Annotated in this window: 55 protein-coding genes and 1 tRNA gene (2 of these 56 cut by a window edge); 35 read left to right on the plus strand and 21 right to left on the minus strand. The window is 63.7% G+C overall.

Annotated features, from left to right (window positions below; genetic code table 11):
* Positions 1–28 carry the 5' end (the start) of a flagellar hook-length control protein FliK gene (locus EG854_RS13325; protein ID WP_241153261.1) on the minus strand. It extends 1466 nt beyond the left edge of the window, so 28 of the gene's 1494 nt are visible here — the first part of the coding sequence; it begins with the start codon at positions 26–28; its stop codon lies off the left edge, out of view.
* A 382-nt stretch (positions 29–410) separates the two neighbouring features.
* On the opposite strand from EG854_RS13325, the gene flgK reads away from it, so the two are divergent.
* The 6 genes from flgK (at position 411) to EG854_RS12190 (ending at position 7079) form a co-directional block, all read left to right on the plus strand.
* Positions 411–2528, plus strand: coding sequence for a flagellar hook-associated protein FlgK (gene flgK, locus EG854_RS12165; protein ID WP_123288400.1), 2118 nt, complete (start codon positions 411–413; stop codon positions 2526–2528).
* A complete protein-coding gene (locus tag EG854_RS12170; protein ID WP_123288401.1) occupies positions 2528–3448 on the plus strand; it encodes a flagellin in 921 nt (306 codons plus the stop codon). The genes flgK and EG854_RS12170 overlap by 1 nt, the downstream gene beginning before the upstream one ends.
* 130 nt (positions 3449–3578) lie before the next feature.
* Entirely contained in the window at positions 3579–4706 is a 1128-nt protein-coding gene (locus EG854_RS12175; RefSeq protein WP_123288402.1) for an ABC transporter permease, read from the plus strand.
* Positions 4703–5476, plus strand: a complete 774-nt coding sequence (locus tag EG854_RS12180) for an ABC transporter ATP-binding protein (protein WP_123288403.1) — start codon at positions 4703–4705, stop codon at positions 5474–5476. The genes EG854_RS12175 and EG854_RS12180 overlap by 4 nt, the downstream gene beginning before the upstream one ends.
* 14 nt (positions 5477–5490) lie before the next feature.
* Positions 5491–6429, plus strand: a complete 939-nt coding sequence (locus EG854_RS12185; protein ID WP_123288404.1) for an MlaD family protein — start codon at positions 5491–5493, stop codon at positions 6427–6429.
* Positions 6426–7079 carry an ABC-type transport auxiliary lipoprotein family protein gene (locus EG854_RS12190; protein ID WP_241153263.1) on the plus strand — a complete coding sequence of 218 codons (654 nt, stop codon included), beginning with the start codon at positions 6426–6428 and terminating at the stop codon, positions 7077–7079. Before EG854_RS12185 ends, EG854_RS12190 begins: the two co-directional genes overlap by 4 nt.
* 44 nt (positions 7080–7123) lie before the next feature.
* On the opposite strand, the gene EG854_RS12195 is transcribed toward EG854_RS12190, so the two are convergent.
* From EG854_RS12195 to EG854_RS12215, 5 genes are all read right to left on the minus strand, one after another.
* Positions 7124–7978, minus strand: coding sequence for a toxic anion resistance protein (locus EG854_RS12195; RefSeq protein ID WP_164462031.1), 855 nt, complete (start codon positions 7976–7978; stop codon positions 7124–7126).
* A gap of 43 nt (positions 7979–8021) precedes the next feature.
* On the minus strand, positions 8022–8681 hold the full coding sequence (locus tag EG854_RS12200) for a 3-oxoacid CoA-transferase subunit B (protein ID WP_123288406.1): 660 nt from the start codon (positions 8679–8681) through the stop codon (positions 8022–8024).
* Positions 8681–9385 carry a CoA transferase subunit A gene (locus EG854_RS12205; protein ID WP_123288407.1) on the minus strand — a complete coding sequence of 235 codons (705 nt, stop codon included), beginning with the start codon at positions 9383–9385 and terminating at the stop codon, positions 8681–8683. The genes EG854_RS12200 and EG854_RS12205 overlap by 1 nt, the downstream gene beginning before the upstream one ends.
* 90 nt (positions 9386–9475) lie before the next feature.
* Entirely contained in the window at positions 9476–10261 is a 786-nt protein-coding gene (locus EG854_RS12210) for a DUF1365 domain-containing protein (protein ID WP_123288408.1), read from the minus strand.
* Complete coding sequence (locus EG854_RS12215) at positions 10258–11628, minus strand: NAD(P)/FAD-dependent oxidoreductase (RefSeq protein ID WP_123288409.1); 1371 nt, start codon at positions 11626–11628, stop codon at positions 10258–10260. The genes EG854_RS12210 and EG854_RS12215 overlap by 4 nt, the downstream gene beginning before the upstream one ends.
* A gap of 174 nt (positions 11629–11802) precedes the next feature.
* Between EG854_RS12215 and EG854_RS12220 the strand changes: the two genes are divergently transcribed.
* From EG854_RS12220 to EG854_RS12285, 13 genes are all read left to right on the plus strand, one after another.
* Entirely contained in the window at positions 11803–12846 is a 1044-nt protein-coding gene (locus EG854_RS12220) for an SAM-dependent methyltransferase (RefSeq protein WP_123288410.1), read from the plus strand.
* A gap of 16 nt (positions 12847–12862) precedes the next feature.
* Entirely contained in the window at positions 12863–13279 is a 417-nt protein-coding gene (locus EG854_RS12225; RefSeq protein WP_123288411.1) for a DUF2177 family protein, read from the plus strand.
* Between the two features lie 113 nt (positions 13280–13392).
* Positions 13393–14271 (plus strand): SGNH/GDSL hydrolase family protein, encoded by an 879-nt coding sequence (locus EG854_RS12230; protein WP_123288412.1) that lies wholly within the window; start codon positions 13393–13395, stop codon positions 14269–14271.
* Positions 14272–14301: 30 nt separating this feature from the next.
* Entirely contained in the window at positions 14302–15564 is a 1263-nt protein-coding gene (locus tag EG854_RS12235; protein ID WP_164462032.1) for a GDSL-type esterase/lipase family protein, read from the plus strand.
* A gap of 3 nt (positions 15565–15567) precedes the next feature.
* Positions 15568–16971 carry an MBOAT family O-acyltransferase gene (locus EG854_RS12240; protein WP_123288414.1) on the plus strand — a complete coding sequence of 468 codons (1404 nt, stop codon included), beginning with the start codon at positions 15568–15570 and terminating at the stop codon, positions 16969–16971.
* Positions 16972–16987: 16 nt separating this feature from the next.
* Positions 16988–17539, plus strand: coding sequence for a hypothetical protein (locus EG854_RS12245; protein ID WP_123288415.1), 552 nt, complete (start codon positions 16988–16990; stop codon positions 17537–17539).
* Between the two features lie 85 nt (positions 17540–17624).
* On the plus strand, positions 17625–20105 hold the full coding sequence (locus EG854_RS12250; protein ID WP_241153265.1) for a prolyl oligopeptidase family serine peptidase: 2481 nt from the start codon (positions 17625–17627) through the stop codon (positions 20103–20105).
* An 87-nt stretch (positions 20106–20192) separates the two neighbouring features.
* Positions 20193–20597 (plus strand): hypothetical protein, encoded by a 405-nt coding sequence (locus EG854_RS12255; RefSeq protein ID WP_123288417.1) that lies wholly within the window; start codon positions 20193–20195, stop codon positions 20595–20597.
* Positions 20598–20736: 139 nt separating this feature from the next.
* A complete protein-coding gene (locus tag EG854_RS12260; protein WP_123288418.1) occupies positions 20737–21219 on the plus strand; it encodes a PH domain-containing protein in 483 nt (160 codons plus the stop codon).
* 167 nt (positions 21220–21386) lie between these two features.
* Positions 21387–22724: a PH domain-containing protein gene (locus tag EG854_RS12265; RefSeq protein WP_241153275.1), complete on the plus strand. Its 1338-nt coding sequence runs from the start codon at positions 21387–21389 to the stop codon at positions 22722–22724.
* 226 nt (positions 22725–22950) lie between these two features.
* On the plus strand, positions 22951–24567 hold the full coding sequence (locus EG854_RS12270; protein ID WP_164462034.1) for a site-specific integrase: 1617 nt from the start codon (positions 22951–22953) through the stop codon (positions 24565–24567).
* Positions 24568–24898: 331 nt separating this feature from the next.
* A complete protein-coding gene (locus EG854_RS12275) occupies positions 24899–25327 on the plus strand; it encodes a GNAT family N-acetyltransferase (protein ID WP_123288421.1) in 429 nt (142 codons plus the stop codon).
* A 382-nt stretch (positions 25328–25709) separates the two neighbouring features.
* Positions 25710–26150, plus strand: coding sequence for a hypothetical protein (locus tag EG854_RS12285; protein ID WP_123288423.1), 441 nt, complete (start codon positions 25710–25712; stop codon positions 26148–26150).
* A gap of 112 nt (positions 26151–26262) precedes the next feature.
* Here EG854_RS12285 and EG854_RS12290 read toward each other — a convergent pair whose 3' ends face one another.
* Positions 26263–26970: an SOS response-associated peptidase gene (locus EG854_RS12290; protein WP_123288424.1), complete on the minus strand. Its 708-nt coding sequence runs from the start codon at positions 26968–26970 to the stop codon at positions 26263–26265.
* Between the two features lie 642 nt (positions 26971–27612).
* Positions 27613–28470 (minus strand): hypothetical protein, encoded by an 858-nt coding sequence (locus tag EG854_RS12295; protein ID WP_123288425.1) that lies wholly within the window; start codon positions 28468–28470, stop codon positions 27613–27615.
* A 179-nt stretch (positions 28471–28649) separates the two neighbouring features.
* Here EG854_RS12295 and EG854_RS12300 point away from each other — a divergent pair, with 179 nt between their 5' ends.
* The 3 genes from EG854_RS12300 (at position 28650) to EG854_RS12310 (ending at position 30712) form a co-directional block, all read left to right on the plus strand.
* Positions 28650–28907: a helix-turn-helix domain-containing protein gene (locus EG854_RS12300; RefSeq protein ID WP_123288426.1), complete on the plus strand. Its 258-nt coding sequence runs from the start codon at positions 28650–28652 to the stop codon at positions 28905–28907.
* A gap of 99 nt (positions 28908–29006) precedes the next feature.
* On the plus strand, positions 29007–29951 hold the full coding sequence (locus tag EG854_RS12305; RefSeq protein WP_123288427.1) for a hypothetical protein: 945 nt from the start codon (positions 29007–29009) through the stop codon (positions 29949–29951).
* A gap of 125 nt (positions 29952–30076) precedes the next feature.
* Complete coding sequence (locus tag EG854_RS12310) at positions 30077–30712, plus strand: recombinase family protein (RefSeq protein ID WP_206423411.1); 636 nt, start codon at positions 30077–30079, stop codon at positions 30710–30712.
* A gap of 210 nt (positions 30713–30922) precedes the next feature.
* Here EG854_RS12310 and EG854_RS12315 read toward each other — a convergent pair whose 3' ends face one another.
* The 4 genes from EG854_RS12315 to EG854_RS13190 form a co-directional block, all read right to left on the minus strand.
* Positions 30923–31540: a hypothetical protein gene (locus EG854_RS12315; RefSeq protein WP_123288428.1), complete on the minus strand. Its 618-nt coding sequence runs from the start codon at positions 31538–31540 to the stop codon at positions 30923–30925.
* Positions 31540–31875 carry a hypothetical protein gene (locus EG854_RS12320; RefSeq protein WP_123288429.1) on the minus strand — a complete coding sequence of 112 codons (336 nt, stop codon included), beginning with the start codon at positions 31873–31875 and terminating at the stop codon, positions 31540–31542. Before EG854_RS12320 ends, EG854_RS12315 begins: the two co-directional genes overlap by 1 nt.
* 123 nt (positions 31876–31998) lie before the next feature.
* A complete protein-coding gene (locus EG854_RS12325) occupies positions 31999–33228 on the minus strand; it encodes a hypothetical protein (RefSeq protein WP_123288430.1) in 1230 nt (409 codons plus the stop codon).
* Complete coding sequence (locus tag EG854_RS13190) at positions 33225–33389, minus strand: hypothetical protein (RefSeq protein ID WP_164462035.1); 165 nt, start codon at positions 33387–33389, stop codon at positions 33225–33227. The genes EG854_RS12325 and EG854_RS13190 overlap by 4 nt, the downstream gene beginning before the upstream one ends.
* A 234-nt stretch (positions 33390–33623) precedes the next feature.
* Between EG854_RS13190 and EG854_RS13195 the strand changes: the two genes are divergently transcribed.
* The 5 genes from EG854_RS13195 (at position 33624) to EG854_RS12355 (ending at position 40662) form a co-directional block, all read left to right on the plus strand.
* On the plus strand, positions 33624–33941 hold the full coding sequence (locus EG854_RS13195) for an ArsR/SmtB family transcription factor (protein WP_164462036.1): 318 nt from the start codon (positions 33624–33626) through the stop codon (positions 33939–33941).
* Positions 33942–34395: 454 nt separating this feature from the next.
* Positions 34396–35649 carry a TolC family protein gene (locus EG854_RS12340; protein ID WP_164462037.1) on the plus strand — a complete coding sequence of 418 codons (1254 nt, stop codon included), beginning with the start codon at positions 34396–34398 and terminating at the stop codon, positions 35647–35649.
* The gene (locus EG854_RS12345) at positions 35646–36839 is read left to right on the plus strand and encodes an efflux RND transporter periplasmic adaptor subunit (protein WP_123288433.1); all 1194 of its coding nucleotides are present in this window, start codon (positions 35646–35648) and stop codon (positions 36837–36839) included. Before EG854_RS12340 ends, EG854_RS12345 begins: the two co-directional genes overlap by 4 nt.
* 11 nt (positions 36840–36850) lie before the next feature.
* On the plus strand, positions 36851–40072 hold the full coding sequence (locus tag EG854_RS12350; RefSeq protein WP_123288434.1) for an efflux RND transporter permease subunit: 3222 nt from the start codon (positions 36851–36853) through the stop codon (positions 40070–40072).
* Positions 40073–40110: 38 nt separating this feature from the next.
* On the plus strand, positions 40111–40662 hold the full coding sequence (locus EG854_RS12355; protein ID WP_123288435.1) for a cation efflux transmembrane domain-containing protein: 552 nt from the start codon (positions 40111–40113) through the stop codon (positions 40660–40662).
* 77 nt (positions 40663–40739) lie between these two features.
* On the opposite strand, the gene EG854_RS12360 is transcribed toward EG854_RS12355, so the two are convergent.
* The 4 genes from EG854_RS12360 to EG854_RS12375 all read right to left on the minus strand — a co-directional run bounded on the left by EG854_RS12360 (position 40740) and on the right by EG854_RS12375 (position 42013).
* Entirely contained in the window at positions 40740–41072 is a 333-nt protein-coding gene (locus EG854_RS12360) for a YnfA family protein (protein ID WP_123288436.1), read from the minus strand.
* Between the two features lie 48 nt (positions 41073–41120).
* Positions 41121–41327, minus strand: a complete 207-nt coding sequence (locus tag EG854_RS12365) for a hypothetical protein (protein ID WP_123288437.1) — start codon at positions 41325–41327, stop codon at positions 41121–41123.
* Between the two features lie 43 nt (positions 41328–41370).
* Positions 41371–41559, minus strand: a complete 189-nt coding sequence (locus EG854_RS12370; RefSeq protein WP_123288438.1) for a hypothetical protein — start codon at positions 41557–41559, stop codon at positions 41371–41373.
* Positions 41560–41695: 136 nt separating this feature from the next.
* Positions 41696–42013, minus strand: coding sequence for a hypothetical protein (locus EG854_RS12375; RefSeq protein WP_123288439.1), 318 nt, complete (start codon positions 42011–42013; stop codon positions 41696–41698).
* Positions 42014–42209: 196 nt separating this feature from the next.
* Here EG854_RS12375 and EG854_RS12380 point away from each other — a divergent pair, with 196 nt between their 5' ends.
* The 5 genes from EG854_RS12380 to EG854_RS13200 all read left to right on the plus strand — a co-directional run bounded on the left by EG854_RS12380 (position 42210) and on the right by EG854_RS13200 (position 49700).
* Positions 42210–43697: a type I restriction-modification system subunit M gene (locus EG854_RS12380; protein ID WP_206423412.1), complete on the plus strand. Its 1488-nt coding sequence runs from the start codon at positions 42210–42212 to the stop codon at positions 43695–43697.
* A complete protein-coding gene (locus EG854_RS12385) occupies positions 43687–44925 on the plus strand; it encodes a restriction endonuclease subunit S (protein ID WP_123288441.1) in 1239 nt (412 codons plus the stop codon). The genes EG854_RS12380 and EG854_RS12385 overlap by 11 nt, the downstream gene beginning before the upstream one ends.
* Entirely contained in the window at positions 44922–47969 is a 3048-nt protein-coding gene (locus tag EG854_RS12390) for a type I restriction endonuclease subunit R (protein ID WP_123288442.1), read from the plus strand. Before EG854_RS12385 ends, EG854_RS12390 begins: the two co-directional genes overlap by 4 nt.
* Before the next feature lie 5 nt (positions 47970–47974).
* Positions 47975–48712 carry a M48 family metallopeptidase gene (locus tag EG854_RS12395; RefSeq protein ID WP_164462038.1) on the plus strand — a complete coding sequence of 246 codons (738 nt, stop codon included), beginning with the start codon at positions 47975–47977 and terminating at the stop codon, positions 48710–48712.
* A 523-nt stretch (positions 48713–49235) separates the two neighbouring features.
* A complete protein-coding gene (locus EG854_RS13200) occupies positions 49236–49700 on the plus strand; it encodes a hypothetical protein (protein ID WP_164462039.1) in 465 nt (154 codons plus the stop codon).
* A gap of 957 nt (positions 49701–50657) precedes the next feature.
* Here EG854_RS13200 and EG854_RS12405 read toward each other — a convergent pair.
* Positions 50658–50733: transfer RNA gene (locus EG854_RS12405), tRNA-Lys, on the minus strand.
* Between the two features lie 134 nt (positions 50734–50867).
* Here EG854_RS12405 and EG854_RS12410 point away from each other — a divergent pair.
* Positions 50868–51221: an Hpt domain-containing protein gene (locus EG854_RS12410; protein ID WP_123288445.1), complete on the plus strand. Its 354-nt coding sequence runs from the start codon at positions 50868–50870 to the stop codon at positions 51219–51221.
* Here the strand turns inward: EG854_RS12410 and EG854_RS12415 are convergent.
* Complete coding sequence (locus EG854_RS12415) at positions 51218–51574, minus strand: chorismate mutase (RefSeq protein WP_123288446.1); 357 nt, start codon at positions 51572–51574, stop codon at positions 51218–51220. The genes EG854_RS12410 and EG854_RS12415 overlap by 4 nt on opposite strands.
* Positions 51546–52373: a ferredoxin--NADP reductase gene (locus tag EG854_RS12420; protein ID WP_123288447.1), complete on the minus strand. Its 828-nt coding sequence runs from the start codon at positions 52371–52373 to the stop codon at positions 51546–51548. Before EG854_RS12420 ends, EG854_RS12415 begins: the two co-directional genes overlap by 29 nt.
* Before the next feature lie 112 nt (positions 52374–52485).
* Between EG854_RS12420 and EG854_RS12425 the strand changes: the two genes are divergently transcribed.
* On the plus strand, positions 52486–54756 hold the full coding sequence (locus tag EG854_RS12425; RefSeq protein ID WP_123288448.1) for a S9 family peptidase: 2271 nt from the start codon (positions 52486–52488) through the stop codon (positions 54754–54756).
* 410 nt (positions 54757–55166) lie between these two features.
* Complete coding sequence (locus EG854_RS12430) at positions 55167–56531, plus strand: amidase (protein WP_241153276.1); 1365 nt, start codon at positions 55167–55169, stop codon at positions 56529–56531.
* Positions 56532–56538: 7 nt separating this feature from the next.
* Here the strand turns inward: EG854_RS12430 and EG854_RS12435 are convergent, their stop codons facing one another.
* Together EG854_RS12435 and EG854_RS12440 are read right to left on the minus strand one after the other, a co-directional pair.
* Complete coding sequence (locus tag EG854_RS12435; protein WP_164462040.1) at positions 56539–56796, minus strand: hypothetical protein; 258 nt, start codon at positions 56794–56796, stop codon at positions 56539–56541.
* A 42-nt stretch (positions 56797–56838) separates the two neighbouring features.
* Positions 56839–57671, minus strand: the 3' portion of a protein-coding gene (locus EG854_RS12440; RefSeq protein ID WP_123288450.1) for an osmoprotectant NAGGN system M42 family peptidase. 280 nt of this gene lie beyond the right edge of the window; only the last 833 of its 1113 coding nucleotides appear in the window; its start codon lies off the right edge, out of view; the stop codon is at positions 56839–56841.

Raw genomic sequence — 57671 nt, forward strand, 5'->3', positions numbered from 1 at the left:
GGGGTGTGAACAAGCTGTCCGCGCGCATCGGGCTGAGCCCCTCCGTCCATAAGGTCGAACCCGGACGCACCGGGATCGAGGGGCGGGTCGCAAGGGTCGGGCCACTCGGCAGTTTGTCAAAAAAATACAATAAACCAGAGCATTAGTGTTTCTTGATGTCGTTGCTAATGATCCGCGCCGGGTCGAATATTGCCGTGCGGATGGACGTTTATTGCCCGGTGAACGCAGCGATCGTCCGGGCCGTCCGCTCTGGCCCGTCCCTTGCGCCGGTGTCGGACGAACGAACGGTCGCCGATAATGAACCTTATAAATTACAGCATCTTGGCTTTGAGCTCATCCGAAACTGCCGGGCAAATTGCGCAGGCATGCGGGAAGAGCTTGCCGGGTGACCGCCGTCAGGAGGCCCGCTGATGTCCATTTCCTCCATCATGAACACCGCGAACAGCGGATTGACGGCGGCCCAGGTTCAGCTGCGTGTCGTCTCGGACAATGTTTCGAACGTCAACACGCCCGGCTATGTGCGCAAGATCGCCGAGCAGGAGACCCTGATCAGCCAGGGTATGGGCTCGGGCGTCGAGGTCACCCGCATCCGCCTGGCGACCGACCGCTTCCTGCAAGCGGCCAGTTTCAATGCCGGGGCCGACGCCGCGCGCCAGTCGGTGCGGTATGAACTGTATGACCGGATGCAGGGACTGTTCGGCGATCCAGGCGGCGACGGCGGCTTTTTTGCGCAGGTGGATCAGGCGTTCTCGGTGTTCGCGGCCGCTGCCGAGGACCCGGCCTCGTCGCCCCGGCGGCAGGAGGCCCTGTTCCGCGCCCAGGCCCTGTTCGACGAAGGCAATCGCATTGCCGGACAGATCCAGGCGGTTCGCGAGGACGCCGATGGCCGCATCCAGAGCGCGGTCGACCAGGCCAACACACTTCTGGAACAGATCGAGGCGCTCAATGTCGAGATCGCCCGCTCCAGCGCCGTCGGCAGCGATGGCTCGGGCGCCGAGACGGCCCAGGCGGCCCTGATCGGTCAGTTGTCAGAGTTGATGGATGTGCGAGTGTCTGCGCGTTCGGTCGGGGGTGTGTCGATCCGCACGGGTGCAGGAGTGCTGCTGGCGGGCGAGGGGCACGCGACGCTGGCGTACAATCGAGCCGGCACGGTGAACGCCGAGACCGCCTTCAACGAAATCTGGGTGACCGAGCCGCGCGGCGAGAAGCGCCCGCTGCTGGAAAGCATCACCTCGGGTGAGATCAAGGGCCTGGTCGACATGCGCGACGTCGAGGCCCCGCAGGCGGCCGAGCGGCTGGCGGAACTGCTGACCCGGGTGGCGGACGAACTGAACCGGGCGCACAATGCCAACTCGTCCGTTCCCGCCCCGACAAGCCTGACCGGGCGCAATGTGGGCCAGTCGCTTGAGACCGCCGTCGCCGGCTTTTCGGGTACTACTGCGATCGCGGTCACCAATACCTCCGGGCAGGTCCAGAGCCGCGCCGACATCGCCTTTTCCGGCGGAACGATCACCATCAACGGCACCGCGACCACGCCGGCCGGATTTCTGGCGACGCTGAATGCCGAGCTGGGCGGCGCGGCCACGGCCAGCTTCGTTGATGGTGTGCTGAGCCTGTCGGCGACGGGGACCAACGGGGTGGTGGTCGCCGACGACCCGGCCAACCCGTCGCGGAAGATCGGGCGGGGGTTCTCGCACTTCTTTGGTCTGAACGACCTGATCTCGACAGACCGTCCCGCCCTGTACCAGACCGGCCTGAGCAGCACGTCCCCGCACGGCTTCACTGCGGGTGAAACGCTGACCCTGCGGTTTGCTGGCGAGACCGGGGCCAAGATTCGGGACGTGACCGTGGCCATCCCGGTCGGTGGAACCGTTGCGGACCTGGTGGCGGCGCTGAACAATCCGGCAACGGGGGCAGGTCGGTTCGGCGCCTTTACTCTCAATGCAACCGACGGCACCCTCAGCTTCAGTGCCAATACCAGCCCCGCACCCCGCCTGTCGGTGCTTGAGGACCGGACGACCCAGGTTCCGTCCGGCGTGTCGATCACTGAACTGTTCGGAATCGGCGGCGGGGTACGGGCGTCGCGGGCCGACGGCTATACAATGCGCACCGACATCCGTCAGAGCCCGGCCCGGCTTGGCCTTGCCCAGTTCGACTTCAATGCAGCGGTGGGCGCCACAGGCCTGACCAGCGGAGACGGGCGCGGCGCCCTGGCCCTCGCCGATGCCGGTCAGGTCAACGCGACCTTCCAGAGCGCAGGGGAATCGCTGGGCGGTCAGATTTCCGTGTCACGCTATGCATCAGAACTTGCCGGAGACATCGGCGGGCGCGCGGCCCTGACAAAGACGGCGCGGGATAGTGCCATGGCCTTGCACGGCGAGGCCTCGGCCCGCCAGCGTGCTCATGAGGGCGTCAATCTTGACGAAGAGCTGGTGCTGATGACCACCTATCAGCAGGCCTTCAACGCCTCGGCCCGACTGATCCAGGCGGCGCGCGAACTGTACGACACCTTGCTGGGGATGGTCTGATGAACCGCGTATCCACATTCGGCAACTACCAATCGGCCCTGCTTGACCTGATGACCGCCCAGACCCGGGCGCAGGATGCGCAGGAGCGGGTTTCGACCCAGAAGGTCGCTACGGATCTTTCCGGCTTCGGTCGGAGCTCGGAAACCCTGACGGCGCTGAAATCAAGCCAGAGCCGTATCCAGGGCTTCATCGACACGGGTGAGACCGTCGCATCGCGGCTGGAGACCCAGGCGCTTGCCTTGAACCGCATCGCGGACGGCGTTTCAGGGGCGCGCGAAGCTATCGCCGCCGCCCTTGCTAGCGGTCGCACCGACGGTCTGATGCTGGAGTTGCAAGGTCATTATCAGATCACCCAGGACGGGCTGAACAGCCGCCACCAAAACCGCTATCTGTTCGCCGGCAGCCAGAGCGCCACGCCCCCTGTCACAGCCATGACCATGGCCGATCTGGCGGACCTGCCCGCCGCTTCGGACGCCTTTGCCAACGACTCCCTGAAACAGGTGTCACGCCTCGACGAGGGCACGCTGATGGAGACCGGCTTTCTGGCCAATGAGGTCGGGCATGAAGGCTTTGACATCTTCCGCGATATCCAGCTGTTCCATGAAGCGACGCCCTTGAACGGCGGCCTGGATGATGCGACCCGTGACTTCCTGACGGCTCAGCTGACCCGGCTAGATCAGGCCCGCGAGACCGTCACCAACTTTGGCGCGCGCAACGGTTCGCTGCAGAACCGGGTCGACTCCATCCTGACGGCCCAGACCACCCAGAAGGTCTCGCTGGACGAGATGCTGTCGAAAAAGACCGATGCCGACCTGGCCCAGGCTCTGACGGATCTGGAGCTGTCGCAGGTGGCCATTCAGGCCTCGGCCCAGGTGATCAATCAGCTGCGGCAAGTCTCACTGCTGAACTTTCTGAGCTGACGACAGCGCTCGAGGCAACCGGCACCAGTTCGGCGCATTTGACACAGGTTCCGGTGCGCTCAGGCCGCCGGGGGGGGTGAGGGTGATTTCCGCATGGGCAAATCACGGCATCCGATTTAGTTAAGGTGCCATGGCGACTGCCGATTTCGAGATAGACAGTCAGGGCAAGGGCGTTCGGCTGCGTCTGGTCGGCGACTGGACGGCTGCGGGCCTGTCACGGCTGAGAGGCCGACTGGGTCCGCGATTGCGCAAGGAACTGGGCGATGCCCCGGTCGCGACGCTTGATCTGACCGACCTTGGCCGCTTCGATACGACCGGCGCGCTGATTCTGTCCAAAGCAGTGCACGGTGAGCTGCCCGAGGGGGCATGGTCGGCACGGCCCGAGGTCGGACGTGTCTATGACCGCGTCCATGCTGTCGAAAGTAAGGAAGCCGCCCCGCTCAAACGCCCCTCGGCCCTTACACGAGGGTTCGCCAAGGTCGGCCGCGGCATGCACGACATCGGCGGCGAGGCCATTCTGTCGATGGCCTTCCTCGGGCGGCTGATCACAGCCACAGGCTCGGCCCTGAAGCACCCCGGGCGCATCCGCTGGCCGGCCTGGGTCAGCCAGATTGAGCGCGCGGGCCTTGATGCCATTCCGATCGTGGCCGTCACCGCCTTCTTCATCGGTGCGGTCGTGGCCTTCATCGGCGCCGATCTGTTGCAGCAGTTCGGCTTCGACGTGTTCGCGGTCGAGTTGATCGCCATCTCGGTCCTGCGTGAGTTTGCGGTGGTCATCGCCGCCATCCTGCTGGCCGGGCGGTCATCCTCGTCCTTTGCGGCCGAGGTCGGGGCGATGAAGATGAATCAGGAGATCGACGCCATGCAGGTCATGGGCGTCAATCCGTTCCAGGCGCTCGTCATTCCCCGGCTGGCGGCCATGATCATCATGCTGCCCCTGCTGACATTCATCGCCATGCTGGCGGGCCTGTTCGGCGGCGCGCTGGTCGCATGGAGCCAGCTAGACCTCGGGCTGGCCTTCTTTGTCCAACGGATGAGCGTCATCCCTGACATCGGCAATCACCTGTTCGTTGGCCTGATCAAGGCACCGGTGTTCGCCATTGTGGTTGCGGCGATCGGCTGTCGTCAGGGCATGGCGGTGTCGGGCGATGTCGAGTCCCTCGGGCGCCGGGTGACGGCCGCCGTGGTGCAGGCCATCTTCGCCATCATCTTCCTCGACGCCGTGTTCGCCCTGATTTTCCTGGAACTGAACATATGACCGGGGACAAGGACACGGTCATCGAGGTGCGGGGCCTGCTCAGCCAGTTTGGCGAGCGCGTCATCCATGAGGATCTGGACCTCGACGTCGCGCGCGGGGAAATCCTGGGCGTCGTCGGCGGATCGGGCACCGGCAAGACGGTGTTGCTGAACACCATCATTGGCCTGAAAGAGCCCGACGGCGGCAGCGTCCATCTGCTGGGCCATGACATGGCCGAGGCGACCAAGGCCGACATGGCTGACATCGAGCGGCGCACGGGGGTGCTGTTTCAGCAGGGTGCCCTGTTCTCGTCGCTGACAGTCTTGCAGAATGTGGCCTCGCCGCTGGTCGAACATACCGAATTGCCGCGCTCCCTGATCGAGGAGATCGCGGCGATGAAGATCGCCTTGGTCGGTCTGGGGCCCGAGTCGCATCACCTCAAGCCTGCCGAGCTGTCGGGCGGCATGCGCAAGCGCGCGGGGCTGGCGCGGGCGCTGGCGCTGGATCCCGAGCTGCTGTTTCTGGACGAGCCGACGGCAGGGCTGGACCCCATCGGCGCCGCGGCCTTTGATGAATTGATCCGGTCCTTGGCGAACGATCTGGGTCTGACCGTCTTTATGATCACGCATGATCTCGATAGCCTGTATGCCATCTGCGACAAGGTCGCGGTGCTGGCGGACAAGCACGTCGTGATCAAGGCGACCGTTTCCGAACTCGAGCGTTCGGATCATCCCTGGATCCATGAGTATTTCCATGGTCCGCGAGGGCGCGCTGCCCAAAGGACCGGCTGAGGAGCCACACCGACATGGAAAGAGACGCCCATTACGCAGCAGTCGGGATCGCCACGGTCGCCCTGGCGGTGGCCCTGATCATCTTCTCGATCTGGCTGGCACGCCTGTCGTTCAACGAGGAGTACGACGTCTATGATATCGTATTCTATGGACCGGTGCGCGGCCTGTCCGAAGGCGGAGAGGTCCACTTCAACGGCATCCGCGTCGGCCTGGTGACCGATCTACGCCTGGACCAGGAAAAGGGCGACCAGGTTGTGGCCCGCATCCGGATCGACGCGACCACGCCGGTGCGCGTGACCTCTCGCGCCCAGCTGGAGCCGCAGGGCATTACCGGCCTGAACTACATCCAGATCACCGCCGGGACCGAGGGCAGCGCCCTGCTAAAGACCCAGTATCCGAATAATGTCGTGCCGGTGATCCAGAGCCAGCCCAGCCCGATCGCGGAGCTGCTGTCCGGGTCGGGCACGGTGCTGGCCCAGACGGTGGACGCCCTGAACCGCATCAACCGGGTGCTGTCGGATGAAAACATCCGCTCCTTCTCGGTCAGTGTTCGCAACATCGAGGCGCTGAGCACCGAGCTTGAGGCCCGCAAGGGCATGTTCGGCGAACTGGAACAGGCGCTTGTCCGCGCCAATGCCGCCATGGCCGAATATCAGGCGCTGGGGGTGTCTGCCCGGCGACTGGTCGAGACGGACGGGCAGGAGGCGGTGACCAATCTCAACAATGCGGCGGAGCAGGCGGTGCAGGCCGCCGAGGCGGCCAATCGTCTGATCGCCAATCTGGAAGGTCCGGTGAACGACTTTGCCTCCAGTGGCCTGCCACAGCTGGAAGAAGCCATTCGCGGGCTGGATGATGCAACCCGCTCGCTCGAGAGTCTCGTCGACGACGTCCGCAGCAGCCCGCGCGATTTCATCTCGCGGCCCCCGTCCCAGGAACTGGAGGTTCAGCCATGATCCCCGCATCGATGTCATCCCTGCGTCGCGGCCTGACCGGTCTGGGAGCCAGTGTGGCCGTGGCGCTGGCGATGGGCGGCTGTGCCCTCCTGTCGACGCCGGACCCTGTGCAGCTGTATCGCTTTGGCCCCCTGGACGGCGGCTATGTCGGCGAGCGCAGCATGGCGACGGTGCAGGTCTCCCTGCGCCGGATCGAGTTTCCGGAGGCCGTGTCCGGCCAGCGCATCCTGGCGGTGACCGGCAATGAAGCGGCCTATGTGGCCGGCGCGCGCTGGGTATCCGACGCCGAGGACCTTTATGCGCAGAGCCTGGAGATGGCGTTTTCCTCGGACCGCTCCGGGGTGCGGCTGATCGGGGGGCGCGAGCTGACCCGTGCCGATGCCGGGCTCGACGTCGACATCACGACCTTCGAGACGCGATACGCCGCGCCCGGGGCCGTGCCGACGGTGGTGATTTCGGCCCGGGCGCGCCTGCTGGCGATGCCCGAGCGGACCGTCGTCTCGGAGCAGATCTTCTCGGTCAGCGAGCCTGCGAGGGACAACCGGTTGGGCGCTATCGTGTCGGCCTATGATGCGGCTACCGGGGATCTGAACCGGCAGATCGTCGCTTGGGTCGAGGCCAATGCCGCCCGCGCCGCCAGCGCGGACTGACCCGTTTCAATGTCATTCTAGGGTAAAGCCGAGGATGACGCAGGTTAGCCGTTCCGCAGGCTTTCCAGCCGGGCAACCTGGGCCTTGCGGCGGTCCTGGGCCTGGGCAACGTCGCCCTTGATGCGGGTGAGCGTCGCCAGCAGCCTGTCTCGCAAGGCGTCAAGTTCCGCCACGTCCGGACGCACCTTGCGCGGGCGCTTGCGGTCAAGGCCCAGACGCGCGGTCCAGTCTTCCTGCCAGGCGTTCAGAGCCGGTGCGGCGCGGCGGATCGAGGCTGCAGCCCAGGCGTCAGCGTTCTGGATGGCCCGCGCGCAGGGCAGGGCGGCAACGCCGGAGGCCCGATGACCGTCCAGATCGTCGATCCTTGCGCGCAGGGGCTGATGCGGGTCGGCGGGCGTGTCCTCACCCTCGGCGGCAACCGGAGGCGGAGACAGCGCCGCCCGACCGACCCGGACGTGACCGTGGATCTCTCGGACCCCGTCGCGCAGGGCATCCAGCGCCCCGTTCAGCGAGGCACCCCGGGTCTCGACGCCCTTCAGGCGCTCCTCGATCTCGGCAAGGGTGTCCTTGACCGTGCGGCCGGTGGCCTGGAACGACGCCCGGAAGCGCTTCAGTCGCCCGTTGCGGCTGTCGAACAGGCCGGCCAGCCCGCGCCGGGGCTCAAGCTCGCGCGGGCGCAGACCTTCGATACAGGCGATCAGATGGTCGATGCGGGCGCTGGCTTCGGTCAGGTCCCCGGTGCGCGCCTCGGCCAGCACGCGGTCCAGACAGTCGCGCACGGACTGGCGCGAGCGCTCGCCATAGGCGGCGGCATCCGCCTGAACCTCGGCTTGCATGGCCTGTACGCGATCAGGATCGGGCTCCGGAATTCCGAAAAAGCGCCCGCTACCGTCAGCCATCACATCACCCTCCACTTCGGCCTGTTCCGGCCGATTGGAGGCACTATGCCAGTGACTTCAGATTTTCGGAAATTGTCCAGGTCGCCTCGGTCTTTGCCGCGACCTCTTCCAGGGTCACGCCATCGGCCAGTTCGATCAGCTCCAGCCCCGTGCCGTCCGGCTTGACGTCGAACACGGCCAGATCGGTGATGATGCGGCTGACCACGCCCGTGCCGGTCAGCGGCAGGGTGCAGGCTTTCAGCACCTTGGACTGGCCGTGCTTGTTGGCGTGATCCATGACCACGACCACGCGCTTGACGCCCGCCACCAGGTCCATGGCGCCGCCCATCCCCTTCACCAGCTTGCCCGGGATCATCCAGTTGGCGATGTCGCCGTTCTCGGCCACCTCCATGGCGCCGAGGATCGACAGGTTGATGTGGCCGCCGCGGATCATCGCAAAGCTGTCGGCCGAGCTGAAGTAGCTGCTCTCGGCGATCTCGGTGATGGTCTGCTTGCCTGCATTGATCAGGTCGGCGTCGACCTCGTCCTCATAGGGGAAGGGGCCCATCCCCAGCATGCCGTTCTCGGACTGCAGGGTGACCTCCATCCCGTGCGGGATGTAGTTGGCGACCAGGGTCGGGATGCCGATGCCGAGGTTGACGTAGAAGCCGTCCTGAAGCTCGCGGGCGGCGCGGGCGGCGAGTTGTTCGCGGGTACGGGCCATTATGCGCTCTCCCTTTGACGGACCGTGCGTTGTTCGATGCGCTTTTCAGGCACGGTCAGGATGATGCGGTCGACATAGATGCCGGGGGTGTGGATCTGGTCGGGGTCAAAGGTGCCCGTGGGCACGATATGCTCGACCTCGACGACCGTGACCTTGCCGGCCGTGGCCATCATCGGGTTGAAGTTGCGGGCGGTCTTGCGGAACTGCAGATTGCCGCGACCGTCGGCCTTCCAGGCCTTGACGATCGACAGGTCGGCGACCAGGCCCCTTTCCATGATGTAGCGCTCGCCGTTGAACTCGCGCTCTTCCTTGCCCTCGGCGACCAGGGTGCCGACGCCGGTCTTGACGAAGAAGGCAGGGATGCCCGCGCCGCCGGCACGGATGCGCTCGGCCAGGGTCCCCTGCGGATTGAACTCCAGCTCCAGCTCACCGGCCAGGTACTGACGTTCGAACTCCTTGTTCTCGCCGACGTAGGAGCTGATCATCTTCTTGATCTGGCGCGTTTCCAGCAGTTGGCCGAGGCCGAAGCCATCCACACCGGCGTTGTTGGAGATGACGGTCATGCCCTTGGTGCCGCTATCGCGCAGGGCGGCGATCAGGTGCTCGGGAATGCCGCACAGGCCAAAGCCGCCAGCCATGACGGTCATGCCGTCGAAGGTCAGGCCGTCCAGCGCGCTCTTGGCGTCGGGGTAGAGTTTCCTCATCGCTTCCTCTTATTTTCATCGCCTGATGAAATTGGGCGTGTCTGTTCGGTCTCTAGTGTGACCGGTCGCGAGGGGCAACCCCGGGGGCGGTCACAGGGTCGTGCCGTGCGTTACCGGATCGGTCGGCGGAGCGCCACGGACGCGGTACCGGGCGCCCTTGAACAGCAGTTTGATCGCTTCCCAATGAATGGCGGCGATGACCTTCCACGTCAGCAGCGGGTGGGACCAGAAGGCGCGGGCCAGAGTGCGGTCGTCGAGCGGGCGGTGACGGCCGGCAAAGGTCGCAGTCAGGATCGGCTCATCGCGGCGCCGGACGGCTACTGTGACGGACAGGTCATTCCCGGGCGGGCGGACGATGAAATCATAGGTCAAGCCCATGTCCATGAAGGGGCTGACGAAGAAGCGTTTGGGCGCGGTCTGCCGCCCGCCACCCTGCTCGCCATCGGGCCGCGCGATCAGATAGCTGTGCCGCTCGCCGAAGGTGTTGGAGACCTCATAGACCAGCGCGGCCAGGGCGCCGTCAGGGCGGTAGCAGAAATAGACGCTCAGCGGATTGAAGCCGTAGCCGAGGATGCGCGGCATAGTCAGCAGCCGGATCGGGCCGCCGCCGAGGGCAACGCCGGCCGTGGCCAGTTGCTCCTCGATCTGGTTTCGCAGCGGACGGGGATCTCCCTTTCGGCCGTAGTCACCTGAGTTCCAGCGCATCAGCCCCCATCGCCCGGGCCGCAGCCATTTCAGACGTGACAGCCGGGCCTCGGCCTCGTCGAGGTCGAGCAGTAGCATATAGACGCGGTAGCGCAGCCGGTGGTGAAAGGGGCGCACCCGCCGGTGGGTGACCTCGCCGACATAGAGACCGAAGGCAGGCGGTGTCGTCACGCGGCCCTTTCCAGAGCGGCATCCGGATGCGGTCCGACGTGGATGCGTCCGCTCTCGTTATCGACCGACCAGGGCCGGCGCACTCCGCCCAGCTGTTCGGCCACGGCCAGACCGGACTGGATGCCATCCTCGTGGAAGCCCGACCCGAACCAGGCGCCACAGAACCAGACATTGCGCTGACCTTGCAGGCTCCACAGGTCCTTCTGAGCCGCGAGGGCGGCGCCGTTGAAGACGGGGTGCTCATAGTCCCATTCGCCGAGGATGGTGTCGGCGGCGGGCTCAAGCGCCGGGTTCAGGCTGACGAACAGCGGCGGGCCCTTGAGGCTTTGCAGCTCATTCATCCAGTAGGTGACGCCGCCCTCGCCGGCGCGGGCGGAGTAGCCGACGTGGGTCCAGGCGGCCCAGGCCTTGCGGCGTTTCGGCATCAGGCAGGTGTCGCGATGCAGGACCGCGCGATTGGGCCGGTAACCGATGGCGCCCAGCAGTCGGCGCTCCTCGGCCGACGGGGCCTCCAGCAGGGCCAGCGCCTGATCGGAATGGGTGGCCAGCACCACGGCGTCGAAGCGTTCAAACCGCCCGTCCGCAAAGCGCAGGGCTGCCCCGTCGCGGCCCCGGACCACGCTTTCGATGCCGGCATGGGTGACGACCGTGCCCCCGAAGTCGGCCAGCAGTCGGCTGACATATTCGCGAGACCCGCCCGTGACCGTCCGCCAAGTGGGCCGGACGTCATACTTCAGCAGATTGTGGTTCATGTAGAATTTCACGAACGCCGCCGCCGGATAGTCGGTCATCTGGTTGAGCGTACACGACCAGATGGCGGCCGCCTGGGGCAGCAGGTGCGCATCACGGAACAGCGGGCCGTAGCCGGAGCGGGTCAGATAGGCGTCCAGCGTTTCTCCGGTGCGCTCCAGTTCGGGAAGGTCGCGCGGCGCCTGTTTCTGGAAGCGCAGCAGGTCGCCGATCATGCGCCAGAACTTGGGGCTGGCGTAGTTGCGCTTCTGGGCGAACAGGGCGCTGACGCCGTGGCTGGAATACTCGAGCGCGCCGTCGTCCATCGACACGGCAAACGACATGAAGGCGGGCTGCGTCGGCACCGACAGATGCTCGAAAAGGGCCTTCAGATTGGGATAGTTGGTCTCATTATAGACGATGAAGCCGGTATCGACGGCGGTCGTTTCGCCCGCATCCTCGACGGTGACCGTGTGGCTGTGGCCACCGATGCGGCTGTCGGCCTCATAGAGGGTCACCTGATGGCGCTTTGCCAGCAGCCAGGCGGCTGACAGGCCCGCAATGCCCGAACCGATCACCGCGATCTTCTGACCGGGGCCTGTCGAACCGGGGTCCGAATTCACCAGATGCGGGCTCATGTTCTCTCCCTGAAGCCGTCTTTGAGGCAGTTACGCGACGGGGTACAGGTCGGATGAGTCATCCAGGCTCCGGTTGGGGTCGTAAATGTAGGAAACCGGACACGTTCCGGCGGAGCCATTACGCCCGCGACGGCGTTTGGTTGCCATAGCAAAGCTTTATCGACGGGGCCCTTGATGAATCCAGCGACCGCCGCCATCCGCCAGCTTCAGGATGCGCCCTTTCCCGATCCGGTGACCCGCTGGGCCATCGACAGTCTGGTGTCGGAAGCGCGAAAGCGGCTGGATCGCGAGGCGCCGCACGATGAGGGCGCCTTTGCCCGGTCGATGGCCGAACGCCCGATTGCCGAGCACACCGATGCGGCCAATGACCAGCACTATGAACTGCCCCCCGAGTTCTTCGAAATCTGCCTGGGCGCGCGGCTGAAATATTCCTGCTGCCTGTATCCAACCGGCAATGAAACGCTGGACGAGGCCGAGGTCGCGGCGCTGGCCGAAAGCTGCGAGCACGCCGGGCTGGCGGACGGCCAGACAATACTTGAGCTCGGCTGCGGCTGGGGCTCGCTCAGCCTGTGGATGGCCGAGCACTATCCGAAGGCGCGGATCGTGGCGGTGTCGAACAGCCACGGCCAGCGGGGTCACATTGAGGCCCAGGCGCGCGCGCGCGGGCTCGGCAATCTGACCGTGATCACCTGCGACATGAACGATTTCGAGGCCCCCGCCGATCTGGTGGGTCAGGTGGACCGGATCGTTTCGATCGAGATGTTCGAACATATGGCCAACTGGCAGGCCCTGCTGACCCGGGCGCGCGGCTGGCTGAAGCCGGACGGGCGGATGTTCATCCACATCTTTACGCACCGCGATGCGCCCTACCGCTTTGACCACACGGACAACGGGGACTTTATCGCGCAGCACTTCTTTACCGGAGGGGTGATGCCCAGCCGGGGCCTGATCCGTCAGTTCCCCGACCTTTTCGAGGTCGAAAACGAATGGACCTGGAACGGCGAGCACTATGCGCGGACAGCGCGGCACTGGCTGGCCAATATGGATCAGAACGCCGACCGCGTGGCCGAGCTGATGGCGGAAACCTATGGCGAGGATGCGCGCCTGTGGACGCGGCGCTGGCGGCGGTTCTATCTGGCCACGGCGGGCCTGTTCGGAAATGACGGAGGCCGCACCTGGGCGGTCAGCCACTATCGCCTCAAGCCCGTGGCGGGCTGAGCAAGGGGAGAGCACCATGTTGAAATATCTGGCCGGTTATCTGGGCGCGGGTCTGGCATTTGCGGCGATCGATGCCGTGTGGCTGACGACCATGACCAATCGTCTCTACAAGCCGATCCTGGGACCGATCCTGGCGGACAAGCCGGACATGAAGGCGGCGGTGGCCTTCTATCTGATCTACATCGGCGGCATCGTGTTCTTCGCGATTTCGCCGGCGCTCCGGGACGGTGGACTGGGGCGGGCGGCGCTGAACGGCGCGGTCCTCGGCTTTGTCGCCTATGCCACCTATGACCTGACCAATCAGGCGACGCTGAATGTCTGGTCCAGTCGCCTGACCTTGATCGATCTGGCATGGGGCACGGTGTTGACCCTGTCGGCGTCGAGCATCGGCTATCTCGCCGCGCGCTGGGCCGAGAACCGCCTCGGCGGCTGACGCATTTTAACCCTGTTGTTCGCCACAGGCGCGCAAGCCCTGTTCTGAGCCATCGGATCGGTTAATCTGTCGGCGAGGCTCGGGTTGAGCCGCAGTATTCGTCGGGGGACGGCGTGCGCGCTGGCATCAATGCGTTGACGGTGGCCTTTGTGGTCGGGGTTCTGGCAGGCCTGCTGCTGACCCCGGACGGTCGCGCCTGGCTGAGCCATCCGACCCTCATGTTTGGCGGGCAGGCCAATGCGTCGGCGACGGCCGCCGAGACCGCAGCCGCTGAGGCCCCGGCCGAGGTGGAAGCCCCGGTCGCCCCCACCAGCAGCCTCAAGAGCCGCTATGCTGACGGCAGCCTGACCATCGGCGTGTTCGGGGACTCCATGGCCGACGGCCTGTGGGCGGCGCTGTACCGCGATCTTGGCGATCTGGACGGCGTCGATGTGGTCAAGTTCAGCGAGGTCTCGACCGGCCTCAGCCGCTATGACTATGTCGACATCCAGGCCAAGAGCACGCGCCAGCTGGCCGAGCAGCCGGTCGATGTCGCCATCATCCTGTTCGGCACCAATGACGCCCAGGCAATCGTCATCGACGGCCAGATCCATCCGTTCGGCAGCGACGGCTGGAAGGCCGCCTATGCCCAGCGGGTCGACAATCTGGTCGGACTGATGCGGTCCCGCGGGGCCGAGGTCTACTGGGTCGGGCTGCCCCGCATGAAAAGCAGCGGCTTTGACGGGCGGATGACGATCATCAACGACGTCGTCGAGGCGCGCATGACGGCGCTGGGTGTGCCCTATTTCGACACCGTGCCCCTGACCTCGAACGAGGCGGGTGGCTATGAGGCCTATCTGAGCGATCAGGATGGCCGCAGGCGCCTGATGCGCGCCGGCGACGGCATTCATATGAGCATGAGCGGCTATCTGCGCATGGCCGATCCCGTCGCTGACCGGTTGAAGGCCGACTTGGGCGTGGCAGAGGCCGAGGCCGTTACGGCGACGCCCTGATCGATGATGGTCCGGGCCGCTGCGGCAGCTATGATTCTCTCCCTGACGGTGGGCCTGTCGGCCTGTCGCGCGCAGACGCCTTATGTGCCGGTCGAGCGCCCTTCGCCGGGTGAGACGCTCTGTGGCACGCCGATCTGCGGGCCCGAATTCCTGGCATCTGCATTCCTGAAGCTGGAGGCGGCTGACGGCACGGGCGCCGGTCGCATCCACATTCTGCAGATCGGTGACAGCCATACGGCGGGCGACCAGATCAGCGGTCAGGTGCGCAGCCGAATGCAGGCCCGTTTCGGGCGCGGCGGGCGCGGCATCCTGCCGCCCGGCCTGCCCTATGTCGGCTATGCGCCGCGTCAGGTGAGCGTCGCGGCGACCGGGGCCCGCTATCTGCCGGCCCCCTTGATCGCGGGCGGCACGCGCGTGCCCATGGGACTGGCCGGCGGGCAGGGGCGGCTGGAGACCGGGGACCACCTGTCGATCATCCTCGATCCGGGCGTGCCCCTGACGACGCTCGGCGTCTGCGGTCAGGCCGGACCGGACCGGGGCACGCTGCAGATCGTCCCTGACATCGGTCTGCCGCAGGCCATCGCCTTTCGCCGGGAGAGCGCCGGGCCCCTGTGTGCCGAGGTGGCTCTGTCGCCCGGCGATGCAAACCTGACGCTGGTGGCCGTGGACACGCCGGTGGTGCTGGACGATGTCCGGCTGTGGGGAAAAGGGGGCCTCAGCCTGTCGAACCTCGGCGTCGTGGGTTCGACCCTGATGGATCTGGAAGGCCGGGATGCGGCGACGGTCGAGACCCAGCTGCGCGCCGATCCACCGGACCTGATCCTGCTGGCCTATGGCACCAATGAGGGGTTCGACGACGATTTCGATCCGTTGGCCTATGAGCAGGTGCTGCGACGCCGGATCGCCTCGCTGAGACAGGTCGCCCCTGATGCCGTCCTGATGATCATGGGCGCGCCGGACGGACTTCGCCGCCGCCAGACCACCCCCGGTCCGCAACGCTGGTCACAAAGCTGTGGCAGCGAGGGCGAATGGCAGGCGCCGCCCGCCCTCGCACTGGTCCGGGATGTGCAACGCCGGGTATCCGAAGACTTGGGTGTGGCATTCTGGGACTGGTACGGGCGTATGGGCGGGGCATGTTCGGCGGATCGACTGGCAGGCACTGGCGAGCCGTTGATGCGTGGCGACCGGGTGCATTTCACCGCGACCGGGGCCGAGTGGATCGGTGACATCCTCGCCGACGATCTGATGTCCACCTACGACGGCTGGCGTGCCGGCCGCACGGGAGGAGACTGATCGATGCTGTTTCCGACGCTCGCCTTCGGCGTCTTCTTCCTGTTCGTCTATTTCACCTCGTGGTCGCTGGACCGTGAGAATGGTCGTCGCAAGGTGTTCCTGCTGCTGGCCAGCTGGTTCTTCTATGCCCAGTGGGACTGGCGGTTTGTCGGCCTGCTGATCCTGTCGGCGGTGCTGAACTGGGGCGTCGCCGCCCTGATCGCCCGCAACGACAATGCCACACAGCGCAAATGGCTGGTGGCGCTGGGCGTGCTGGTCAATCTGCTGATCCTGGGCTTCTTCAAATACTACGGCTTCTTCATCGAACAGATGGCCGATCTGCTGACCCAGGTCGGGTGGGAGCGGGATCTGCCGCTGTTGCAGGTGGTGCTGCCGGTCGGGATCAGCTTCTTCACCTTCCAGGGCATCAGCTATGTCGTGGACGTGCATCGCCGAACGGCCGAGCCGGCCGACAGCCTGCTCGACGTGATGTTGCTGATGAGCTTCTTCCCGCAACTGGTGGCCGGCCCGATTATCAGGGCCTCTGACCTGTTGCCGCAGTTTGCCAGATCCCCGCGTCTGACGCGCGAGGCGGCGACGCTGGGTCTGCTTCTGATCGTCTGGGGGCTGTTCAAGAAGACGATCGTTGCCTCGGAGCTGTCCGTCAATCTGGTCGATCCGGTCTTCTTTGACCCGTCGGCCTATGGAGCGTTCGACATCGCCGCAGCCGTGTATGGCTATGCGGTCCAGATCTATTGCGACTTCTCGGCCTATTCTGACATGGCCATCGGGACCGGCCTGCTGCTCGGCTATTCCTTCCCGCGCAACTTTGACCAGCCCTACCGGGCCTCCTCGATGCAGCAGTTCTGGCGCCGCTGGCACATCAGCCTTTCCAGCTGGCTGCGCGACTATCTGTATGTGCCGCTTGGCGGGGGCAAGAAGGGCCTGTGGTCGTCAAGCCTCAATGTGATGATCACGATGTTGCTGGGAGGGCTGTGGCACGGGGCTGCCTGGACCTTCGTCGCCTGGGGGGCACTGCACGGCGGGGTTCAGGTGATCGAGCGGCTGGGCCGTGCCGCCTTCGGGGGACGAAAGGTGATCCCGACGGCGGTCGGCGTGCTGGTCACCTTCCACATCGTCTGCCTGGGCTGGATCCTGTTCCGGGCCGAGACCTTTGAGCTCGCCTGGGCCATGCTTGAGGGACTGGGACGGATGGGTCCGCTGGCCGTAACCACGCCCTTCATGCTGGGCCTGATCGTCATCGGTCTGGGCATGCACTGGCTGCCGCCGCGCGCGGCCGAGGGGCTGGCGCTGCGGCTGAAGGCGGCACCGTCGCTGACGCTGGGCCTGCTGGTCGGAGCGGCCTTCCTGCTGGTCGAGGCCATGCGCCCGGACGGCGTGGCCCCGTTCATCTATTTCCAGTTCTAGGGGAGGGTAGAGCACCATGGCCGATCATCCCGACGACCCCAAAGATCCTCGCGACCCCCAGGATCCCGTCGATCCGTTCCCGACTGATTTCCCTCAGCCTCCGCCGTCGCGCTTCCCGCCGGTCGGACAGGAGATCATGCCGCCGGTCGAGACCCCGGCCTCGCCGCCGGCGGATCCGGTCGATCCGCCCAGCGACTGGAATGCCGGCGCCGATGCTCACGACCTGCCGCTGGACACAAAGCGGCCCAGTCGGCTGAAAGTCCTGGGGCAAATGGCCTTTCCGCCGCCGCCGCCCGCCGACGAAGAGGTCCTCGCCGCGCGCGACCGTCGCTGGACCACTCGGGTGATCCTGGTCGTCGCCGTCTTCATGTTGGTCTTCAACGGGGCCTCGATCCAGAACTGGGCGCGGCAGCAGGCGCCGAACTGGTTCACCGTCACCGTGCAACAGGTGGCCGATGTCTGGATGACCCAGGTGTCGCAACTGGGTGCCGACCGCCCGCGTCAGGCCATCCGCGACGCCTATCAGGACGCCCACGACGCCCGCTTTCCGGGGCAGGACCCGGCCTGAGGTAATCGCGCGCTTGACCCGCGCGACCCCCGGCCCCTAGCTTGCCGCGCCCTTGCAGTCGGGGCGCTTTATCGGGGTGGATCACATGCGGCGTCGTCACTGGATGAATGGACTTTCGGCTCTGGCGGTGATGACCGCTTTCCCGGCGATGGCGCTGGCGGCGATGGCCCCTTCGGCCGTGCTGGCCCAGGCGGCCGCCACCGACCCCGTCGTCTATCAGCAGCCGCCGGCCCCGATCGCCCAGATCCTTGACACTCTGCCCAGTCCGGCGCCAAGCCTGAGCCCGGACAGCGACACCCTGGCCCTGTTCGATCGCTCGAATCTGCCGCCGATTTCGGAGCTGGCCGAGCCCATGCTGCGGCTGGGCGGCTATCGCATCAATCCGCGCAACACCGGCCCGGCCAACAGCCGGGTCAGCTGGCTGACAGGGCTGAGCCTCAAGGGTCTGGACGGCGCCGAGGCCGAGGCCGTTGCCCTGCCCGAGGGCGCGCGCTTCACCTCGCCAAGCTGGTCGCCGGACGGGAACGGCATCGCCTTACTGATGGATGAGCCCGAGGGCCTGGCCCTGTGGGTGGTGGATGTCGACAGCCGCGAGGCGCGTCGCCTGACCGCCCCGGTGATCAATGCGGCCGCCGGCACGGGTATCGACTGGCTGCCTGACAGCTCCGGGCTTTTGGTCCGGGCCATCCCGGAGGGCCGCGGCGCCGCCCCCGACGTGACCCGTCCGCCGTCCGGCCCGATCGTCGAGGAAAGCATGGGCCGCGCCGCGCCGGTCCGTACCTATCAGGACCTGCTGTCCAGCCCGGGCGACGAGGCCCTGTTCGACCACTATTTCACCAGCCAGCTGATGCTGGTGCCGCTGGACGGCCCGGCAAAGCGGATCGGCCAACCCGGCGTGATCCTGGATGCCTCCCTGTCGCCGGACGGGCGCTTCATTCTGCAGACCGTGGCCAAGCGGCCCTACAGCTATGTCGTGCCCGCGCGCCTGTTCCCGGCCGATGTCGTGGTCACGGACCTGAACGGTCAGCCGGTGCACAGGGTCGCCGACCTGCCGCTGCGGGACAATGTGCCGACGCCGTTCGATGCCGTGCCAACCGGCCCGCGCTCGGTCCAATGGCGGGCCGATGCCGACGCCACCCTGGTCTGGGTCGAGGCGCTGGACGGGGGCGATCCCGCCAATGAGGTCGCCGCCCGCGACCGCGTGCTGATGCTGGATGCGCCCTTCAGCGGTTCGCCGACCACCCTGATCGACCTGCCGGAACGCTATGCCGGCATCCAGTGGGGGCGCGACGACGTCGCCCTGGTCAACACGCGCTGGTTCAACACCCGCCACGAGATGCGCTTTGTCGTCGACCCGTCCAACCCGGGTGAGGGGCGCAAGCTGATCGATCGCAACTATCAGGATCGCTACAACGATCCGGGCTCTCCGGTCATGGAGGACAATGGTCGCGGCCGCGCGGTGATCCAGTTCGCGAATAACGGCTCTGCCATGCTGATGTCGGGGCAGGGGGCGACGCGCGAGGGCGCCTATCCCTTCCTCGCGGCCGTGGACCTTGGGACCGGCGAACAGACCGAGCTGTGGCGCTCGGCCCCGGGTGAGTATGAGACCCTTGTCGGCATTCTGGACGACGAGGGCACGCGCCTGGTGACCCGCCGCGAGACCCTGACCGAGCCGGCCAATATCCAGCTGCGCGACCTGTCGGACGGCAGCCGCACGGCCCTGACGGCCTTCCCCGATCCGGCGCCGCAACTGGCCAATGTCACCCGCCAGCTCATTACCTATGAGCGCGCCGATGGCGTGCAGCTGTCGGGCACACTGTATCTGCCCGCCGGCTATGACAAGGATCGCGACGGCCCGCTGCCGCTGATCATGTGGGCCTATCCGGCCGAGTTCACGGACGCCAGCGTCGCCGGCCAGGTGGTCGACACCGGCAACCGGTTCGTGCGTCCGGGCGGCTCCAGCCACCTGTTCCTGCTGACCCAGGGCTATGCCATCCTCGACAACCCCTCCATGCCGATCATCGGCGTCGACGGGGCTGAGCCCAATGACACCTATATCGAACAGCTGTCGGCCTCGGCGTCGGCAGCGATCGATGCTGTGGTCGAGATGGGCGTGGCGGACCGGGACCGGATCGCCGTCGGGGGCCACAGCTATGGTGCCTTCATGACGGCCAATCTGCTGGCGCACACCGACCTGTTCCGGACCGGGATTGCGCGGTCGGGGGCCTACAACCGCACCCTGACCCCGTTCGGATTCCAGGCCGAGCAGCGCACCTACTGGCAGGCCGGCGACACCTATACGGAGATGTCACCCTTCACCTATGCCGATCAGGTCAATGAGCCGATCCTGCTGATCCACGGCGAGGCGGACGACAACTCCGGCACCTTCCCGGTCCAGTCCGAGCGCTTTTATGCGGCGCTGAAGGGCCACGGGGCGACGGTTCGCTATGTTGTGCTGCCGCTGGAGGCGCACGGCTATCGCGCGCGCGAGTCCGTCGGTCATACCTTGTGGGAAATGACCCGCTGGCTGGACCAGTACGTCAAGAACGCCGGCCCCCGCGAGTAGGGGGCAGGTGCCGCATACCGTCAGTTTTCGACAGGTGTGCCATGACGGCTGACCGTTCCATCCTTCCTCATCAGCAGGGAGGCTGGAATGGCGGTTCAATCATATCTGAAGGCAGGCGCGGCGGCTCTGGTGGGGGCGCTGTCGCTGTCGGGCTGCATGTCGCTGATCACCGGGGGGGACCTGATCCGCGAGGGGGAGCCCATGGCGCGGTTCACCTTCGAGAACCGGTCGCAGAGCCAGCCGTTTGACACCATCCTGATCTCGACCTGTGATGCCTCGTCCTATGGCCTCGACCGGCTGCCCGAGGGCGTGGTCGTGCGCCCGGGGCAGTCCTACAGCTGGGACGTCTCGGCCGGCTGCTACGACATCATGGTCGGCAATGTCGGTGACGGTTCGACGCCGGGCAAACGTATCCGGATTCCCGCCAATACGCGCTTCACCCTGTACTATACGGGGGAGGGGTCCGACCCCTATCGGCAAGAGGTTCGCTGACGGCGGCAGGTTCGGCGAAACGACCCCCCGCGGGTAGATTCTTACCACCAAGGTATTTCTGCGAGAAGTTATGCCGGATTCCGATCGCCCGGTACACAATGCCTTTGAACACGTTCACCCGGGGGCATAAAGGAGGGGGATGGCATTTGAACCTGTTCCGCTTCAACCGCTGGAGCGCGGCTATCTCAGGGTCTTGCGCATTCGATCAGCCCTCGGCTGGTTGATCGCTTTGGCGGTGGCGGTGGCGGTCGATGTGTTCCTGCACTGGCGCACAGACATTTCGCCCGGTTTCGTTGTCGGAGCCGTCGGCCTGTTTGGCGTGGTCTCGATCATATTCCTTGTCCCGCGTCGCTGGCGGCGCTGGGGTTATGCCTTCACGGATCGCGAGCTGCACGTCGCCTATGGCTGGTTCACGCGGGTCTACACCGTCGTCCCGGTCTCTCGCGTTCAACACATCGACGTAAGCCAGGGGCCGATCGAGCGGAGTGCTAACGTTGCGACCCTGATCCTGCACACGGCTGGGACCGAGAACAGCCTGGTGGCGCTCTCGGGCATCAGTCGCCAGCGGGCCGAGGACATCCGCGATGTGATCCGCAGCCGGATCAGCGACGCGCCCTGGTGAGCGCCCCTGAACCGACAATCGCTGAGGTCATGCCGCCAAGACGGCTGGACCCACGCACCATCCTGGTTCAGTCCCTGCGGGGTGCTCCCTCGCTCGTGTTCGGTATTCCCGTCGTACTCGCCTGGTCGCGGGGGGAAGGCATAGCGCTGGGGTCCCTGTTGATCGGGATGTCGGTGCTGGTTGCCATCGCCCTGATCTCCGCGTGGCTGCGCTGGTACACCTTCACCTATCAGATCCTGCCCGGGCAGATCGTGATCGCGCGCGGTCTGATCAAGCGAACTCGCCGGTCAATCCCTGCCGAGCGCATTCAGGATGTTTCGATCAAGCAAGGACCCTTGTCCCGGGTCATCGGGATTGCGGAAGTCCGCATCGAAACCGGCGGCGGGGAGGCCGACGAGGGCCGGCTGGTCAGCGTCAGTCTCCCTGAAGCGCACAGGCTCCGCGAGGTCATCCGCAGCATTCGGGTGGGCGGGACCGGTGCCGAGGCCAGCAGCGAGGACGGCACGGCCGAAGCCGAGGCCCTGCTGTTTCAGATGGGTATGCCGCGCCTGCTCTTTTCCGGAGTGTTCAACTTCTCGCTGGTCTGGATCGCGGGCATTTTCGGGGCTTTGCAGTACCTAGAACAAGTACTCGGCTATGGCTGGGACCGGTGGCGGGAAGTGGTCGGCGTGGCCGAGCAGGCGATTCAGTCGCAGCTCAACGGAATGGTTCTGCTGAGTGTCGCCGGCTTCGCTGTAGCCCTCGGAGTACTGGCCGGGGTGACCCGAACGGTGCTGCAGAACTTTGGCTTCACGCTTACCTATGACGACGCACGGTTTCGCTATCGACGGGGCCTGTTGACCCGAAGCGAAGTGGTGGTGGCCAAGCGTCAGATCCAGTTGGGCTTGGTCGAGCGCGGTGCCGTGAGCGGGGGACTTGGCTGGTCCGCGCTCAAGGTTCAGACGCTCGGAGGCGGCGACCAGGTCTCGGGCCGGCAGGAACTGGCCCCGTTTGCGAGGTCTCATGAGCTGGCCCCCATAATCGCCCTCGCCGGGCTTCCCCCGTTTGATCGTTCGCACCTGAAGGCCGTCTCCGGGTGGCATATCCTGCGCGGCCTCATCGGGATGGTGGTGCTCCCGACGGCAATCCTGCTGGTGGTGTCGCTCTTCTACCCGATCGCCGCGCTGCTGCTGGTCGCAATGCCCGTCATGCTCGGGGTGGCCTTGCTGCGCCGCCGTCGTCACCGGTATGGGCTGGCTGCGACCAGCCTGCAGGTGACGCGCGGCGTGCTGGTGCGGCGCGAATGGACGGTGCCGTACGGCAATGTCCAGTCCGTCACGGTGCGCCGTGGGCCCTTTCAGAGACTGGTCGGTATTGCAACCGTGCGGATCGACACCGCGGGGGGCAGCGGGATCAACGGCCCACGAGTCCATGACATTGAGGACGCCCGGGCGGAGGCGCTTGTGCGCGACCTGATCCAGCGCGTGGAAGCCCTTCGTACCTCGACCGATACCGACCCAGCGTAGGGCGGAAGACGCTTGCCTAGCGCGGACTGGCCTCGGCTGCGCCGGACAGGTTGCCGACAGCGAAGCGTCTAGAGCGATGTCCTTAATGAAGAAACGATGGTGGGTGATGTAGGGGGTTGCCGACGCATCTCCTAGAGTGCCCGCGCGCGCTGAGTTCTGACCATTCGGCTTGCCGCCCATGGCGTATTCCCCTACAAAAACCCTACAAAATTGCGGAGTGGCACGGGTGGGGGCAGCCAAGGGATTGAAGGTCGAACACGGCTCGTACGTGGTGCGGATGATTGTGCCAGCCGATGTTCGGACCTTGTTCGGCAAAGCCGAGTTTCGGCACAATCTGAAGACCTCGAATCCGGTCACTGCCGAAACTGAAGCAGCCCGCATACGAAGCGAGTGGAAGGCCATGATCGCGGAGGCTCGTGATGGCGCCTCACCTGAGAAGATCAAGCTCTTGGTCGATGCTTGGAAGTGCCGTCAGCCTCGCATGGAGTCCAATGTGTCGCGCCGTGGCGCGGTCCTTTCCCGGTATGGTCTTGATGATGTGACGGCCAACGGAGGCGACGATCACGCTGATGCCATCAGCAGCCTAATGCGACTGATGCATCACGCTGTGCGGGGGCAGGCCGACCCAGCCTTTTTCGTGTCTGCTCTGAGAGAGGCCGGATTGCCGGACACCGCCGAAGGCCGGAAACAGCTTGGCCGCGCGATTCTGGAAATCGAGCATGCTCGCATGCTGAAGGGTCAAGCGGCGGCCTTAGCCGAGCGGACAAGAGCGTTCGAGGCGAAGGCGTTCGGAGGTTCTACTGAACCGAAAAAGCTCGCCGGCGTGAAGATCAGCGAACTGCATAACCATTGGCGTAAGCATCGCCCCAAGGCCCCCAAAGAGGCCGCGAAAGAGGATCAGTACGTTAAACGCCTTACCGAGTTCATGGGCGGCGACGTTGATATTGCGCTGATTAGCAAGGTGAAAGCCGGTGACTTTTGGCTTGCCCTGCAGCTTCTACCCGCCCGGCGAACGTCGGCCAAACTGGCGAAGCTGGATTTCAACGCGCTGATCGCGACAGGTGAACCCCCCATCGGAGATGCGGCTCTGTTCCAGTGGCAACTTTTCCTTAAGGCGCTCTTTAAGCATGCCGAAAAGTTCGGGATGAACGAAGGAAACCCGTTCTCGGTAGTCGAGCACAAGCTGGATAAGAGCGAGCTTCAGGGTTCCGCGTACACCCCTGAAGAGATTGAACAGGCGTTCAAGCTGCCTCTCTTCACAGGACACGATGGCAGCCATTTCCGACACAAGGTGGGCTGCATCGTCACCAAGGACTGGAAGTATTGGCTGCCCATAGCGTCACTGTGGTCGGGCACCCGGTTGAATGAGTGGGCAAGCGCCAAGGCTGCCCATATCAAGCAGATCGACGGAGGCTGGTTTCTCGACCTGCGAGATCGCTCGCTGGCCATGGGGGACCCGACCCGCGTGAAAAACAAGGGCAGCCGCAGGCTTGTACCGATCCATCAGAAGCTGATCGAATTGGGCCTTTTAGACTATGCCCAACGTCACCCAGAGGGCTGGCTGTTCCCAGAACTTCATGCGTCCGAAAAACGGACAGCTTCCACCATTGCGTCCAACTGGCTGGGGCAGAACCGCAAGCTCAGTGGGATCACCCTGAATGTTCATGAACTAAGACACACGTTTAAGCAGGCTGCTCGATCTAGCGGGATGAGCGAAGAGATATCTGACCTTATTACGGGCCACACGAGCGGTGGCATGGGCCGCAAATATGGGGCGGGCGTCGATCCGAAAGTTCTCACGTCGGCAGTCGCGCGGATCGATTTTCCGACATTTCCCTTGTGATGTTTCTGCTTCGGGCATTGAGCCTGTGACCCCCTCGGTGTGAACGAGGTGCTCTCCCTGCCAAACCCTTATGTTTGCTGGATTTGGCGTTCTCTACTTTCCGCTTTCGTTCACGGTAATTCGAAGTGTTTCTGGGAAGTTTCTGGGAAGTGCTTTCCGGAACGCCGTGATGCGCGACCGTGCTAGTTCGAGTTCCTAGCTTCCTGACGGCGGGCAGACCGCATCCTTCCTCCCCGAAAGCGGACTCTCCTAGAGTCTGCTAGGGGTGGCTTGCGGACGTTGAAGGGGCCGACCGGCTTCTGTAGCCTAGGCTGAGAGGAACTGTGCTCAAATGTACGACCAAATCTTTATTTCAAGCCAGGCTGAGGACCCCGTTTCAACGCTGGTCGTCGAAGGGCTCGCCCAGTTCAACCATGCTGAAGTCGGGGACGCAGGGAAAACAGCTCTAATCGCAAAGCCGGTTGGGGGTGATGGGCAGCCACTTGCTGCAGGCCTTGTGGGATACACCGTTTGGGGGTGGCTCTTTGTTGAGAAGCTTTGGGTGGGAGAACCTCTTCGGGGTAGAGGCCTTGCCGCAAAGCTCTTAGCTGCGGCTGAAGGCGAGGCTGTTAGCCGGGGCTGCAATCGGGCATGGCTCGACACGTTCAACCCAAATGCAAAGCGACTCTACGAGCGGCTTGGCTATGAGGTCTTTGGGGAGTTGCCTGAGTTTGTGGGATCGAACACCCGGTTCTTCATGAAGAAGCAGCTCGTCACCTGAGGTCCGCGCACCGACCGAGGCAGGGGAATGTCCGCTATGGGTCGTAAGCCGACAATCGTCTGAGGCTGGAAAGCGGACCTCGGCCATGCATTATGAGGACATGGCCAAGACCTCTCGGAACCGAAGTGGCGTCCCGTCAGAAGCAAGTCTTCCGGGCTTGTCCGACGCAGAGTTGGTGAGGGAAGCCGCACGGGTCTCGGCGAAACTCGGCACGCCGCTGTCGCCGATTGTATCCAAGCTGTTGCTCAAACAGCGGCACGCGATTGAAAGCGAGCAGGCGCGTCGGAAGGCCTAACGTCCGCTATGGGTCGCGAGCAGACCGTCGCCTGACGGTGGAAAGCTGTCATTGTCCTTGTTTCGACGAGTAGGTCAGGAGACCCCAATGCTGGCTTTGACCGCTTCGCCTTCCACATTCGATTTTGGAACAAACGTCACCGGCGACATTTACTTTGTTTCTGATTGGGGCAGCTTCCCCGAGGCGGGTTGGAATGACTTTCCAGTCATCGTCATCAACTGGTGGCTCGAAGGGTTGGCACGGCTCGACGATGCAACTTCGTCCTCGGAACTACTGTCATTTATGGACGGACCCTATTCGATAAGGGCCGACTTGCGGTCGGATTACGAGGTCGATCTGACCTATCTGCATCGCGACCGCGTCGTCGGCAGAGCGGCGCCGATCCCTCTTCAGACCCTGATCGATCTCGTCAGGGCCGCAGGTCTTTCGGCGGTAGTCGCCTGCGACAAAGCCGGGTGGAGCAGCCAAGATTTGATGTCTCTACGAAGAAGGCTCCTGCCGAGGCAAGATGCTGACCTCTCGACCTGATTCAGCAAAGGTCCGCTATGGGTCGTTTGCGGTCATGGCCTTCCAAGCTGAAAGCCGACTCTCGCTCGCTCGTCCTCGCGGACGGAAACGTCGGGCATGGATTGGCACGCGCTCAGCGCTTGGTTCGCACCAGACGCCCATCCTCCAGCGGCCTCTGCAACTCCTTTGCGATGTCCCATGTCGCGGTCATCCAAGTGTCCAGTTCATCCGGCTCAGTGAGGATGACCGGCATGGCCTTGGGGTGCACGGCACCGACTTCAGCATTCGGTTCGGTCGTCAGGAATGCAGTCAGGTCACAGGTTTCCAATCCGGTCTTGATCTTGCGGACACCCGTCCAGCCCTCCAGCCATATTCCGGCGAAGAATGCCAATGGTTCAGGGTCGTCGACCGCCAGTTTGAACCAGATAGGCTGGTACTTTCCTTCAGCGCTGCGCCCGGGTTCGCTGAACGCGGTGAACGGAACGAGGCACCTGTTCTCAGGCTTCAGCCATGGCTTCCAATGGCTGCTCGCAGTGTTGCGTACATTGGTCGTGCCGCTGTCTGGTTCCATCCTCAGAAGCTCGTCGAAGTCGACGTCTTTCCCCTTCGCCCGGAGCTTGTCAGCCCGTGCGGACGCCTTGTCGAAAATAGCCTTTCGGGAGGAGGGCATCCCCCAACGAGCGGTCGCGAGTATGCGCCGGTCCCCCTCCATTCTCACGATGGGAACCGCATAGTCCGGGTACAGGTCCCGAGGCTCTAGGTTGCCGGCCTCGTTGCTCATTGCACTGGCCAGATCAAGGATAGCCGCTGGGCCTTTTCGGAGGCTGTAGAGGTTGCACATGGCGCGACACCATCATGGTCCGTGGCCCGAGTCTACGGGTGGCTCACAGGGGAGGTGGCGGTCTTTGCGATCTGGCAACGCCATCCTGCGGAACCGCTGTAGCCGGGTAACTCCAGCCTCCCAGCACGACGGCGCCACTTAACTCGGCCCACGCGGCTTTGACGGTGGCGCTGGCCGCGAGCAGGGGAAGCTGTTGCGGCGAGGCATAGTTTAGCGACGCATGAAGCTTCTGCAGTCGCCTGTAGCACTCCACGAGTTCGGCCATGTCCGCAGCCGTGAGCGCCTGCTTCCGGGATGAACCTTTGTGCATCAGCTACGGGCCCGACAACCGAGCCTGACAAGCGAAAGCCGGGCGGCTTCATTTTCGATGACGCCCGGAGAGAGCCTCTCAAGCTCGCTCAGAAGGGTCTTGATCCCGGCCCGACCGTCTGCGGACGTCAGGTCGATACCTTGAACTATTTGGCTCAGTCGGTGAGCCTGCGAAGGATCGTTTGCCATGTTTGCCTCTGTCGAAGCCACCGACTGAACAGAGGCCGGACTTGCTCCCGAAAGGCAAGAACAAAAGCGGAACATCGGGTCGGGTCTGTTAGAGGGAGGTGGATAGTTTTCCGTCAGATCGGTGACCGACTGCGGTGGCGGGCTTCAATCGCATTCGCTGACCAGCCCGACGGGCAGTTGGGAGCAGTACTGCATCCGCCAACGGTCGTCGGCGTCGGTCTGCACGTCCACCACCCGCCAGCCGTTTTCGTCGGGCTGTAGGATCGCATCCATTCGTCCAACCGGGCGGCAATTGTCATAGCCGCAATCAATCCTGCCGCCGCCCGGCCTCTGGGGCTGAACAGAGGCGAACACAACGGTATCGCTTCTCCGCAGCTCCAGCACCACGAACTCCACTGGTGCCCGGTATTCTCGTTCGGCGGTCGGCCTCAAGGCGTCCATGATGGCGGACCGCTCTAGCGATCCCCGGGCAGGCTCGACGATGTGGCCGTCCGTTGGCCGAGCCCGCGCGATGTCGGGCTGGCCTGCTTGCGCTGGAGTCGAGGGCCGTTCCGGAGAAGCCAAAACGCATGCGCGTCGTCTCATAAGCTCCATGACCTCTCGCCGATGAGCGGGAACCGCCAGCCTTAAAGTGCCGGCGTCTCGTTCAAACATGTCCGCATAACCGCTGTAGAGGGCGGGATTGTTGCGAAACGCGATGGACCCGAGCGTATTGGACTCCGCTGCTCTCAGAGTGTCGTTCATCGACACGAGAAGGGCGTGGCATCCTTGGGGGTCATCATTGGCCCATTGCGCATCTTCGGCCACGCTACATAGCGTCCCGGTGTCAGAGAGGCGGTCAAGAATGGGCCGGATTTCGCCTCGGGTCATCGAAGGAGCCCGCTCATAAAGCTCATTGAACCCCGAAATGGTGGTCCCGCAGGCTTCAACCGCAATCATGAAGTCCGGCGACGTTCGCGAGAACTTCTCGACCTCGGCATCCTCCGAACCGCATGCAGCCAAGCTTAGGCAAACTAGACCTACGAGACTTGCGCGGGGCCACCGAGCAATCCTCCAATACTGACCGTCACTGCTCATCGAGCCCCCCGAAAACCCAGCGCCACCATACCGGGATATTGGAAAATCGCATATCGAAAAATCCCATATAGCTGGTCTGCCGGTACGAAACGGCGGCTGGAACCATGGGCAAGACCATCTACACAGGTGCCCAGTCGGTCGTGGCTCAGTGTCTGATTGAGGCCCGCCGGAAATCTGGCCTTACGCAGGTGCAGGTTGCTGCGCTCATCGACCGCCCTCAGAGCGTCATTTCAATGATCGAGACCGGTCAGCGTCAGGTCACCGTTCTGGAGTTCGTTGCTTTGATGAGAGCGATGGGTCGGGACGCCGCCGAAGCGTTCGCGACGGTCGCAGATAAAATTCCTGAAAATTTAGAAGTTTGAGACCTCGAACGCCAACGGGCTTAACAAAGAAAGTCAGAAAATAGACTTAACCCATTGAGATATATTGACTAATACGTATAACCCCGTTATACGGGGAGTGTGCAATTCTCCAATCACGCCCATAGGGATCAAATTGAACTGATCGCCGGCGAATACGCCGAAGACATCTTCCAGTCCTTCGGGGGTACCGTGGAGCCATTTCTCCTTAGCTCTCGGTCCCGGCGCCACCTCTGGCTGGCGCTACTCGAAATCTATCCATCAGGTGCCAAAAGCGCGCTTGTCCGTTTCGGCTTTGATGCTGCTCCGATCCGACTCATTGACTGGGCCCTTGAGACTGCACCGCCCTTGCTGTGGCCGGTCATCCGGCGTTGCATGCCAGCCTCGGTTCTTTCGAAGGGGGCCTACAGCCAAATCGCTTCGCACCTCCGGGCCAGACCTCGATCTGGCCGCGTGTGGCTCCAGATGGGGACGATGACCCGGCGCGACTGGGCTGCTGCTCTGGCCTTGCCGGACTGTTTGGTCGAAAAGTCGGTGCTGGAATTGATGGCCGGCAACGAGGCCCGAGCCTTGGCAGTCCGCGACCTTTGGAACTTGGCAATAGACCAAGGCCGCGATCCGTCGAACCTCCGACGAGCAATCTGCACCGCAACCAGTATGGATGCGGTCGAATTAATTTTTACCCGGTCTCTCTCTGCCGATCAGCTTCCCGAGGCCCCAGTTCCGTCTGCTTCACAAATTCTGCCGATCCGAACGAAGCGGTCCCTGATGCAGCATGGCCAATCCATGAAGAACTGCATGGGGCGAAGTTTCGGGGCCGGCTTTGGAGTGCGTTCCCGAAACGACGCCTTCTTCATGTGGCTCGGCGACCCCGAGGGTCCGGCCATGATCAGGTTGACCTACGACATAGACTGGAGATTGTCAGAGGTGAAGCTCACTGGGAACGCTCGACCGCCCGACATTCTCTATCGTCGCATAGTCGATGCATTCTCGACCGTTGGCGTGAAAGACCGACCGGACGTATCGGACTTGCTGCTGGCGCTTTAGCCGTTGTCACGTTTGAGCATGCTCTGCGAGACGTCAGCCCCTGTGACAACCTTTGGGGCCTCCGGCGTAACGCAAGGCTGGTCACCGACCTTTTGTTACACTGCCCACCTTGGGTGGACCCAAAAATGACAATGGAGAACTGTTTGGGAAATCGATTTGGGTACGCTCGTGTGTCCACTCAAAGCCAATCTCTGGATGGCCAACGAGAGGCTCTCTCCGCCGCCGGGGCGACAGCCATTCTGGAAGAACATGTGTCCGGCAAGAGCTTGGATGGCAGGTCGCAACTCGCGTTGCTGCTGGACCTCGTTCAAAGCGGGGACAGGATTTATGTCCATAGGTTGGACCGTCTCGGGCGTAACGTTCGAGACCTCATTAACGTGGTTCAAACCCTCCGAGACAAAGGCGCGACGCTGGAAGTCTTGGAGCCAAGGCTCGTCATCGGCGATGATCTGGCCTCCCGCATTCTGCTGCTCAGCCTTGGTTTGACGAGCGAGATTGAACGAGATTTCATTCTTGAACGTCAGCGAGGTGGGATTGCCCGTCGCAAGGAACTGGATCGCGGCCTCCCAAAGGATCAACGCGCCTATCGAGGCAGGCCTCGTTCTGTGAATGGCGAGAAGATTAGGCTGATGGCCTCAGACGGTTTTGGACCAAGCGCTATAGCGAAAAGCTTAGGGGTGTCGCGAATGTCCGTGTACCGGTATTTGCGGCAGGGACCTGAAGCGGGCTTTCCGATCACCGAGCCCCGTACATTGCCATAGCGTCCCATGAACCAATCCCCGCTCGTGGGAGACAGCCTAGACCTCTATCAATATCCCGGCTGCCGCCTTCGGCCACAGGATAGACCCCGTGACCCTCGCCACGATCACCCTATGACCTGTTCGGTTGGCCACGCGAACTCTCTGCGTCAGTGGTCGTGCTTGTGAATTCCGGTTCTTCCGTTTCGGCAAATGCTACCGCCCGGCGACGTCTCAGACGGTCAGCTTTGGGAAGTCAGAGTACCACTCGTCGTGCTTGTCTGCATGGCCCGCCATCCCCGGCTTCGTGAGACAGCCATTTGGGATGTAGTGGTCGATCCGCCGCTCTGGCTGTTCCCGCCAAGTCAGGTTGAAAGCCGCTCGGGTCTTGAAGAACTCCATGTTCGAGTAGGGAAGATGGTCGTGAACCCACCAAGCCAGCGCCCGCCAGTCGCGCCCGGCCTCGTAGAGATCGGCGAACCACGGCACGACGACGCAGGCCGTCGCCCCCATCCGTCCTTCTGCGTCACGCCGATCCCAAATGTGACCTGCGAAATTCGCCTCATTGCTGGCGCAGCCGAGGTTGCCTTTGGCGTTACCGAATGCGTTGAGGGTGGGCGACCGATAGGCTGAACGGATCGCGATGCGCCCGAACGTGGCGTTCAGCGGTTCGAGGAGTTCGACGCACAGCTTCGTTCCCGCCTCGATAGCGAGCTTCGGTTCTTCGGGGATGTTCGGCAAGCCGTGGAAGTTGGCGATCTCACTGTAGAGGAAATCACGCATAAAGAAGTTGGGCGACAGCCGAACTCGGCCCAGTTCCTCAAGAGCGGCGACCGACTTGGGCGTTCTCATCAGACCCAAGTGGCGGCAGTTTTGGCGACGCAATGCGGCGGCAGGTCTTTGTCGGGGCCCTTTTTGTAGCCAAGCGAGCGCATGAGGGTGCCGACGATTTCTCCCGCTCGGTTGGTGCCAAAGTTATGGGAGCCGTAATCGACCCCGAGGGCGACCTGAAGGAGCGGATCGACACCCGCCATCGCGGCCTCACCCGCCATTGTCGCGGTGATCGCAGCCTCGCGACCTTCTGGCGAATAGGCCACTTTGATCATGGCTAGCGTGATTGGGTCGTCGCCCTTCAAGGCCGCGTCTTCGGAGTATGGCAGACCTACCGTCTCGATCTGCGCCTTCAACTGGGCGCCTTTGGGCGTGTCCCCAAGGCGCGATGCATTCTTATATAGCTCGGCCCGCTGGGTGGTGACGCAGTTTGATTTTAGGGGTTAGGCATCTCGACCCAGGGACAGGGTCCAAGACGTCTAGGAATAGTAGCCCCGCTTGAAGTAGTCCCCCAGACAGACGTTGCAGATCGAGTGGTCGTCGGGCTGGATGGCGACCGACGCGGCGATCGCATCTTCCAGCGAGTAATAGGGCATCCAGACCCCGGACGGCGTGGCGCCAGCCTTCCGGCCCTGGCCGTCACGGCAAAAAGCGCATTCCGCTTTGTGAACCTTGGTGGATTGGTGGGTATGGCTCGAATAGACCCAGTGCGACGGTGCCAGCACGACATCATCGTCCGAGACCTCGATCAGGATCGGGTCGGTGGGGGGCTCTTCGCCCTGTTCGGCCTCCATGAGCCGGCGTTCGGCGGTGTAGTCGTCCGCCATCGCCAGCATGTCGGCGACCGACCAGAGTCGCGTCGCAAGGCCGGCCGCGATAGCCGCCGGGTCCCTCTTGATCCATTGGCTGCTGCGCGTTCCATCGGGCCGAAGGCGGGGCCGCATCGGGCGCGGAATCCAACAGTAGTTATGATAGACCGCCCACATGGCGATATGCCGCTCGTGGTTCAGCAGCGTCTTGGAGAAGGCGTTGGTCTTCCGGTTGAAGCGCCGGTTGCCCATTCGCAGGTTCAGGTTCTGCCGTTCGATGTATGACGTGTGGGTGTCTTCGACGCGCCACTCGCCCGAGCCCTTTTTCCGGTTGGCGCCGATATAGCGTCCGCCCGGCGCCTTGTTCCCGTTCTTGTCCTGCTTGTCGTATTGCTTCTCCAGGATGCCGTAGTCAGCATCCGCGCCAAAAGCGTTCCTGAAGGCCTTCGTGTAGGCCTTCAGGCCGTCGGTCGCGAGGTGCGGCCGGACAACGAACCCGCCGTCCGGGCTCCGTTCCAACTTCCCCGCCACCTTCTTCAAGAACTTGCTGGCGTTGAGAGCGTCCTGATCGCCGAGGTGGTATTCCAAGATCAGCTTGGAGTCCGCGCACATGGCGAGGTAGGTCCAGACACGGCCAGCGCCTTCGGGTGGGTCGATCATGTCCGACAGATTCTTTTCCTTCGCCGCAACGAACGAATGCAGTTCGTCGGCCTGGATGTTGGCGACCCGCAGGTTCTTGATGCTCTTCATCTGTTCGATGGCCCAGTCGCCGACCTCGGCGAACAGCTTGGCAACCGTGTTCTGGCTGACCTCGAAGATGCGCTCGCAGGACCGTTGCGACATGCCTTCGCAGAGACAGTGGAGCATACGGATGCGCAGGTCTTGCGGCTTGCGGTTCACGGGTGCGGCTCCTCGTGCGCCCGGACGAACATCCAGAACTCGTCGAGTTCGAGGATCGAGCCTTCTTCTCCGCCGAACCGTCGAGCAACAGACTCCTTCGCCGCCAGACCGCAGGTTTCTGCCGCCGCCGGTCGATCAAGGCATTCGGATGCTCTCTCCACGTCTCATCCTCCTCACTCGCGCTTGGGATGAAGGCCGCTCATAAAGCACCGGCATCTCAACGTCAACGACATATCGGCGTATCGTGTAGTGTCAAGATTGCTGACATTGACTGTTGCGGGATGTCACGATTCCTGACATACAGTGTCAGCCTGCTTGACACACCAATGAACAGGTTGACGAATATCGTTTTCTCGGTAGAGTCCGAAACTCAATATATCGGAGGAGTCCGAATTATGGATATGGCAGTGGTTATGATGGGCTTCTCGGCTCTGTCGACGTTGTCGCGCGTGGAAATCCTGCGGCTTCTGGCAAAGGAAGCCCCGCCCGAGGGGATGAAGTCGGGCGATATTGCAAAGAAGTTGGGTGTCGCTCAGAACACCCTCTCGACCCAACTGATGATGTTGTCCCACGCGAGGCTGGTCCAATATCAAAGGGACGGACGGTCGATCCTGTATCGCGTAGATCAGGAGAATCTTCAGGCGCTGTCTGACTTCCTGCTGAAAGAATGTGGGGGCGAAGCGACTTCGAAGCCGACGCGAAAGGCCGCATAGCTGCGTTGTCACATCTCATTGCCTGACGATCAGAGTGTGCTACACGGCCCAGATGGTGCACGAGCGGCGCAGATTGGGGTTGGTGGCGGCGCTCTTTGCGCTGTTCGTAGCCGTCTTCATTCTGATCCCGACCGTCGATGCAGCAGCCTGTGCCGTGGAACTGGAACCCGCTCATGCGGCGGCGTCGGTCGCCTACGACGGTGGTGATCTGCCGTCTGATTCCGACGACCATGCCATCTGCTCACATGGCCACTGTCATCACAGCGGGACCACTTTGCCGCCCTCTCCCCAATCAGTCGCGATGACGGCGGCCGTCGCGCCGAACCTGCTGCGCCCCGCAGACGAGCCCTTGGCGTCTCGCGCGTCCGGCGGCCTGGAACGCCCTCCCAGAGCCTGACGATGTCCTGCGCCTCTCGGCGCGCGTCAATCGTCTGGAACTTCTGGGATATGGAACATGTCACCCCTGAAATCTGGTCGATCGCGTCTCGCGATCGGCTGCGCCGTGGTCGCGATGGCGACCGCCGCGATCGGCCCCGCCTGGGCCGATCCCGTGCCCTCATATGAAAAATTGCTTGAGCGCATCGGGCTCACACCGGGCGCGCTAGAGGCGGAGGCCTTGGTGGATGCGGCCGAAGCCCGCGCTCGTCAGGCCGGCGTGAGGCCGAACCCGGAACTCAGTCTCGAAGCTGAAAACGCTCTCGGAACCGGCCCCTTCTCGGGTTACGGGAACGCCGAGACGACCTTGTCCGTCAGCCAGGACTTGGAACTCTGGGGACGGCGGGGCGCAAGGGTCGGGGTGGCCCAAGCTGAAGGCAGAACGTCCCTTCTCCGGCGCGATCTCGCCACTCTGGATGCCGCTGGCAGGCTCGCGCTGGCCTATGCCGAGGCTGAAGCCGCCGACCGGCGTTTCGTCCTCGCTCAGGAAGCCCTCGACCTGACGATCGCGGACGCTCGCGCATTGATGATCCTGGTGGAAGAGGGGCGCGAGCCCTTATTTCGCGGCATTCAGGCCCAGAGCGAGGCAGCGGCGGCGAGGGCAGCGCTTGACGAAGCCGAGGCTGAACGGGACGCCGCCTTCGCAAGACTCACCGCCGTGGCGATGCTGCCGAACCCGGCGACTTCGATCGAAAACAGCCTGCTGGACCGCGAGCCCCCTGCCGTCGTCCCGACATCCACGGCGTCACCGGAGGTGAGGGTGGCGGAGGCCGAACGCGACGCCGCTGAAAGCCGGATCGAGGTGGAGCGGGTGCGAGCACGGCCGGACGTTAGGGTCTCGGTCGGCGTCCGCCGCTACGAGGCTGAAGACGCGACCGCACTCACGTTTGGCGTCAGCATGCCCTTGCCCCTCTTCGACCGGAACCGGGGCAACTACGATGCCGCACAGGCCGAGTTCCGCGCCGCCGACGCCCGCGTAATGGCCGCGCGGCAGACGACTCAGGCGGACCTAGCCGGCGCCGAAGCCAGGCTTCGGTCGGCCAGCAGCCGCGTGTGGGCCACCGACGCAGGGGTGACCGCCGCTGAGGAGGCGTATCGCCTCTCACGGATCGGATTTGAAGCCGGTCGCATCTCGCAGCTCGAACTCAGTTCATCCCGCGCGGCGCTCATCGCCGCCCGCAACGCCGCCGTGGACGCTCGCCTCGCGCGGGTTCGGGCGGAAGTCGATCTGGCGCTCCTGCAAGGACGCGCCCCGTTTGGAACATCGCTATGAAAAGCACGCCCAAGATCAATAAGACCTGGCTGATGGCCGGGGTCGCCGCCGTCGTCGTCCTGGGTGGCGCGGGGCTCTATGCCATGATCCGCTCACCCTCCGAGGCTCCGGCGGTGCAGGGGGAAGCCGGACATTCCGAAGCGGAAGGCGAGCACGCCGAAGGTGAGGAAGTGGGCGGCGAAGAAGGCGTCATCTTCCTGACTGCGGCCCAGATCACCGCCGCCAACATCGCGATCGTCCCCGTAACCGGCGGCGGCGGCGGCGAAACCCGACTGTCGGGCCGGGTGGAACCGATGATCGACGCGAGGGCCGTCGTGGCGGCGTCCGTCGGCGGCCGGGTCGAGCGCATGCTGGTCGCGCCGGGGCAGTCCGTGCGCGCGGGACAGCCCTTGGCCATTCTGGTCAGTGGCGATGCCGCCAGCCTTCGGGCCGACGCCGACGCTGCGGAGGCCAATGCGATTGCCGCCGAACAGGCGCATAGCCGCGAGGAAAGCCTGGCCGATCAGGGTGTCGTGGCCCGCCGGGACGCCGAGGTCGCTCATGCCCAGGCGCTCAGCGCCCAGGCGGCGGCCCGCGCCGCGCGCGCGCGCGCCTCCGCCGCCGGATCGCCCAACGCCTCGGGGCGGCTCAGCGTGACCAGCCCGATCTCGGGTGTCGTCACCAGTGTTCAGGTCGGGCCTGGCGGCTTCGCGGCCCAGGGCGGGGTGATCGCCGAGGTCACTAACCCCGCACGGGTCGAGATCGTCTTCAACGCCCCGCCTGCTCTCGCCGCCCAGGTCCGTGCTGGCAGCGCGGTCAGTGTGCAGGGACCGGCCGGAGAGTTCGACGCCGTCGTCACCGGCGTCGCCGCCGGAGCCGGCGCCGAGAGCGGCGCGACCGTCATTCGCGCGCGTCCGACCGGGGGCGTGCTGCCCCCGGCCGGGTCAGCGGTGTCCGGCAGCATCGTCACCGGTGAGGCCATCGGCGGCTTCACCGTTCCGTCCGAGGCCGTCCAGACGGTCGAGGGGGCCAATGTTGTGTTCGTGCGCACGGCCGAAGGCTTCCGTGTCGCGCCGGTGCTGGTCGGCCGACAGGCCGGAGGCCGGACTGAAATCCTGAGCGGCCTGACCGGGGCCGAGCGCATCGCCGGGGCCAACGCCTTCCTCCTCAAAGCCGAACTCGCCAAGGGCGAGGCCGAGCACGGCCACTAGGGGCGACGATCATGTTCACAGCCATCATCCAAGCGTCGGTCCGGTTCCGCTGGTTCGTCATTATCGCCGTCAGCCTCGTCGCGGCCCTGGGTCTGTTCGAACTGACCAAACTGCCGATCGACGCGGTGCCCGACATCACCAACCGTCAGGTGCAGATCACCACGGTCGCCCCCGCCCTGGCGCCCGAGCAAATCGAGCGCCAGGTCACCTATCCGCTGGAGACGGCCCTGGCCGGCATCCCCGGCCTGACCAGCACGCGGTCGCTGTCACGGAACGGCTTCAGCCAGATCACCGCGATCTTCACCGACCAGACCGACATCTACTTCGCCCGCCAGCAGGTCGCCGAACGGCTCGCCGCCGCGTCGGAGGGTCTGCCCGAAGGCGTGGAGCCCGGCCTGTCGCCGATCACCACGGGCCTGGGCGAGGTGCTGATGTGGACGGTCGATTATGTGCCGTTCACGACCCAAACCTTGGCCCGACCGGGCCAGCCGGGGTGGCAGGCGGGCGGGGTCTATCTGACGCCCGAAGGCGAACGACTGACCACGCCCCAGCAGCGAGCGACCTATCTGCGCACGGTCCAGGACTGGATCATCGCGCCGCAGATGCGAACCACATCCGGCCTCGCTGGGGTTGATACGGTCGGCGGCTACGTCAAGGAATACGCTGTTCGACCCAATGCATCGCAGCTTGCCGCCTATGGCCTTGGCCTTGGCGATCTGGTCGAGGCCGTCGAGCGCGCCAACACCCAGGCCGGCGCCGGCTACATCCAGCGCGGGGGGGAGGCGCTGGTCGTGCGCACCGACGCCCTGGCGCTGACCATCGACGATCTGGCCCAGGCCCCGGTCGTCAATCGCGGCGGTCTGGTCGTCCGGGTCGCCGACGTCGCCACGGTCGAGATCGGTCAGGCCCCGCGCCTGGGCGGCGCCAGCCGAGACGGGCACGAAGCGGTTCTCGGCACGGCCCTGATGATCGCGGGCGGCAACAGCCGGACCGTGGCCCAGGCCGCCGCCGAACGGCTGGCGGAGGTGGACGACAGCCTGCCGCCGGGCATCGTCGCCGTGCCGGTGCTGAACCGCAGCGAACTGGTCAACTCGACCATCTCGACCGTGGCCCGGAACCTGACCGAGGGGGCGCTTCTGGTCGTGGTCGTGCTGTTCCTGCTGCTCGGCAACATTCGCGCCGCGACGATCACAGCCCTGATGATCCCGCTGTCCTTCCTGTTCGCCGTCATCGGCATGAACCGGTTCGGCATAAGCGGAAACCTGATGAGCCTGGGCGCCCTCGACTTCGGCCTGATGGTCGATGGGGCGGTCGTCGTGATCGAGAACACCCTGTTGATCCTGACCCAACGCCGAGCCGCTGTCGGGCGGATGCTCACCCGGCATGAGCGTCTGGACGTCGCGGTCCAGTCCGCGCGCCAGATGGTCAAGCCCGCCGCCTTCGGCCAGCTAATAATCCTGCTCGTGTTTGCGCCGCTGCTGATGCTGGAAGGCGTCGAGGGCAAGACGTTCCAGCCCATGGGCGCCACTGTCATGCTGGCCCTGGTCGGAGCCTTCATCTTCTCCTTCACCTTCGTGCCCGCCATGACGGCGTTGCTCGTGCGCGATCCCAAGACGGTCCACGTCGATGCCGACGGTCAGGCGGTTGAACACGAGACCTGGATTCTGCGCTTCGCCCGCCGGTTCATCCAGCCAGCGATCAAGGCGGCGGTCGCCCGGCCCAAGGTCGTTCTGATCTCGGCCGTCGCCACGCTGGCAATCGGCGCGGTCTCCTTCATGTCCCTGGGGCGCGAGTTCATCCCGACGCTCGATGAAGGCGACATCGCCATGCAGGCGCTGCGCGTCCCCTCGGCCTCGCTGGAGCAGTCCCTGGCCATGCAGATGGCTCTGGAGCGCGCCATCAAGGCCCAGCCCGAGGTCGAGACCATGTTCTCGCGCACCGGCACGGCCGAGGCGGCGGTGGACCCGATGCCGCCCAACATCTCCGACAGCGTGATCGTGCTGAAGGATCGCAAGGACTGGCCCAATCCGAGCCTCGAGAAAGAGGAACTGATCGAACGGCTGGAGACGGTCGCCGGCCAGCAGATCGGCAACAATTTCGAGTTCAGCCAGCCGATCGAACTGCGGTTCAACGAACTGATCTCGGGCGTCCGCACCGACCTCGCCGTCATGGTCTACGGCGACGACTTCGACACGCTCCAGCGCGTGGCGGATCAGGTCGCGACCTCTCTGCGCGAGACCACCGGCTCTGCGGACGTGCGGGTGGAACAGGCCTCCGGCCTGCCTACCCTGACCGTCAGCGTCGATCGCACCGCCGCAGCCAGCTACGGGCTGTCCGCCGCCGACGTCAGCGAAGCGGTCTCGGCCGGGATCGGCGGCGCCGAGGCCGGACGCATCTTCGAGGGCGACCGGCGCTTCGACGTCGTCGTCCGCCTGCCGGATGACGCGCGCAACGACCCGGCCGCCCTGGCGGCGCTCCCCATCGTGTCCGACACCGGCGTCATCGTGCCGCTGTCCTCGGTGGCGCGCATTCAGGTCGGTGAGGGCCCCAACCAGATCAGCCGCCAGAACGGCAGCCGCCGCATGGTCGTCCAGGCCAATGTGCGCGGTCGCGATCTTGGCGGCTTCGTCACCGACGCCCAGCGGCAGGTCGCGGAGATCGAACTGCCCGCCGGGGTCTATCTGGACTGGGGCGGCCAGTTCGAGAACCTGAAGCGGGCGGAGCAGCGCTTCGGCCTCGTCATCCCGGTCGTCTTCGTCCTGATCGGCGTGCTGCTGTTCCTGGCCCTCGGCTCGTTCGCGGAGGCCGGCCTGGTCTTCGCCTGCGTGCCGCTGGCCCTGGTCGGCGGCGCGCTGGCGCTGCTGCTGCGGGGAATGCCCTTCTCGGTCTCCGCAGCGGTCGGCTTTATCGCCGTCTCCGGCGTGGCGACCCTGAACGGCCTGGTGCTGATGCAGGCGATCCGGGAACGACTGACGGCGGGTCTGAGCCCCTACGATGCCGCCATCGAAGGTGCCTCCAGCCGTCTTCGAGCCGTCCTGACCACCGCCTTGGTCGCCATCGTGGGCTTCATTCCGATGGCGCTGGCTCACGGCGCAGGGGCAGAGGTGCAAAAGCCTCTGGCCACGGTCGTCATCGGCGGCCTGCTGACGGCGACCATCCTGACGCTGCTCGTGCTGCCGACGTTCGCGGCCAGGGCAGTCAAGCACCGGGCTTCGGAAGGGATGGAAGATTGACGGCTCGACCCTCGGGAGATCATCAGCAGCGACGGACATTGCTGGTGGTCCTTATCCTCAACGCGCTGCTCTTCGTGGGGCTCGGCGCGGGCGGCATCCTCGCCGACTCCAGCGCCCTTCTGGCCAACGCCGTAGATAACGGGGCGGACTCGGTCGTCTATCTGATCAGCTTTCTCGCGGTTGGCCGCGCCCTGTCCTGGAAGAAGGGCGCGGCGCGCCTATCCGGCATTCTGCTGCTGCTGTTCGCCGTCGGGGTGCTGATAGACGTTGGGCGGCGGTGGTGGGTCGGTGCTGAACCGGTCGGCTGGACCATGATGGGGCTCGCGCTCGTCGCGGCGATTGTGAACTTGATCTGCCTGGTGCTGTTGAGACGGGTCACGTCCGACGACGTCAACATGGATGCGGCGGAGACTTTTAGCCTGAATGATTTCGCCGCCAATGGCGGCATTCTGGTTGCCGGCGGGCTGGTGTGGTGGCTTGGCCAGGACTGGCCGGACCTTGTTGTCGGACTGATGGTAGCCGCACTGGCGATCAAGGGCGGCGTGGAAATCTTGCGGAATGCCGGAGGCGAAGGCACCAGGATGCCGTGAAGGCTGGCAAATCCCAGGACCACTGTATGGTTTCTACGAAGCCTGCCCGGCCTCGGGGTCACACCAAGGCTCATCGGTTAGACGGCAGTCCTTGGCCCCCACAAGATGACGCTGGCACCGACAAGGCAGATGCACATCCCCAGAATGTCCCATCGATCTGGTCGCACGCCTTCCGCAACCCACAGCCAGATCACGGCTGCGGCAATGTAGATGCCGCCGTAGGTCGCGTAACTACGTCCCGCGTGTTCCGCATCCACCAGTGTGAGGAGGTAGGCGAACACAGCCAGCGAGAGCACACCTGGCAGCACCCACCAGATGGACTTACCCATCTTCAGCCAGGCCCAGAACGCAAAGCAGCCTGCGATCTCAGCGATTGCTGCCCCGACGAAAGCAAGGATGGATAACTTCATAGCCCCTGAGCACTCTCACCAGCCGTCCATCCAACGGGACGTATCCCTTCAGCGGGCACGAGCGAGAGCCCGCGCCATTTCCCTCAGTTCTTCGCGCGTATGTCGCGGGTGCTGGCTCTTCACCTCAGCCATCAGCGCCTCCTCCTGAGCCGTGATGGGTGTGTCGTCGTCTTGGGATTCGCCGGAAAAACGACGCGCGGCGCGCACCATGCGTGCCGCGCGTTCGTCATCGTGCGTCCTATCGTTCTTGGTCATCACCACCTCGTCTCGGACAGGATAACACGCATACACAGTCCGGTCAGGCCGCCCGCGAATACGCCAGGCGGCGCAGCAGGGAATAGACGGCACCCTCCTTTGTGGGCGATTGCACGCAAGCGCGTCCATCGACTTTACCGATGTAGCGAACCACACCTCCGATGAACTCCTGGGCAACGGTCAGCGTCTGGTTTCCCCGACGCAGTTCCATGGTTTCGACGTTGTAGCGCATGGCGATCTCCTCTGTTCGCCACACACCGCTCCAACCGCAGATCGCGGTTATCAATCCAGAGATTCAAACTGCGTCACCACCGCCCGCTGAGGGATCGACATGCTCATAAGTTCTTCGAGTGTCCACTTCTTCGCCATCATGCATTCTCCCCGGCTTCGATCCGACCATACAGCGCGGCGCGGGAAAACAGATTCCCCGGGGCTACACGCGCGCCCTTGGAGATCGGCTTGAAGCCCTTGGTGGCGAGGATGTCTCTGATCCAGCGTCCGACGTGCTGCTTCTCGGTATCATCGAGCGCGCCGACCTTGGCGGCGATCTCCGCGCCCACTGCCTGAGCCGGAGGCAGGCCGTGCTTGGCCAGACAAACCAGTTCAACCTGCCAGTCATGATCGAACAGAATCGCCCCCACGGCCTCACCCGTTTTTGTCGCCTTAAACTCATCAAATGAAGCCATTGGGATTCTCCATATAGGAGGCCATGCGCCTCCTTGATCGATGGATATAGGAGGCGCTATGGAGCCTTGTCAAGAAACAAGGGGGCGTTGTGGCACCTTTTTCGCACTTGCGCGTCTCCGGCCTTGACCCAACGCGCTGCGCCCGATTCAACGGAACGGTGCGCTCCACGCACTGGGGGCTTCAGTGGCTACGCTTATGCAATCGGAACTCGAAACCCATCTTTGGAAGGCGGCGGATATCCTGCGCGGCCACGTCGATGCGGGGAAGTTCAAGGACTACATCTTCGCCCTGCTGTTCTACCGGCGACTCTGCGACGTGTGGGACGAGGAGTTCGAGGTTCTGCTGGCCGAGACCGGCGACCGGGAGGAGGCGGCTGATCCCGAGGAGCACCGGTTCCACGTCCCGCCCCAGCACAACTGGACTGCGGTCAGGAAGAACGCCACCCAGATCGGCCAGCACCTGAACAATGCCTTCGCCGCGATTGAAGACGCCAACCTGCGTCTGCGCGGCGTGTTCGGGGATGTGGACTTCGCCAATCAGGAACGCTTCCCCGACGCCCGACTGGAGCGGCTGCTCGCTCACTTCGAGAAGCACCGGCTGCGGAACAGCGACGTGCCGCCCGACATGCTGGGCGACGCCTATATGTATCTGATCGAGCAGTTCGCCGAGGGCGCGGGCAAGAAGGGCGGTGAGTTCTACACCCCCCGTCAGGTCGTAAAGCTGATCGTCGAATGCCTCGATCCTCAGCCGGGCATGTCGATCTACGACCCCACCTGCGGCTCGGGCGGCATGCTGCTGGAAGCGGTCGAGCACCTGAAGACCAAGGGCCAAGACCCCCGCAGCCTGTCGCTATATGGGCAGGAGAAGGAACTGGACACTTGGGCCATCGCCCAGATCAACCTGTTCCTACACGACATCAATGACGCCTTCATCGCCAAGGGCGACACGATCCTCGATCCGAAGCGATACGATCCGCGAGCGGGTGAGTTTCTGCCCGGCGTTGGTGCCTACGACCGGGTGCTCGCCAATCCGCCTTTTTCGTTAAAGGAGTGGGGTCACGAGGTCTGGTCCAACGGCGATCCTTTCGGTCGCGACATCTATGGTGTGCCGCCGGGGCAGTATGGCGATCTGGCCTTCGTCCAGCACATGATCGCCTCTCTGAGGGAAGACGGCCTGTTGGGCGTTGTGGTTCCGCACGGCGTTTTGTTCCGAGGAGGTGCCGAGGGCCGAATCCGCGAAGCCATGCTGAAGGCTGACATAATCGACGCGGTGATCGGGCTGGCTCCCAACCTATTCTACGGCGCGGGCATCCCGGCTGCGATCCTGATCATCCGCAAGACCAAGCCCGCCGAACGAAAGGGTAAGGTGCTGGTCGTCAACGGCGACGCCACCTTCACGCCCGGAAAGGCCCAGAACCATCTGACTGACGCAAATGTGCGGACGATGTCGGACGCTTTCCAAGGCTTCGCGGATGTTGAGAAGCTGGCGCGCGTGGTGCCGGTCGATGAGATTGCGGCAAACGGGTCGAACCTGAACATCAGTCTCTACGTCAAGACCGGCGCGGACGCGGAAACCGTGGATGTGGCCGCCGAGGTAGCCAAGCTTCAAGACCTCATTGCCAAACGTGACGAGGCCGAGGCTGTGATGTTTGGCCATCTAAAGAGGCTTGGCTATGCCGAGTGAGGTGCCGGAGGGTTGGAAACAAACGACGCTGGGGGCGGTCGCTGACATCACGCGAGGTGTGAGTTGGCGCGATGAGAATGAAACGAACAAGACAACCGCTGGCGCGCTGCCCGTCCTTGGCATTCGGAATGTCCAGCAATCTCTAAAGCTCGACGACACAGTCTGGCTAACGGGCCTCTCGCAGAGGTCTGTCGCAAGCAGCACCGTTCGGCGCGGCGACATCCTTATGGTCGGATCAAATGGCAACCCGGCCCGGATTGGCAACTCTGTTCGTATCGATGTGGCGGGAGTCTACCTTTACGCCTCGCTGCTGTTCGGCGTCCGCCCTGATGAAGCACAGGCGGACGGCGAGTTTCTCTTTCATCTGATCCGTTCAACAGCCGTCCAAAAGGCGATTTCGGACACCGTTCAAGGCAGCACAGGTCTCGCAAACCTCAAGATCACCGTCCTGCGTGACACAAGGCTTCTCTTGCCTCCCCTTGAAGAGCAGCGGAGAATTGCTGAGGTGCTGCGCTCAGCGTCGGCGACCTGCGAAGCTTCAAACCGCGTGGTCGAGAAATACGGTGCCGTGATCCAGACAGAGATCGATTCTGTTGTCGCAGAATTAGTCAATGATCCATCGATACCAAAGGTGCACCTTGGCGAGGTGGCAATGGTGAAAGGCGGCAAACGCCTACCGAAGGGGAGCCAATATTCTGACGATCCAACCGGATTTCGCTACGTTCGCGTCACTGATTGGAATGATCATGAAATCGAACCAGCCCGCGTTCAATGGATACCGAGCGAAACAGCCGCAGCGATCAGACGCTACACAATATCGTCGGCTGACCTGTTCATTTCAATCGCGGGTTCGATTGGGTTGGTGGCTCTTGTCCCAGCCGAATTGGATGGAGCACATCTCACGGAAAACGCTGCCAAGATCGTGCTCCGTGACGATCAGGTGATTGACCGGAACTACTTATTGCTTGCCTTGATGAGTGGCTCGTTGACGGATCAGATTAGGCAGCAGAAGGGCGTTGGCGGAGGTGTTCCCAAGCTCGCACTGTTTCGGATCGAGGCATTGGAAATTCCACTACCTTCAATAGACCGACAGCGCGAGATTGCGGCTTCCTATCGAAGCCTGAAGGCTGCTCGCTCCATTTCCAGTCAAGCATCAAAGGCTGCTGTGAGGGTCTTTGAGACGCTCGCAGCCGACCTCCTCTCCGGCCGCGTCAGGGTGCCAGCGTGAGCGAATACCGCCTTGCCGAAAAGCCCGCGCTCGATGCTCTGACGGCCATGGGCTACGTTGCGCTTCATCCCGAGGCCGCGATGTTGATGCGGCAAGAGGCGAACCGCGTCCTGCTGAGGCCGGTGCTGATCGAGGCCCTTCAGGCTCTGAACGATGGGTTGGGCGTCGAGGACGCAGAGGCGATCTACAGCGACCTGTCCACCCTGTCTGACAACGAGGAATGGCAGCGTCGTCTGCGCGGAGCCTATTCCCGGCGACTGAAGGGCAAGGCCAAGGATGAGCCGGTCGTCCTGATCGACTTCAAACGACCCGATAGGAACCGCTATCACGTCGTGCGCCAGTTCAAGGTCGAGGCGCAGCGGTCGCGGATCGCTGATCTGGTGGTGTTCGTGAACGGCATCCCGCTGGTCGTGATCGAGGCGAAATGCCCGATGAAGGCGGCTGATCGCTCTGGTCAGGCGTTCGAGCAGATCAAGCAGTATGAGCGCGATATTCCGCGCCTGTTCTACCCCAACTCCTTCAACATCGTCACGGACGGCATGAAGACGCTGTATGGCGCGACCGGTGCCCCGGCGAAGTTCTATGCGCCGTGGCCCGACCCGTGGCCGCGCAAACGAGACGAGTTTCCCGACGACTTGTCGAAAGACCTGTGGTGCCTGTTGGAGCCGTCGCGGCTGCTCGACATGCTCGCCCATTTCATCGTCTTCGAGACCGACCCGGACAATGGTCACCGGGTCAAGAAGGTCTGCCGCTATCAGCAGTTCCGGGCCGTCAACAAGGCGGTCAACCGCGTCGCCGAGGGGACGAAGAAGAAGGGCTTGATCTGGCACACCCAAGGCTCGGGGAAGAGCCTGACGATGGTGTTCCTTGCCCTCAAGCTGAAGACCCATCTGACGCTGGACGCGCCGACGCTCCAGAACCCAAACATCCTAGTCCTTACCGACCGCATCGATCTGGACGATCAGATCGCCAAGACCTTTGTCGCCTGTGGCCTCCCCAACCCCAAACAGGCGGCCTCGGTCGGCGAGTTGCGCGAGGCCGTGGCGCGCGGCGGCTCGGGCCAAATCCTGATGTCCACCATCTTCAAGTTCCAAGGCTCAAAGGAGCCGATCCCGAACTCGGAGGACTGGATCGTGCTGGTGGACGAGTGCCACCGGACGCAAGAGAAAGACCTCGGGGCCTTCCTGTCCGCGACCCTGCCCGACGCGCGCTTCTTCGGCTTCACCGGCACGCCCATCAAGAAGGCCGACAAGGACACCTACGCCCGCTTCAGCGAGCCGGGTGAGACCTATCTCGACAAATACGGGATCGACGACGCTGTGCGCGACGGTGCCACCGTGCCGATCCTCTACGAGGGCCGGAAGACGGAATGGTCAATCAACGAAAGCCAGATCGATATCCTGTTCGACCGCTGGTTCGTCGATATGCCTGACGAGAAGCGTGAGAAGTTGAAGCAGAAGGGGGTCAGCCTCGCCCTGATCGCCAAACACCCGGAGCGCATTCGGCTGATCGCTCGCGATATCTGGGAGCATTTCAAACAGACCTGCCGCCCGGACGGCTTCAAGGCACAGATCGTGGCCATCGACCGCGAGTCGGTCGTGCTCTATCGCGCGGCCTTGGCTGACGTGATTGCCGGCGACCTGATCAAGGACGGCATGGCCGAGGCCGACGCGGCGGGGAAGGCCGACCGGATGATCGGCTGCGTCTTCTCCAAAGCCCAGACAGATGGCTACCCGTCCGAAGACCCGGCGATTGAAAGCGTGCGCCAGCAGTTGACCGCCTACTTCCTCGACGATGATGGGGAGAAGGCCGCCAAAAAGGCATTCAAAGGCAGCACCGACGAGCCGAGCTTCCTGATCGTCTGCGACAAGCTGCTGACCGGATTCGACGCGCCAAACGAGCACGTCATGTATCTGGATAAGCCCCTGCGCGAACACGGCTTGCTTCAGGCCATCGCCCGGACCAATCGCACCTGCTCGATCAAGCGACCGGACGGCACTTCGGTCGATAAACCACACGGTCGGATAGTGGACTACATCGGGGTGACCCAGAACCTCGAAGACGCCCTGTCTTCTTATCGCGCCGACGATGTTCAGAACGCTCTGACCGATCTCGATCTGTTACGCCGTGACCTGCGGAAAACCCACGCCGAGTTCATGCGCCTGAAGCGTCTGATGGGCCTCGACCGGATGGATGAGAAGGCCGCCGCCTATGCCGTCGAGAAGCTGGTGTCCGATGGCCGGGAAGATGACTGGTTCGAGCTTCAGCGGCTCGGTCGCCACTTTGTTCGAACCTATGGCGATCTGTCGCCCGATCCGACGATCCTCGAATTCACCGAGGACATGAAGTGGACCGCGACCTTCCTGCGGCTAGCTCAACAGGCGATCACCAAGGACGAAAGCCTCGACCACCTGACCTACTCGGGCAAGATCAGGGAGATGCTGGAGGAGCACGTCCGTGCCACCGGTTTGAGCACGACCGTCCGCCTCCGCAACATCACCGACCCCGACTTCAAGGATGACTTCCAGACCGAGGGGCAGACGGAAGAGGCGCAGAAGGAGTCCTTCATCCGCAAGGCCGCTGAACTGAAGCGGGTGACCCGTGAACTCGTCGACAAAAACCCCGCTCAATATGGCCGCTTCTCCGAGCGCGTGCTGGAGATCATTCGCCGCTTTGAGGAAGGGCAGATCGCCGCCGGCGAGGGTCTGAAGGCGTTCGAAGACCTGACCGACAGCATTGAATCCGAGGCCGGCGCCCATACTGAACTGGGCATGGACGAGCGCGCCTTTTCTATCCTGCGGATCATGGAACCGCATGCGCTGGATGCCGACCACGGAGCCCTTCAAGCCATCGCTGTGGAGGTAGGCGATCTCTACGCGACCGCGCAGGCCAGTCAGCCATCTTGGTTCTTCATGGACGGCTACAAGAAGGAGCTTCGGCGGGACGTTCGGAAGGTGCTGCGTCCGCTCGAACTGACCGACGCCAACGCCGTCAGGGATGAGATCGAGAACTACGCCGTCCACGCCTACGCGGGGCCCGAGTGATGGGCATGGTCCGCATCGGCCAGACCGAGGTCGCCTACGAGCTTCGGCGATCCGCCGCCGTCTCGGAGCGTCGGATCACGGTCACCCCCGGCCATGTGGAAGTGCTGGCCCTCACGACTGATGACGACGCTGAGATCGACGCCTTCCTGAACCGGAAGCGGCAGTGGTTGTTCAACACCCTGCGCGAACTTGAAACCACGACTGCCAAGCGTGCCGTTGTCCCGCGATTTATGACCGGCTCGAAGATTCCTTTCCGGGGCCGGAACGCGCGTCTCACTGTCCGCCACCACGATGGTGCCCACGTCGAGATCGATTACCGCAACGGCTTTCTTGTAGACCTGCCATCATGGGTCCGAGCCGACGATCAGGGCGGCATCGTCGCGACCGAGATCAAGCTCTGGCTCAAGCGGCGGGTGCGCCGTGATGTGATGGAGATCGCTGCGACCTACCGAAAGCGGTTCGATCTGAAGCCGCGCACGATCCGAGTTACAGATATGAAGACGGGCTGGGGCGCCTGTGGTCCGACCGGCTCGATCTTGATCAACTGGACCCTCGTATTCGCTCCCAAGGCGGTGCTGGAATACGTCGTCGTCCACGAACTCGCCCACCTGAAAGTGCGGTCGCACGGGCCGGAGTTCTGGGCCTATCTGGCGACGCTGTTGCCGGGCTATGAGCGTCCAAAGGGCTGGCTCGACACCCATCAGGGGTCGCTGGATGCGGGCTTTTTGGCTGCCGGGACCTGAGAGGCGCAAAGTCAGATCACCAAGGCGGCTGGTCTAATGAATGTGCGAGCAGACTGCGGACGTTCACTGCGTGCTTGCCTGCTGGCCGCGTGGGGGTGGGGGTAGCCACATACAGGCTCTAAAACGTCCACCGCATCTAGCCCGTAAAAATGGCCCGTCAAGTCTCCGGCGGGGCTCAGTTGACCTGACCATTACCGGCGGAAGCGGTAGTGGGCAGGAAAAAGGCCCGGATCGGGTCGATCCTTCTGCCAACTCCACAGCCTTCCATGACGATGACCCATTTTCCTCATAGATAAAAATTATTAGAATTGATTGGAATATTGCCGGAACCGTTTTAACAATAAAGCGTGAGTAGCAAATATAGAGCCAGCATGTGAAATCAATATTTGTACAAATCTGATCGATTATCGATATTTTGTACACTATTTATCCCTTAGTACATTATTGCGCTGTCATTTGACAGCGTCAAAATCGTACTCTAGTGGCTAGGCGTCCATTCGCGAATAAGCGAAGTCGTTAGTCAGTGCAAATGTCACAATCAGGTATATTTGATCCAAACGGATTCTGGTGCACCCCGCAGGGTGCAGCGGCACTGAATAATCCAACAATAGCTGTATGGGCGTGGTCTATACGAGTTGCCACATTATTGTTGACTTTAAATATCAGAAATAATGGAAATATTAAAATTGGTGGACGTCATATTGTTAGCGCTCACGAAAGTGATGGCGGAGTATTTGATATATCAATTAATAGCGTCACATGTCCAATGGCCCGTATGACTTTTCAATACGATACGAAAAATGTAGCTAATACGATATGTGCAGTGGATGTTGATGTCGATGATACCCATGCCAGTATGAATGAAATTGTATGCATAATGATCGAGGTGGCAGAATACCTTATTGATAAGGACGACAAATTACTTAATGCAGTAGGGAATTCATTAGAGAATCGTATTGAAGCGCTTGGCTACAATGTGCTGCTCTGATGTGGTCGTTGTTCGTAATATCGAGTCTAGAGGCGACAATTCAATATGGTGCATATAAATTGCGCAATCCTGTCTCTGATGCCGTTGCGTGTGTGATGCGGCGGAAATCTGGACATAGCTACCCCCGCTATCTCCGGTGGATAATTTGAATCTATATTCCAAGTATGAATACAGACAAAATTATCACTCGATAGCTTTCTCACCGGAGAATGATTTTTACTGATCTAGAAATCCCCATGGATACCGTATCGTGGCCATCCGCTCCGGTGGAGTTTCAATCAGGAAACTGCTGACCCCTTCGGGCACCGTCTGTAAAGTCCATGGTTCTGGCTATTGGACCATTCCTGTCCTCAAGCCCGACCGGGGGTTCACCGCCTTCGGAGCGGCTATGTGTAATCGCCTAGATCAAACTCCCGTTCAGTAAGCTCACGGGAGAACAAGTGGGAAACTCAACGTGCCGTCGCCGGTGAGCGGGACAGTCTCCACAGACCGCTCAATTTCTATTTATGACTTCTGGATTAGAAGTTGCACACTCAAACTGGGATATGTCGTTTGCATCACCAGCTTGTCTGACATCCTCGTCGGTGAGCCGTCGGTAGCCCTTCATGGGCCATCAACGTCCACGGTCGAGCCTGCCAGATCGTGAGGCGCACTTGATCCCGTTGCTGGCGCCTTCGCCGTTGTTGTGGAGATCGCACAGGAGCGACCAAGTGCCCGAAAAGGCCTCCTGCTTGCGGCAGGACAGCATTCGTTCGGCGCGCTATTTCCGGCAGTATGGGGAGCCCCAAGCTTTCCTTCGCTGGAGCGGTATCGATAGCAGTCAGGACATCCGGTTCATCGGCTAACGGAAGTGCGCGCGAACCCCTACAGAAACCCTACAAAACCACGTTAATCCTTCACCCTTCTTATCTTCGAAGTAGTGGAAAATGCGCCGCTATTTCGGATTCTGAAGAACGATGGTGGGTGATGTAGGGTTCGAACCTACGACCCGCTGATTAAGAGTCAGCTGCTCTACCAACTGAGCTAATCACCCGCATCGTCCTAGCGGGCACTGGGCCCGGTAGCGCGAAGGGGCCGGACATACTGTCTCGCTCCGGCGAACGCAAGGTCGATTTCGCCCCGGGGGCTGCGGCGTTAAGCTGCGCCCTCTGAGTCGGAGAGGGCACCATGGCACGTTGGGATCTGAGCGGGGCGGTCGACTTTGCCGTGCTGGAGGCGATGACCGGCGGCGATGACGCCATCTCGGAAGAGGTGCTGACCCTGTTCGTGCAGCAGGCCGGGCTGTGGTCGCCGATGCTGGACGTCCGCCACGAGGGGTGGCGCGACGCGGCCCATACGGTCCGGGGGGCGGCGGCCGGCATCGGGGCGGGCGCGCTGGCCGAGGCCTGTGCCGTTGCGGAGGCCGCAGACAAGGCCGAAGCGCCGCCCCTGCTGGACCGGGTCAGGGATGCGTTGGACGTGGCGTTAGCCGACGTCGCGGCCTGGCGGCATGAACTGATGCTGCGGGGGCTGAGGGGTTAACCTCGAATCTGGCCCCGCGTGCGGTCCCAGGTGGCGAACTCGTGGGCGATGCAGCGGTCGATCAGCAGGCGCCAGACCGGCTCGGCGATGTCGGGGGACAGGCCGGCGTCGCGCGCAGCGGACAGCACCTTGGCCACCACATCCTCGATCCGGGCGTCGTCGTGGACCACGTCGCGGCTCGGCTTGATGCGGGCGGCGGCCTCCATATAGCCCTGACGCTCGGCCAGCAGGGCGACCAGCGCCCGGTCCAGCGCATCGACACCCTGCCGGACCTCGGCCATGGAGGTGCAGTCGCCCGGCGCGGTGCGACGGTCCACGGGGATGCTATCCGACAAAGGCGCGCTCCAGCACATAGTCGCCCGGCTCGGCGTTCGAGCCTTCCTTCAGGCCATAGGTCTCCAGCAGCTCGCCGGCTTCCTTGATCATGGCCATGGAGCCGCACAGCATGACCCGGTCGGTGTTGGGCGAAAAGCCGATGGGCAGCCGCAGGTCAGCGAACACATCGCCCGAACGGATGCGGTCCGTGATCCGGCCCGGAGTTTCAAACCGCTCGCGGGTGACGGTGGGGTAGTAGGTCAGATGGGCGTTTGCCTCGTCGCCGACCAGCGGATCGTCATGGATGCCCGCAGTAAAGAAGTCGCGATAGGCCAGATCGGCGACCTGACGCACGGTGTGGCAGACGATCACCTGTCCGAAGCGACTGTAGGTGTCCGGATCGCGTGCGACCGACAGCCAGGGCGCCAGGCCCGTGCCCGTGCCGATCAGCCACAGCCGCTCGCCCCCGGTCAGCGCATCCAGCACCAGGGTGCCGGTCGGCTTCTTGCCCATCAGCACGGTGTCGCCCGGCTGGATCTTCTGCAGGCGCGAGGTCAGGGGGCCGTCCGGCACCTTGATCGAAAAGAACTCCAGTTCCTCGGCCCAGTGGGGGCTGGCGATGGAATAGGCGCGCAACACGGGCTTGCTGCCATCCTCACCCGGCAGGCCGATCATGACGAACTCACCCGAGCGGAAGCGGAAATCCTCGGGCCGCTCGAGGGTGAAGCTGAACAGCTGGTCGGTCCAGTGGTGCACCGACAGCACCTTCAGCGCATGGTGGGGCGACGGCCGGGCAGGGGCAGTGTCGGCCGGGGTGGACGAAAGGGTCTGGGTCATTGCCGCCCTATCTAGAGCGTGACGCCCGCCAGCGAAACCCGGGTGAGACGTTCCGTCTGCCGGATGCATTTCCGGGGTGACGATCCGGTCAAGCCGCACTAGCGTGCCGCCCATGCAAACCTCGACCCTTCGACACACCGTCTCCGCCCTCACCCTTGTTTCCGCGACCGCCATGGCCGGTCTGGCCCAGGCCCAGGAGGCGGCCGATCCGTCCATCCTGACACCCGAGCGGGTATTCTCCAGTCCGTCGCTGAACGGACCGGTGGCGCGCGGCGTCAGCCTGTCGCCGGATGGCCAGCTGGTCGCCTTCCTGCGCTCACGCGAGGACGATGTGGATGTGCTGGACCTGTGGGCCGTGTCGGTCGACGGCGGCGAGCCGTTCAAGCTGATCGACGCCCGCGCCCTGGTACCGGACGCCGGGGAACTGTCCGAGGCAGAAAAGGCCCGGCGCGAGCGCATGCGGATCAGCGCCCGGGGCGTCGTCGAATACGCCTGGGACCAGCAGGGCCGCTATATTCTGGCGCCGCTGGAGGGCGACATCTTCCTGGCCGAGCGGGAGGGCGGGGCGGTGCGTCGCCTGACCGAGACCGAGGCCGATGAGATCGACGCCAAGGTCAGCCCGGACGGCAACTATGTCTCGTGGGTGCGGGATCAGGATCTGGTCGTCTACGATCTGGCCAGCGGTCGCGAGATGGCCATCACCACCGACGGCGAAGGCCTGATCACCTGGGCCACCGCCGAATTCATCGCCCAGGAAGAGATGGACCGCGACACCGGCTACTGGTGGAGCCCGGACGAACGCTACATCGCCCTGCAGCGCACCGATGAGTCGACCGTCGACATCGTGCCGCGCCTCGACATCACCGGCGGCGGCGCCAGCGTGATCGAGCAGCGCTATCCCCGCGCCGGACGGCCCAATGCCATTGTCGATCTCTATGTGCACGACCGCACGACGGGCGAGCGGGTCAAGGTCGACCTCGGCGACAATGCCGACATCTATCTGGCCCGCGTGGCGTGGTCGGTCGACGGTGAGACCCTGTACGTCCAGCGCCAGTCGCGCGACCAGCAGACGCTGGACCTGATGACCGTGGACCCGACGACGGGCGAGTCTCGGGTGATCCTGACCCAGACCAGCCCGGCCTGGGTCAGCCTGACGCACAACTTCAGACCTTTGGCCGACGGGCGCTTCATCTGGTCGTCGGAAGAGAGCGGCTGGCGGCACCTGTATCTGTATGACCGCGACGGCACGCTGATCCGCCCGATCACGACCGGCGACTATGCGGTCAAGGCGCTGGACGGGGTGAACCTTGCGACCGGCGACGTCTTCTTCACCGCCTCGATGCGCGACGGCGAGGAATATCCGATCGAGCAACAGTTGTTCCGGGCCAGCCTGAACGAGACCGTCACCCCGGTCGAGGTGACCCCGCGCGGCGGCTGGTGGTCGGCTTCGGTCAATTCCACGGGCACGGCCTATGTCGGCAACTATACGGACCTCGAGACCCCGTCGCAGTCGGCCCTCTACCGGATCGACGGCACCCGCGTGCGCTGGATCGAGGAGAACCGGCTGGACGAAAACCACCCCTTCTTCCCCTATGTCGCGCGCCGCCAGACCCCGACCTTCGGCACGCTGGAGAGCGCGGGCGAGACCCTGGTCTGGCAGATGACCACCCCACCAGGCTTTGATCCGTCGAAGACGTATCCGGTTGTCATGCAGGTCTATGGCGGTCCGTCGGGTGGCGGCGTCCGCAACAGCTGGCAGGCCTCGACCACTCAACTGTTGACTGAGGCCGGATATATCGTCTTCCGCCTCGACAACCGGGGCGAGGGCGAGCGCTCGACGAGGTTCAAACAGGCCCTCTATCTGACCATGGGTCAACCTGAGATCGAAGATCAGGTTCTTGGTGCCAACTATCTGAGAACGCTTCCGTTCGTAGACGACGATCGCATCGCCGCCATGGGCTGGAGCTACGGGGGGTTCATGACGCTGCATATGCTGACCGAGCCCGAGATGGGTCTGGCGGCTGCGATTTCGGGGGCGCCTGTCACGGACTGGAGCCTCTATGACACCCACTATACCGAGCGCTTCATGTCGACGCCGGAGGCCAACCCCGAGGGCTATGCGGCCTCGGACGTGGTCGATCAGCTGGATCAGCTGACCGGGCGGCTGCTGCTGATGCACGGCATGGCCGACGACAATGTCATCTTTGAAAACACCACCCGCGTGCTGGACTCGCTGCAGGCCCAGAGCATTCCGTTCGAGACCATGCTCTATCCCGGTCAGCGCCACGGCATCCGGGGCAATGAGCGGGGGCTACACCAATGGCGAACCTACCTGGACTTCCTGGACCGCACGATCGGATCACGCTCGCCGCACGCGGACTGACAAATTCCTCCGCTCATCCCCGCGATAGCGGGGACCCAGCATCGAGCGCATTGCCCTCGCGGCAGGGGTTAGCTCGTCTGGCCAAAGGACTGGGTCCCCGCGTCCGCGGGGATGAGCGGAAAGTATGGGGAGCAGGGGCAGCGCTGGCCGCCGCCCTGACGCTGGGCGGATGCATCAGCGTCGAGGTTCGACGAACGGATGAAAGGAGTGCCGTCGGCTTGGCTGCCACGCAGGCGGCGGAGGCTCTGGAAACGGCTGAGGCTGCTGAGGCGGAAGCTCTCGAGTATGCTCGTGCCGGTGCGGAAGCAGTGGCCTGGGATCGGGCCGACGCCGACCTCAGCGACTGCGTACTTCTGCCTGCCGACGTGGCTGTGCTCTGCGCAGATGATCGTTTCACCACTAATGCGGTCATCACCTGGTCGCCATCGGTAACGGAGATCGACTGGGCGCCGGGCGACGGCATTCGCGGCATGCCGATCCTGCTGAAGGACAATATCGAGACCTTCGACATGCCGACCACGGCGGGGTCGATGGCGCTGATCGACAATGCGCCGGGGCGGGATGCCCCGCTGGTCGCGCGACTGCGGGCCGAGGGCGGGGTGATCCTCGGCAAGGCCAATCTGTCCGAATGGGCCAATATCCGCTCCTCGGACTCGATCAGCGGCTGGAGCGCCGTCGGCGGCCTGTCGCGCAATCCCTATGCGCTGGATCGCAACACCTGCGGCTCATCGGCAGGGTCGGCGGCGGCGGTTGCGGCCGGTCTGGCCCCGGCGGCCATCGGCACCGAGACGGATGGCTCGATCACCTGCCCGGCGGCCATCAACGGTATTGTCGGCTTCAAGCCCACGGTCGGGTTGGTGTCGCGGACCCATATCGTCCCGATCAGCCGCAGCCAGGACACGGCCGGTCCCATGACCCGCACTGTGCGCGATGCCGCCGTGGTGCTGACGGTCATCGCCGGCAGTGATCCCGCCGATCCGGCGACCGCCGAGGCCGATGCGCACCGCGTGGATTTTGCCGCAGGGCTGGATGCGGGGTCGCTGCGCGGCCAGCGGATCGGGGTGATGCGCTTCCTGACCGGCTATTCGACCGGCACGGATCTGGTGTTCGAGGAAAACCTCAGGGCGCTGGAAGCGGCGGGCGCCATTCTGGTCGAGATCACCGAGGGCCCCAACCGCGGCGCCATCGGCGGGGCCGAGTTCGCCGTGCTGCTGACCGAGCTGAAGGTCGACCTCAACCTCTATCTGGCCTCGACCGATCCGGCCCAGGTTTCGACCCGGACCTTGGCCGATGTGATCGCCTTCAATGAGCAGACGCCGCGCGAGCTGGCCCTGTTCGGACAGGACATCTTCGTGGCCGCCGAGGCGACGGAGGGGCTGGACGATCCGGACTATATCGCGGCACGCGAGCGCTCGTTCCGGCTGGCGGGCCCCGAGGGCATCGACAGGATGATGGCCGACCACGACGTCGTGGTGCTGATCGCGCCGACCACCGGCCCAGCCTGGTCGATCGATGTGGTCAATGGCGACAACTATCTGGGATCGGCCAGCCAACTGGCGGCCGTGGCGGGCTATCCGCACCTGACCGTGCCGATGGGCTTTGTCGATGGTCTGCCGGTGGGCATGAGCTTCATTGGCGGCAAGTGGCAGGACCAGCAGGTACTGTCGTTCGGCTATGCCTTTGAACAGGCGACACAGGCGCGGCGGGACCCCGAGTTCGCCCCGTCGGTCGACCGGATGGAGGCGGTGGCGCCGCTGCTGCGGCCTCTGCAGTAGGGGGCTCTCAGAGCGTCCGCAGGGACGTCCAGTTCAGGTGCAGGGTGCGGATGCCATACCGAAGTGCGGAGATGCTGGCGACGAGGAGTCCGATGCCCAAGGCACTGTCGGTGGCGGTGTCAGTCAAACCCGCCGACAACATCTCTCGCCAGTGACGAGCGATCTGCCAGACGATTACGACCGGGAATACGCTGGCCAATAAGGTGACCATTGTCCCGTTCAACAGGCCGGCGAGCGCTTCTTCCTTGTCCTTGGGCGGTTCCATGTCCGGCACCTTAGGGCAGCGGTGCCGGGCGGCAAGGGATGGTCAGTCGATCGGCTGATGGGTGAAGCCGCTGACGCCAGTCAGGGGACGGATGTCGCGTTCGATCTCGACCTCGCTCTCGGCGTAGACGACCAGCAGTTCGGCCAGACAGGTCAGGGCGTTCAGGTGGATGCGCTCATAGCCGTGGCTGGCATCGATGCCGAAGGTCAGCAGGGCCGTGCGGATATCGGCCCCAGACTCAAGCGCCGAGGCCGAGTCCGACCGGTAATAGCGGAATACATCCTTCTGCAGGGCGATGTCGTGGTCGCGTGCCAGCCGCGCCAGCTTGCGCGACAGGTGCCAGTCGAACGGTCCGGTTTGGTCAGCCATGGCCAGGGTGACACCGAACTCGGACGAGTTCTGGCCCGGCGCCGTCGTGCCGTTGTCGATGGTGATCATGGCGGCGACGTCGGGGACCAGCACGGACGAGGCGCCGACGCCCACCTCCTCGGCGATGGTAATCAGGGCATAGGTGTCGACCTCGGGCGTGCGGCCTTCGCGGACCATACACTCCAGAGCCGCCAGCAGGGTGGCGACCCCCGCCTTGTCGTCCAGATGGCGCGAGACAATGTAGCCATTGTCCATGAATTCCGGTTGGGGGTCGATGGCGATGATGTCGCCAACCTCTACGCCCAGGGCTTCAGTCGCGGCACGGTCATAGACCCGTTCATCGATGCGCAATTCGACCTGGCTCCAGGCGACGGGCTGGGTGTCGACCTCCTCGTTGAAGGTGTGGCCCGAGGCCTTGAGCGGCAGGATGGTGCCCCGGAACCGCTGGCCTTCGGAGAAGATCGTGGCCCGCGCGCCCTCGGCAAAACGCGACGACCAGTGCCCGA

It is taken from the genome of Brevundimonas halotolerans, from assembly GCF_003730275.1.
Taxonomy (GTDB): Bacteria; Pseudomonadota; Alphaproteobacteria; order Caulobacterales; family Caulobacteraceae; genus Brevundimonas; species Brevundimonas halotolerans.

Excerpts from the sequence above, each read along its gene's own strand:
- EG854_RS12220 (WP_123288410.1), top strand. The coding sequence starts at position 11,803 with ATGAATCCAGCGACCGCCGCCATCCGCCAGCTTCAGGATGCGCCCTTT.
- EG854_RS12275 (WP_123288421.1), top strand. The coding sequence starts at position 24,899 with ATGTACGACCAAATCTTTATTTCAAGCCAGGCTGAGGACCCCGTTTCA.
- EG854_RS12290 (WP_123288424.1), bottom strand. The coding sequence starts at position 26,970 with ATGTGCAACCTCTACAGCCTCCGAAAAGGCCCAGCGGCTATCCTTGAT.
- EG854_RS12255 (WP_123288417.1), top strand. The coding sequence starts at position 20,193 with ATGGCGGTTCAATCATATCTGAAGGCAGGCGCGGCGGCTCTGGTGGGG.
- EG854_RS12205 (WP_123288407.1), bottom strand. The coding sequence starts at position 9,385 with ATGAGGAAACTCTACCCCGACGCCAAGAGCGCGCTGGACGGCCTGACC.
- EG854_RS12310 (WP_206423411.1), top strand. The coding sequence starts at position 30,077 with ATGACAATGGAGAACTGTTTGGGAAATCGATTTGGGTACGCTCGTGTG.
- EG854_RS12425 (WP_123288448.1), top strand. The coding sequence starts at position 52,486 with ATGCAAACCTCGACCCTTCGACACACCGTCTCCGCCCTCACCCTTGTT.
- EG854_RS12315 (WP_123288428.1), bottom strand. The coding sequence starts at position 31,540 with ATGAGAACGCCCAAGTCGGTCGCCGCTCTTGAGGAACTGGGCCGAGTT.
- EG854_RS12365 (WP_123288437.1), bottom strand. The coding sequence starts at position 41,327 with ATGACCAAGAACGATAGGACGCACGATGACGAACGCGCGGCACGCATG.
- EG854_RS12395 (WP_164462038.1), top strand. The coding sequence starts at position 47,975 with ATGGTCCGCATCGGCCAGACCGAGGTCGCCTACGAGCTTCGGCGATCC.
- EG854_RS12360 (WP_123288436.1), bottom strand. The coding sequence starts at position 41,072 with ATGAAGTTATCCATCCTTGCTTTCGTCGGGGCAGCAATCGCTGAGATC.
- EG854_RS12385 (WP_123288441.1), top strand. The coding sequence starts at position 43,687 with ATGCCGAGTGAGGTGCCGGAGGGTTGGAAACAAACGACGCTGGGGGCG.
- EG854_RS12345 (WP_123288433.1), top strand. The coding sequence starts at position 35,646 with ATGAAAAGCACGCCCAAGATCAATAAGACCTGGCTGATGGCCGGGGTC.
- EG854_RS12285 (WP_123288423.1), top strand. The coding sequence starts at position 25,710 with ATGCTGGCTTTGACCGCTTCGCCTTCCACATTCGATTTTGGAACAAAC.
- EG854_RS12200 (WP_123288406.1), bottom strand. The coding sequence starts at position 8,681 with ATGGCCCGTACCCGCGAACAACTCGCCGCCCGCGCCGCCCGCGAGCTT.
- EG854_RS12175 (WP_123288402.1), top strand. The coding sequence starts at position 3,579 with ATGGCGACTGCCGATTTCGAGATAGACAGTCAGGGCAAGGGCGTTCGG.
- EG854_RS12380 (WP_206423412.1), top strand. The coding sequence starts at position 42,210 with ATGCAATCGGAACTCGAAACCCATCTTTGGAAGGCGGCGGATATCCTG.
- EG854_RS12370 (WP_123288438.1), bottom strand. The coding sequence starts at position 41,559 with ATGCGCTACAACGTCGAAACCATGGAACTGCGTCGGGGAAACCAGACG.
- EG854_RS12170 (WP_123288401.1), top strand. The coding sequence starts at position 2,528 with ATGAACCGCGTATCCACATTCGGCAACTACCAATCGGCCCTGCTTGAC.
- flgK (WP_123288400.1), top strand. The coding sequence starts at position 411 with ATGTCCATTTCCTCCATCATGAACACCGCGAACAGCGGATTGACGGCG.
- EG854_RS12410 (WP_123288445.1), top strand. The coding sequence starts at position 50,868 with ATGGCACGTTGGGATCTGAGCGGGGCGGTCGACTTTGCCGTGCTGGAG.
- EG854_RS12190 (WP_241153263.1), top strand. The coding sequence starts at position 6,426 with ATGATCCCCGCATCGATGTCATCCCTGCGTCGCGGCCTGACCGGTCTG.
- EG854_RS12350 (WP_123288434.1), top strand. The coding sequence starts at position 36,851 with ATGTTCACAGCCATCATCCAAGCGTCGGTCCGGTTCCGCTGGTTCGTC.
- EG854_RS12300 (WP_123288426.1), top strand. The coding sequence starts at position 28,650 with ATGGGCAAGACCATCTACACAGGTGCCCAGTCGGTCGTGGCTCAGTGT.
- EG854_RS12265 (WP_241153275.1), top strand. The coding sequence starts at position 21,387 with ATGTCGGTGCTGGTTGCCATCGCCCTGATCTCCGCGTGGCTGCGCTGG.
- EG854_RS12215 (WP_123288409.1), bottom strand. The coding sequence starts at position 11,628 with ATGAGCCCGCATCTGGTGAATTCGGACCCCGGTTCGACAGGCCCCGGT.
- EG854_RS12415 (WP_123288446.1), bottom strand. The coding sequence starts at position 51,574 with ATGTGCTGGAGCGCGCCTTTGTCGGATAGCATCCCCGTGGACCGTCGC.
- EG854_RS12240 (WP_123288414.1), top strand. The coding sequence starts at position 15,568 with ATGCTGTTTCCGACGCTCGCCTTCGGCGTCTTCTTCCTGTTCGTCTAT.
- EG854_RS12225 (WP_123288411.1), top strand. The coding sequence starts at position 12,863 with ATGTTGAAATATCTGGCCGGTTATCTGGGCGCGGGTCTGGCATTTGCG.
- EG854_RS12435 (WP_164462040.1), bottom strand. The coding sequence starts at position 56,796 with ATGGAACCGCCCAAGGACAAGGAAGAAGCGCTCGCCGGCCTGTTGAAC.
- EG854_RS13195 (WP_164462036.1), top strand. The coding sequence starts at position 33,624 with ATGGATATGGCAGTGGTTATGATGGGCTTCTCGGCTCTGTCGACGTTG.
- EG854_RS12340 (WP_164462037.1), top strand. The coding sequence starts at position 34,396 with ATGTCACCCCTGAAATCTGGTCGATCGCGTCTCGCGATCGGCTGCGCC.
- EG854_RS12245 (WP_123288415.1), top strand. The coding sequence starts at position 16,988 with ATGGCCGATCATCCCGACGACCCCAAAGATCCTCGCGACCCCCAGGAT.
- EG854_RS12420 (WP_123288447.1), bottom strand. The coding sequence starts at position 52,373 with ATGACCCAGACCCTTTCGTCCACCCCGGCCGACACTGCCCCTGCCCGG.
- EG854_RS12185 (WP_123288404.1), top strand. The coding sequence starts at position 5,491 with ATGGAAAGAGACGCCCATTACGCAGCAGTCGGGATCGCCACGGTCGCC.
- EG854_RS12235 (WP_164462032.1), top strand. The coding sequence starts at position 14,302 with ATGATTCTCTCCCTGACGGTGGGCCTGTCGGCCTGTCGCGCGCAGACG.
- EG854_RS12195 (WP_164462031.1), bottom strand. The coding sequence starts at position 7,978 with ATGGCTGACGGTAGCGGGCGCTTTTTCGGAATTCCGGAGCCCGATCCT.
- EG854_RS12260 (WP_123288418.1), top strand. The coding sequence starts at position 20,737 with ATGGCATTTGAACCTGTTCCGCTTCAACCGCTGGAGCGCGGCTATCTC.
- EG854_RS12250 (WP_241153265.1), top strand. The coding sequence starts at position 17,625 with ATGCGGCGTCGTCACTGGATGAATGGACTTTCGGCTCTGGCGGTGATG.
- EG854_RS12180 (WP_123288403.1), top strand. The coding sequence starts at position 4,703 with ATGACCGGGGACAAGGACACGGTCATCGAGGTGCGGGGCCTGCTCAGC.
- EG854_RS12375 (WP_123288439.1), bottom strand. The coding sequence starts at position 42,013 with ATGGCTTCATTTGATGAGTTTAAGGCGACAAAAACGGGTGAGGCCGTG.